The organism is Cupriavidus sp. 05T41 (assembly GCF_056396525.1).
This window is the reverse complement of record NZ_JBFTLQ010000058.1, coordinates 1-52,342: the sequence shown is the minus strand read 5'-3', so window position 1 is coordinate 52,342 and position 52,342 is coordinate 1. Positions and strand designations below refer to the sequence as shown.

Sequence of the window (52,342 nt, the reverse complement as noted above, 5' to 3'; positions counted from 1 at the left end):
AGCAGTACCTGKAATCCCTCAACGACGGCCGCGATGTCTGGGTCGGCAACGAGAAGATCKACAACATTGCCACCCATCCGAAAACGCGCGACTACGCCCGGCGGCATGCCGACTTCTACGACCTGCACCACCGCCCCGACCTGCAGGACGTCATGACGTTCATTGACGACGACGGCKAGCGGCGCGCCATGCAGTGGTTCGGCCACCGCGACAAGGAACAGCTGCGCCGCAAGCGCAAGTACCACGAGACCGTCATGCGCGAGATGGCCGGCGCGTCCTTCCCGCGCACGCCGGACGTCAACAACTACGTGCTGACCACCTATATCGACGACCCGCAGCCGTGGGAGACGCAGTCCATCGGCGCCGAAGGCCGCATCAAGGCCGCGAACATCGTCGACTTCATCCAGTTCGCCAAGGAGCGTGATTTCAACTGCGCGCCGCAGTTCGTCGACCCGCAGATGGACCGCTCCAACCCGGACGCACAGCAGAAATCGCCGGGCCTGCGCGTGGTGGAAAAGAACGACGAAGGCATCGTGGTGTCCGGCGTCAAGGCCATCGGCACCGGCGTGGCCTTCGCCGACTGGATCCATATCGGCGTGTTCTTCCGCCCCGGCATCCCGGGCGACCAGATCATCTTCGCCGCCACCCCGGTCAACACCAAGGGCGTCACCATCGTCTGCCGCGAAAGCCTGGTCAAGGATGATCCCATCGAACATCCGCTGGCTTCGCAGGGCGACGAGCTCGACGGCATGACCGTGTTCGACAACGTCTTCATCCCGTGGTCGCACGTATTCCATATCGGCAACCCCGAGCATGCCAAGCTCTATCCGCAACGGGTGTTCGACTGGCTGCACTACCACGCCCTGATCCGCCAGATGGTGCGCGCCGAGCTGGTGGCCGGCCTGGCCGTGCTGATCACCGAGCATATCGGCACCAACAAGATCCCGGCCGTGCAGACGCGGCTGGCCAAGCTGATCGGTTTTCACCAGGCCATGCTGGCACACGTGATCTCCAGCGAGGAACTCGGCTTCCATACGCCGGGCGGGCACTACAAGCCGAACATCCTGATCTACGACTTCGGCCGCGCGCTCTACCTGGAGAATTTCTCGCAGATGATCTACGAGCTGGTCGATTTGTGCGGCCGCAGCGCACTGATCTTCGCCAGCGAAGACCAGTGGAACGACGAAAAGCTCAACGGCTGGTTCGAGCGCATGAACAGTGGCCCGGTGGGCAAGCCCCACGACCGCGTCAAGATCGGCCGCGTGATCCGCGACCTTTTCCTGAGCGACTGGGGCAACCGCCTGTTCGTGTTCGAGAACTTCAACGGCACGCCGCTGCAGAGCATCCGCATGCTCACCATGCAGCGCGCCGAGTTCTCCGGCGCGGGTMCCTACGGCAAGCTGGCGCGCCAGGTCTGCGGCATCGACGCCACCGCGGCCGACGAGACCGAATACAAGAAGACCGCCGACTACGCCAAGGCGCTGGATTCGGCCCGCCACCAGGAGGAAGTGGCACTGGCCGGCGCACTGTCCATCTGAACCCGGCCGACCAGCATCCCGCCCGCCGGCGTGGCCCCTTGCCGCGCCGGGCGGCCGGCTTTCCATTGCTTCCGTCCGTATCACAAAGGAACCCCGACATGCCCAAGAACGACATCCTCGACACCCTGTTCGGCAACGCCCGCAGCCAGAACGGCTGGCGCGACCGCTCCGTCTCCGACGCGCAGCTGCGCGAAATCTACGAGCAGATGAAATGGGGCCCGACCTCCGTCAACTGCTCGCCCGCGCGCATCGTGTTCGTGCGCACGCAGGACGCCAAGCTCAAGCTGAAGGACGCGCTCGCCCCCACCAACGTCGACAAGGTGATGAACGCACCGGTGGTGGCCATCGTCGGCTACGACACCAACTTCCACCAGGCGCTGCCCGAACTGTTCCCGCACAACCCGGCGGTCAAGGCCTGGTTCGAAGGCGAGGAAAAGAGCGCCTTCCGCGAGACCACTGCGTTCCGCAACGGCACGCTGCAGGGCGCCTACCTGATCCTGGCCGCGCGCGCGGTGGGGCTGGACTGCGGCCCGATGTCGGGCTTCAACAATGCCGCCGTGGACGCGGCCTTCTTTGCCGGCACCGCCATCAAGTCCAACTTCATCTGCGGCCTGGGCTACGGCGATCCCGCCAAGGTCTTCGCACGCAGCCCGCGGCTGTCGTTCGAGCAGGCCTGCACGCTTGCATGAGCGCGCAGTCCGGCCAATCGCTTCCTTACCGGTCCCCCAACGCAGGAGAAATAACCATGCGCAATCTCGACCAAGACACCATCACGCAGGCGGTACTCGCGCGCCTGACCGATACCCCGGATCCGCGCGTCAAGGAGATCGTGACCAGCCTGGTGCAGCACCTGCACAGCTTTGCGCGCGAGGTCAGGCTCACCGAGGCCGAATGGCTCAGGGGCATCCGCTTCCTCACCGACACCGGCCACAAGTGCGACGACAAGCGCCAGGAGTTCATCCTGCTGAGCGACGTGCTGGGGCTGTCGATGCTCACCGTGTGCATGAACAACCAGAAGCCGCCCGGCTGCACGGAGGCCACGGTGTTCGGCCCTTTCCATGTCGAAGGCGCGCCGCAGTTCGAGGATGGCGCCGACCTCGCCAACGGCGCCAAGGGCGATCCTTGCGACGTGCATTGCACGATCCGCGACCTGGATGGCAAGCCGGTGGCCGGCGCCACCATCGACGTCTGGCAAGCCGATGCCCAGGGCAACTATGACGTCCAGTACGAGGGGCTGGACGCGGCGCAGGCACGCGGCGTACTGCAAGGCGGAGACGACGGCAGGTTCAGCTTCAGCACCATCGTGGCGCAGGCCTACCCGATTCCGGACGACGGCCCGGTGGGAGAGCTGCTGCGTGCCACGGGCCGCCATCCGTGGCGTCCCGCCCACCTGCATTTCATGATCAAGGCACCCGGCTACGAAACCCTGGTCACGCATGTGTTCCGCAAGGGCGACCGCTACCTGGACTCCGACGCGGTGTTCGGCGTGCGCGAATCGCTCGTGGGCGAATGGGTGCCGCAGCCCGACGGCCGTCACCGGCTCGACTTCGACTTCGTGCTGCACCGCGCCGCCGCGGCATAGCCGCGGCCGCAGGCCGCCCGCCCGCGGCGCGCCGCACCGGCCGGTTCAAGTTGTTGTTCCCCTCTTGCAGACAACCAGGAAATCTTCATGGAAAAACGACTTGCCGGCGCCGGTACGGCGCCAGCCTGCGCGCGCGTGCACCGCTCCCCGGCGCTGCCCCGCCGCGGGGTGGACATCGCGCTGGCCGCCACGCTCGCGCTCGGCAGCGCAGCCGCGCTGGCCACCGAGGGCGGCGGCAGCTCATACCCCGTCGGCGTGGAGACCAACTACAACGGCATGATGCTGCCCGAGGGCTTGCACGCCTTCTTCTACTACTCGTACTACAAGGCCGCCCGCTCCAAGGACGACAACGGCCGCGACAACAGGCAACTCGCAGACTTCAGCCTGGAGGTCAATTCAGTCGCCGCGCGGGTGAGCTACGTATGGCACCTACGATGCCAGCGCGCGCGTCAACACCGGGCGCAACTACTACCAGTTCGCCCCCTTCTTCGCCGTGACCTGGTTCCCGCTGCCCAAGGTCGATGTGAACGCCAAGTTCCGCTACGGCTTCAACACCCGCAACAACGCCACCAACTACCAGTCCGGCGACGAAGCCACGATCGAATTCAGTGCCGGCTACCGRCCCGTCGCGCCACTGCAGTTCGGCATCAACGGCTACGTCTACCGCCAGACCACCGATGACCGCCAGAACGGCCAGGTCGTCAACGGCAACGGCAACCGCGGCCGCGTCAACGCACTGGGCCCTTACCTGAGCTACAACATCACGCCGGCCATGCCGCTGATCCTAAAGCTGCAGTTCGAGTTCGATGCCMACGACCGGCCCAAGGGCACGCGGCTGTGGCTGCAACTGAAGATTCCCCTGTAAGCGGCCGCGAACACCACCAGGATCGCCGCCCTCTCCTTCTCACCCGAAGCAACTCGAACCACACTGCCATGAGCATCGAATTCCGCCACGCCCAGCCACGCGGGCACGCCGACCACGGCTGGCTGCGCGCCCGTCATTCTTTCTCCTTCGGTTCGTACCACGATCCCCGCCATCTGCGCTTCGGCCCCATCKTGGTCCTCAACGAAGACCGCATCAGCCCCGGCATGGGCTTTGGCGAACACGCCCACCGGGACATGGAGATCATCTMCTATGTCATCAGCGGCGCCCTTGCGCATCGCGACAGCATGGGCAACGGCTCGGTGCTGCGCTATGGCGACGTGCAGCGTATGAGCGCCGGCCGCGGGATCGCGCACAGCGAATTCAATGCCTCGGCCAGCGAGGAGGTGCATTTCCTGCAGATCTGGATGGAGCCGCGCGAAAAAAGCCTGCCCGCAAGCTACCAGGAGCAGCACTTCGATGCGGCGTCCAAGCGCGGCGCGCTGCGCCTCATCGCCTCGCCCGATGGCCGCGACGGCTCCGTGCTGATCCATCAGGACGCCTGGCTGCGCGCGGCCATCCTCGACGGCGCCGACAGGGTGGAGTACCAGTGCGTCGCGGAGCGCCAGGCCTACCTGCAGGTGGCGCGCGGACACCTGCGCGCCAACGGGCACCAGCTTGACCAGGGGGACGCGCTGAAGATCGCCGGCCCGTGTGCGCTGACGCTGGACGAGGGCCGGGATGCGGAAGTGCTGCTGTTCGACGTGGCGCGCGTCTAGGAAAATGGGCCGCGACCGCCGCCTCCCGCCGCCGTCGCGGCTGCAACGCAGGCGGCAAGCGCGGCCGCGTGCCCGGCTAGGCGGGCTGGCCCAGCAGGAAGGATTCCAGCGCCGCGCTGGTGGCGGCCGGCGTTTCCAGCAATGGGTAGTGGCCCGCTCCGGCCAGCACCTGCACGGTCGCGTCGCGGTACCACTGGAGTGTAGTGGCGCGCGCGGCCGCCTCGGTGTTGACGGCGTCATGCTCGCCCACCAGCACCAGGATCGGGCGCTCGCTGCCTTCGACCTGCTGGCTGATGTCGGTACGGCTKGCATCGCGCGCATAGCTGGCGAAGGCGGCGGCATCGATGCTGTCCCAGCTGGCCTGGACCACGGCCCGCGCAAAAGCCGCGGCATAGCGATTCGCGGTGCCAGCCGCCACCAGTTCCGCGCGCCGCTGCGCCGACTCGGCCGCCGCCTGCAGCGTCTGCAGGCGCTGCGGATCGTTGCTGCCGCCGCGCGCGTTGAGCCCGGCGATCGACACGATCGCATCCACGCGCTGCGGCAGCGCCACCGCAAGCATCTGCGCGGTCAGCGCGCCCAGCGAGTGCCCCGCCACGGCGAACTGCCGCCAGCCCAGGAAATCGGCCAGCCGCGTGGCATCGATCACGGCCTCGCGCAGGGTCATCAGCCCGCGTTCCTTGCGTGCCTGCCCGTAGCCGCGATACTCCACCGCGACATACTGGAAGGCGTCGAGGTCGGCCCAGCGCAGCATGTCATCGAAGGCGTCGCGCGTGCCGAGCAGGCCGGGAAACAACATCACCTTGCGCGCGCCGGTGCCGGTCAGCTTGAACGACATCATGGCGTCACCTCCGAGGCCGCGCGCGGCAGCCATGCTTGCAGTCCTGCTTTGTTGCGATCAGACATGGATCGGGTCCTCCTTCTGCATTTGCTTGCGCAGGTCCTCGTGCGAGACGTTGAACTGCGGCGAGATCTTCAGCTCCGTGCCCAGCAGCGCCTCTTCCTCGTCCATCTTGAAGCCGAGCGACTTGGTCGCCTCGAACATCACGCCACCCGGGGTGCGCACGTAGACCGATTCGAAATAGCCACGGTTCTTGCGGTCCGAGAAATCGGTGAAGCCCATGCCCTCGGTGTCGAACTTCACGCGGGCCTGGCTATCGTAGTCCGCCACGTCGAAGGCGCCGTGGTGCACGATGCCTTCGGCCAGCGTCCAGGTGCCCTGGCGCAGGTCTGGCGCGTGCAGTACGTCGATGCGGCGCCCGGCGCCGCCCTCGCCCGCCTCGTAGCGCGTGAAGCTGCCGTCGTCCGCCGTCTTGCGGAAGTACCAGGCGCGCTMCATGAAGGTGTCCATGTCCTCCAGCTCGCGCACGGTCACGGTCCAGTTATGGAAGCCGCGCACCGCGTATTGCGCCGGCACGTGCCCGGAGMGCCACGGCTTGCGCGTATCGGCGGGATCCTCCACCACTTCGAAGTCGATGCCTGCATGCACCACGCGCAGGTACTTCTCGCCGAAGCGCTCCGACTCCTGCGCAATGGCGATGCCGTTGCGGCCGAAGTGCTCGCGCCAGAAATCCAGCGAGCCCGCCGGCACCGAGTAGGCAATGGCTGTGAACTGGCCCGATCCCTTGCGCCCGACGAGTTCCGTGCGTCGCATCGGGAAGGTGGTCATCACCGTGCCGGGGGTGCCATCCTCGTCGCTGAAGTAAAGGTGGTAGATGGGTATGCGGCCATCGTAAAAGAGCGTGCGCTTGATAAAACGCTGCCCCATCACCTTGACGAAGAAGTCGACATCGCCCTGGGCCGTGCTGGTGCACAGCGTGATGTGATGCAGACCACGAATGAGATTGCCTTGCGTATTGTCCATACCGTCTCCTTGACTGCCCGCGCAACCGGTGCATGCGGGCCTGGCAGAAGTATGGAAGGGCACCCGGCACGCGGCCATAGCCGCAAAGGCATAGACCGAATGCCAAAACGGCATCCGGGGGCGTCAGGCGGAGCGGGCCCCGTCGCCGCTTTCACCCCCATCGTCCGCGTGGCCGTGGTCGGCCAGCAGGGAGTGGATCAGGTCGCGGAACCACTTGTTGGCGGGATCCTTGTGGAAGCGCTCGTGCCAGAACTGGCGCACCACGAAGCCGGGGATGCGCACCGGCAGCTCCATCACATGGGCGCCGACCAGCCTGGCCACTTCCTCCCCGGCCCGGCGCGACATCGTGAACAAGGCGTCGGAGCTGGGCAGCGTGGTGAGCACGGTCAGGAAGTTCGGCAGCGTGACCACGAAGCGCTCGGCGCAAATGCTGTCCAGCAAGAAGCGCTCGAGCGCCTCGTAGCCGATTGGCAGCGGTGCCACCAGCGCATGCGAGGCATTGAGATAAGCCTGCTCGTCCAGCACGCCCTGCGCGGCCGGATGGCCGGCGCGCGCCAGGCAGACATAGTCCGAGGCGTAGAGCCGGCGCTKGTAGAACGGGGAGCGGCTGATCGCGAAGCTGCCCAGGGCAAGGTCCGCCTCGCCCTCCTCCAGCATCTCCTCCACGCCATGGCGCGGCGCTGCAATCGCCCGCACGCGGATGCCCGGGGCATGCTCCGCCAGGTGGCGCAGCAACCGCGGCAGCAGGAAGGCCGCGCCGAAATCGGTAGCGACGAAGCTGAAGCTGCGGTGCGACAGCGCCGGATCGAACTGGTCGGGGCTTTCTATCGCCTCCTGCATCAGCTGGATCACGGTGGCGATGCGCGGCGCCAGCTCACGCGCGCGCGGCGTGGGCGACATGCCGGCCGTGGTACGCACGAACAGCGGATCGCCGAAGTACTGGCGCAGCTTGCTCAGCGACTGGCTCATCAGCGGCTGGCTCAAGCCGAGGCTGTCTCCGGCCTGGGTCAGGCTGCGCTTGCGCAACACCGCGTCGAAGACAATCAGCAGCCGAAGGTCGAGCGAGGCGGCGAAACCGGCATTCTTTGCCATGAACAGAATTCCTGTGTGGACTGTGGCGCACTGCCTGGCGGGAGCGAACGCCAGCGCCGCGGCAGGCTTCCTTGTACCCGAACCGCGCGCGCCCGTGTGGCCGGCGCGCATTCAAGTTCCGAATGGCGCCGATGCGATTGTGCGTATCGACACCCGCCGGGCCGGCCGGTACCTTGCACACGGATTCTAGGCGACGCCGATCCAAACAAGGAACCGAACATGTCATACGATGAACGAATTGCGATTATCGGGGCCGGCCCCGTTGGCCTGACCACCGCACTGACGCTGGCGCGCCGCGGCGTGCCCTGCGTCGTGTTCGAGAGCGCGGACGAGATCGCGCGCGAGCAGCGCGGCGCAGCCTTCCATCCGCCCACGCTGGAGATCTTCCGCGAGCTCGGCGTCGAGGCGGCGCTGACGCGCATGGGCATCCGCATCCCGGTCTGGCAGATGCGCGACCGCACCGAAGGCGTCTATGCCGAGTTCGATCTCGGCACGCTGTCCGCGCTGACGGATTTCCCGTTTCGCTTCCACCTGCCCCAGCACTACCTGTCCAGCCTGCTGGTCGAAGAACTGCGCACCTTGCCCGGCGTGGAGCTGCGCTTCGGTGAAAGCCTCGAATCGGCCACCAGCGACGGCGAGCGCGCCACGCTCCGGCTGCGCAGCAAGGACGGCTCGCGCGCGTTGCAGGTGCCATGGGTGGTGGGCGCCGACGGCGCCCGCAGCATGGTGCGCAAGAGCGCCGGCTTCGCCTTCGAGGGCTTTACTTGGCAAGAGAAGTTCCTGGTGACCAATGTGGCCATGCCGATGGAGCCGCTGGGCTACACCGGCACCGCCTACGTCTCCGACCCGGACCACTGGGCGGTGGTGCTGAAGCTGTACGACGATGCCCGCCCCGACCTCTGGCGCGTCGCCATGCCGGCCGACCCCGACGTGGACGACGCGGTGCTGCTCGAACCCGCCAATGTGCAGGCCCGCCTGCGCGAGACGCTCGGCGTGGACATGCATTTTCCACTGGCTTACTCCGGCACCTACCGCGTGCACCAGCGCGTGGCGGACACCTTCGTCAAGGACCGCATCCTGCTGGCCGGCGACGCGGCCCATATCAACAACCCCATCGGCGGCTTCGGCCTGAACGGCGGCGTGCATGACGCCTTCAACCTCGGCAACAAGCTGGCCGAGGTATGGCACGGCCGCGCCGGCGCCGGGCTGCTGGACCTCTACTCGCGCCAGCGCCGCACCGTGGCGGTGGAGGTGGTGCAGAAGAACAGCATCCGCAACAAGAAGGCCATGGAAGAGCGCGACCCGCAGGTGCGCCGCCAGAACCAGCAGGCCATGCACGCGATCTCGCTCGACCCGCGCAAGACCCGTGAATTCCTGCTCGACAGCTCGATGATCGCTTCGATACGCCGCGCMGATGCCATCGCCTGAGGCGATGCCATGGGCGCGGCATGACCGCGGCTCCGGCCGCCACCACTGGGAGACACCACACATGATGCAAGACCGCTTTATCTACTCGCCCCTGCCCGCGCGCGTGGTGTTCGGCGCCGGCTCGCTCGCGGCGCTGCCGCGCGAGCTCGACCTGGTCGGCGCGAAGCGCGCGCTGGTGCTGTGCACGCCCGAGCAGACCGCGCTGGCGGACCAGGTCGCCGCGCTGCTGGGCGATCGCCATGGCGGCACGTTCCCGGGTGCGGTGATGCATGTGCCCATCGAGGTCGCGCGCCAGGCGCGCGCGCTGGCCGCGCGGCTGGGCGCCGACTGCGCGGTGGCGGTGGGCGGGGGGTCCACCATCGGCCTGGGCAAGGCGATCGCGCTGGAGTCGCCCATGCCCATCGTGGCGGTACCCACCACCTATGCCGGCTCGGAGATGACACCGATCTACGGCATCACCGAGAACGGCGAGAAGAAGACCGGGCGCTCGGTGCAGGTGCTGCCGCGCAGCGTGGTCTATGACCCGCGGCTCACGCTGAGCCTGCCGYCGGCGATGTCCGCCACCAGCGGCCTGAATGCCATCGCGCATTGCGTGGAAGCGATGTACGCAGCCGACGCCAACCCCGTCACCACGCTGATGGCCGAAGACGGCATCCGCGCCCTCGCCGGCGCGCTGCCCGATGTCATGGCACGCCCGCATGACCTGGCCGCGCGCACCGCCTGCCTGTATGGCGCCTGGCTCTCCGGTTCGGTGCTCGGCAGCTGCGTGGTGGCGCTGCACCACAAGCTCTGCCACACCCTGGGCGGCATGCTCAACCTCCCACATGCCGAGACCCACGCCATCATCCTGCCGCATGCCGTGCAGTACAACGCGGCCGCCGCGCCGCGGGTCATGGCGCGCATTGCCAGCGCGCTCGGCGGCGACGACGCCGCGCGCGGCCTGCACCGGCTGGCGCGCCGCCTGCAGGTGCCGCTGGCGCTGGAGCAACTTGGCGTACGGCACGCAGACCTGGCGCGCGTGGCCGACCAGGCCTTGCGCGCGCCCTACCCCAACCCGGCGCCGCTCACGCGCGAAGGCATCTTGCACTTGCTGGAGAACGCATTCGMGGGCGTGGAGCCGAACTGACCAGGCGCGCTGGCGGTTGCCTCCCGCAGCCGAAAGAAAAACGCGAAGGGCCGGCAGGAATTTCCGCCGGCCCTTCGTGCATCCGGCCAACCCGGTGCCGCAGCGATACCGGGGCCGGCGCAGTGCCATCAGAATACGTGCTTGATGCCCACCATGGCGCCGAGCTGGGTGGCGCCCGGCGCGGGATTCGCGCCAGGCTGGCCGTTGCTGACCGACAAGGCCGACTGCCCGCCGTTGTTGATATAGCCAGCGGTGGCGTAGACCGAACTGCGCTTGCTCAAGGCATAGGTGGCGCGTGCGGCGAACAGCCAGGCTTTGTTGCTGCTGTCATGGAAACGCAGGTAGAACGCTTCGCCGTCCACGCTGAAGGCCGGCGTCACCGCGTAGGAAACCCCGCCGTACCAGAGATCGCTGCGCGGCGTGGGGCTGCCCTTGTTGTCGCGCCGCACCAGCCCCAGGCCCGCCTTGGACTCGCCGAAACGCACGAAGCCGTTGAGCGAGAGGCGGTCGTCGCGCAGGCCGCTGCTGGTCAGTCCGCCGAAKGCGCCCGGCCCGCCGCGCAGCGAATCGTAGGCGGCGTTGACCACCCACGCCCTGGCGTCATACTGCAGCAACGCGGACCACTCGCGGCAGGCACGCGGGTCGGCCGGGTTTTCCCCGCCGCAGTTGGTGCCGGCCGGGYTGGGGCCGGCATTGGCGCCGTCACGCCCGAAGCTGTAGCTGGCGCCCATGGTGAAGCCGCCGAAGGTGCCCTTGTAGGTAATGGCGTTGTCGGCGCGCGAGTTGGCCATATAGCTGTCCAGCGAGGCCGAGCCGAAGGTGTTTGGGCCGAGCATGTCGGCTTCCAGGTTGGCCCAGAACGTCATGGTGTACTGGCGGCCGAGCCCGAGCTGGCCCCAGTTGCCCGCCAGCCCGACATAGGCCTGGCGCCCGAACAGCCGGCCGCCCTGGTTGGATACGCCGTTGTCGGGCGAGAAGCCGGACTCCAGCACGAACACGGCCTTCAGGCCATGGCCGAGGTCTTCGTTGCCGCGCAGGCCCCAGCGCGACGGCACGGTGCCAGTCAGGCCCGGCATGCGGGCTACGTGGTCGCTCGCCGCGCCGACGTGGTTGATGTACTCCACGCCGGTATCGACCACGCCGTACAGCGTGACGGCCTGTGCGGCCGCCACGCACGGCATGGCCGCCAGCACGGCCAGGGTGGCTTGCGTGGCTTGTGCGGCTATCGTGAGCTGGCTTGGTTTCATGGGATGTCTCCTCCGGTACTTGCTGTTGTTGTAGTGAGGCGCCGGCGCAATGCGCGGGCACGCGCGCGCAGGCAACGCGCGAGGCAGGCACCCGCAGGGATGGCGTCGGCGCAGAGTCTCGGCCGTAACCAGCCCCGCGCAGGGGCGCAGGGCAGCGCGCGCCGGCTGCTGCGGCGCGCGCGGCGCGGCGAATGCAGCCGGGCGCTATTCCACCGAGGCGCCGGTGGCGCGCGCGATGTCGGCCCACCGGGCCGCATCGCTGGCGATAAAGCGCTTGAACTGCTCGGGACTGGACGGCGCCAGGTCGACGTTGAGCGCGGCAAAGCGCGCCTTGACGTCGCTCGAACGCAGGGCCTTGAGCACTGCGTCGTTCAGCCGCGCGATGACCTGCGGCGGCGTATTGGCCGGCGCCAGCAGGCCAAGCCACRACATGCTGGCAAAACCCGGCAGGCCCGACTGAGCGATGGCGGGCAACTGCGGACGCGCGGGCGATGGCCGGGCGCTGCTCAGGCCCAGCGCGGTGAGCTTGCCGGCCTTGATGAAGCTGTCGGCCGCGGCCAGGTCGGCGAACATGACCTGGGCGTGCCCGGCCACGACATCGTTGAGGCCCTGCATGGTGCCCTTGTATGGCACGTGCTTCATGTGGATGTGCGCGAGCTGGTTGAAATGCTCGGCACCCAGGTGATTGGACGTGCCGGCGCCGGACGAAGCGTAGTTGACCTGCTCCGGATGGCGGCGCGCGTATTCGATCAGTTCGCCGGCGGTCCGCACCGGCAGGCCCGGGGTGGCCACCAGTACCTGCGGCACTTCTGCCACCAGCGAAATCGGCGCGAAGTCGCGCACCGGGTCGTACCGCACCCGCCCCTTGGGATACACGGCCGGCGCGATGGTCAGCGAAGACGCCGCCATCAGCAGCGTGTAACCGTCAGCATCGGCGCGCGCGACGTATTCCGAGGCGAGCATGGTACCGGCACCGGGCCGGTTCTCCACCACCACCGCCTGGCCGAGCGAATCCTTGAGCTTCTCGGCCAATACGCGGCTCATCACATCGGCGATGCCCCCGCTGGTCAGTGGCACCACCAGACGGATCGGGCGCGTGGGGAATGGCACGGTGGCCGTATCGGCACTGCGGGCGGCGCCGCACGCGAGCAGCGCGCAGGTGGACAGCAGCAAAGCGGGGCGCTTCATAGGGCATTGTCTCCATCATCGTTATCGGCAGCGGTGCCGGCCGGCCCGCTGCGCCTGGTTTTCGATGCATTAGACAATGCGTTGATGGCGGGCGACAGGCCCAATGGCTAATGGATGGCATAAGCGGCTTGCATGCGCGCGCATGCCTCGCATACCCTGGATGGGCGCCTTGCTAGACCGCGGGCTGATCCGCCTTGCCCGCGGCCCAGGCCAGCAGCCAGATGCCCAGCAGCCCGGAATAGATGGTCAGCCCCACGCCCGCGACGCGCTGGTCGGCCAGCAGGTAGCTGGCGCAAAGCCGCTGCTCGCTGTCGATGAACAGCAGCCCGATGGTGAGCCCCATCCAGACATAGTTGCCGCCGAAGAACAGCACCAGCGGCCATGCGCCGGCCCCCACGCCGATATGCGCCGCCATGCCGGCCGCCAGCACCAGCACGTACTTGGCAGCCAGCGTGGCCGGTTCCAGCCGGCTCAGGTCCAGCGCGATAGGCAGCATCCATGCGCCGTAGGCCAGCAGCGCAAACGCCAGCAGGCTCAGCAGATAGGGCCGCAAGGCCGCCGCGACGCGCTCGCGACGCGCGCACGGCAGCAGCCAGGGCAGCGCCCAGCCGGCGCCGGACAGGCCCGGCAGCAGCACCAGCATCTGTAGCGTCATCGAGCCTTCGAGCAGCGCATGCACGCGCGGGATGCACAGCGCACCGCCGGCCAGCGCCAGCGCGGCGGCGAGCCAGGCGCGGCCCGGCACGCGCGCGGCGAGCTGGCGCAGCCAGGGCACCTGGGCGACCGGCGCGGTCATCGCACCCTCCCGCGTGCGAAGTCGTAGGCTTGCTGGTAATCGGCCAGCGCGTAGACGGCCAGCACGCGGCCCCGGGCATCGGTCACGTGCAAGCCGCCGTTGTGCTCGAAGCCGCCCAGGCCATCCGGGATAGCGATGACATCGGCATCGTGCAGCAGCGCCCGCATGGCAGGCGCTGCGAGCGGGGMCGCTACCTGCCAGCCGGGCAGTCGCGCACGGTGTTCCCGCGCGTAGCCGGCCAGGCTGGCGGTATCGTCGCGCGCGGGATCGAATGAGAGCGAAACCAGTCCGATGCGGCCCTCCATGCCGTCGGCGCGGATGCGCGACTGCAGTTGCGCGAACTCTGAGCCGAGCGCGCGGCACACGCTCATGCAGCGTGTGTAGATGAAGTCGACCAGGTAGAGCTGCGCGCCCTGCCCTGGCTGCACGCCCGCGCCGAACAGCCGCGTGGTCTGGCCGAGCTGGTTGCGCGTATCGATGGCGGGCAGCGCCAGCGCGTGTTGTCCGATGCGCTCCGCGCGGCGGTCATCGAGCGTCCAGGCGGTGAAGCCGAAGGTGAGGTAGTGCAATCCCGCGACGGCCAGCGCCAGCACCAGCAACAATGCCAGTGCCGGCCCCGCGGCTGCCGGCCGTGCGGGCGACATCATGTCAGCCGCCCGGCGCGCCCAGCCCGGCGTCGCCGTCGAAGGGCGCTGTCATGGCGGCGGTTTCGGCGCGCGCGGCCTTGACCGTGTCTGCCGTCACCGGCGGCGCGCTGTTGCCCCACTGGCCGCGCACATGCGTGAGCACGGCGGCAATCTCGGCGTCGTTGAGCTGGTMGGCGAAGGCCGGCATGGCGCCGTTGTACGCGCTGCCCTTGACGGTCAGCTTGCCGGTGATGCCGCGCAGGACGATCGCGGCTGCCTTGGCATCCTTGCCGTTGACCCATTCCGAGCCGGCCAGCGGCGGGAACACGCCGGGCAAGCCCATCCCGGTGGCCTGGTGGCACGCCACGCAGCGCCCCTGGAAGATGGCGGCGCCGTCGACGCTGCCGCCGGCCGGCTTGCCGCTGCCCTGCAGGTCGGCGACGGTGCGGCGGTCACCAAACTCCGGCGGCTGGTCGATCGGCGCCACGGCGATATACCAGGCGCCCCRGGCCACCAGCCCCGCCACGATGGCCAGCACCACCTTGGGAATCGGCGTGCGGCTCTCGTGGGGATCAGGGTTCTCGCGCGAGCGGGCTGCCGCGGCCTGGCGCTTTTCCGATGGGTTGTCCATCTGTGTATTCTCCGGGACGCGGTTACTGGGCTGGCTTGGCGGGCGCCGGCGCCGGCAGCACGGCGCCGGTACGGTTGAGCGACTGCAGGTAGGCGACCAGGTMGAGCGCGGTCGCCGTGGCCACCACCACCTTGCCGGGCGGGTTGAAGGCTTCCGGCAGCGCGACCACCTTGTCGCCCTGCTCGGCCTTGTCCTTGATGTCGAACATGAAGGGATAGCTCGGCATGATGCTGCCCGGCACATAGGCGCGCGGCTGGTACAGGTGGCCCAGGTGCCAGTCGGCGCTGGGCTGGCGCGCGCCGATATTCATCAGGTCGGGCCCGGTGCGCATGGTGCCCAGCAGGTGCGGCTTGTCGTAGTAGTAGTCGCCGGCCACCGCCACGCGGCCCCAGCCGCGCTTGGCGTCCGGTGCGAACGAAGCGTCGCGCGGCTGCTGCGAATGGCAGTAGACGCAGCCGTTGGCGATATATACCTCACGCCCGCGCAGCTGCGCGGCGGAGTACGGCTTGACGCCTTCGGTGGGTTTCACATCCCTGAGCTGAAGGTAGGGAATCACGACCAGGGCGCTGGTTGCCAGGGCAAGCATGACCATGCCGCCGGCCAGCAGGGCTCGTTCATTGTTCACGTTTCAAGCTCCCAGTGCCCGCTTGCGGCCTTGATGGAACAGAGCGGGCCGGTCCCGGTTCGGTCCCAGGCCAAGAATTGCGCATACGAAATTGGTGACGAAGAAGAGATGGCCGAGCAGCATCATGCTGMCGCCGAGCGAGCGCACCTTCAGGTAGGGGATGGTGACGCTCACGGAATCCATGAATGGCCTGGCGGCGTCCAGCATGGCCGTGCCCTGCAGCCAGCCGCCGATGGACAGTCCCACGAAGTACACGCCGATGCCGCCCGCGGCCAGCCAGAAGTGAGCGTAGATCATCCAGCGGTATGGCCATTCGCGGCCGGTCACGCGCGGCACCATGAAGTAGATCGCGCCGAAGAAGGCAAAGCTGACGAAGGCGTACAGCCCCAGGTGGGCGTGCGCCACGGTGTAGTGCGTGAAGTGKGTCACGCGGTTKACCKAGCGCAGGGCCTCGAACGAGCCCTGGGCCGAGCTGAGCGTGTACATCATGCCCCCGAAGGTCATGAAGCGCAGCGTGGGCGAATCGATCAGGCGGTGGAAGTTGCCGCGCAGCGTCTGGTGCTGGTTGATCGAGAACGCGATCACCGGCACCAGCATCATCATGCTCTGCACGATGGACAGCGTGATCAGCCAGCCAGGCACCGGGCCGCCGATCAGGTGATGCCCGCCGACCTGGCCGTAGAAAAAGGCCAGCGCCCAGAAGCCCAGCAACGACAGGCCGTACGACTTGACCGGCTGGCCGATGATMTTGGGCAGGAAGTAATAGATCGAAGCCAGCGCCAGCGGCGTGTAGAACAGGCCCAGCACGTTGTGGCCGAACCACCAGTTCATGGTGGCCTGCTCCACGCCGAAGTGCAGGCCGGGGAAATTGGCCACCAGGAACAGCACCGGGAACCAGAACAGCGCACAGCCCATGTACCAGACCGAAACGTAGAGGTGRTCCACCTTGCGGTTGACCAGCGTCAGCACCAGGGGCATGCCGACCAGCGCGCCGCCCGCCACCAGCAGGATGTCGACCTGCCAGGGAATCTCCAGCCATTCCAGGCCGTCGGAGATGCCGGCGGCGATGCTGCCGATGCCGGCGATCAGGCCCGCGTTCCACAGCGCGGYGCCCAGCACCGCGTATTTCGCGCCCTGCAGGCGTGTCTTGAGCAGGCGCGGCAGCAGGAACAGCGCGATCGACAAGCCTGCCATCGGTGCCCAGCCGTAAGCCACGGCATTCAGGTGGATGGTGCGGATGCGGCCGAAGGACAGCCAGGGCACCTGCGCCAGCAGGTCGGGCTCGTGCAGCTTGACCGAGGCGGTCAGCCCCGCCATGGACGCGACCACCAGCCACACCATGGCGCAACAGATAAACAGGAAGACCACGGGTGCCGACGATTCATCGGCGATATCGCGCGACGAATCGTGCTCCGCCTCGTGGKCAGCCCTGTACGCGTGCGCGCCCGACTGGTCGGAGGCAGGGTCTTCCGACTGCCCCGCCTCCCCGCGGTCGAAGATCACGTTCGCCGCGGCCGGCGAGGTATCKAACAGGCCCTTCTGCATGCTCCAGATAAAGGCCGCGAGCGCGACCACCGAGAGCAAGAAGGCGGATAGCAGGATAGCGATGGTGTTCATGGGACGATCGGTTGCTGCCGCACTTAGCGTATGGCGACGGTTGCCGGGCATGCGGATGCGCCCGCCCTGTGGGTGGCAATATTGCGGACATGCAGGCGGCGCCCGGCGGCAGCCTGCCCTCCGTTAATTCATCCCGGCATGCAGGCATGCGCAGACGATGATCAAACTTGGTTCTTTTTTTGCGAAAGGGCTGGCACAGGCGGGAAACGGCTACGCCTGGGTGCGCCACAGGCCCCRTCCCGTGCAGATTAGGTCCTCGATGGCTTGGCCGCCATAGCCAGTTTTCGGATTTTTCTGGTAACCACCTGTGGGGCCGCTTCGCTGCAGTGCTTGCTGGCATTGCCGGGAATGGCTTGCCCGGCAATGCCGCGGCGGATCGTCGCGCCCGCTGCCTGCCAGTCCTTTTGCATGGCCCGATTCGCACGCCGTTTTTTATGTTGCATTTGAAATGCTTGTTTTATAGAATCGTTGTCAGGTTGCTGCGCCGCACGATGCAAAGACACCGCGTGAGCCCGCCGCAACCGCGATAAATACGACAAGGAAGAAGCGCAATGACCTCGCTGATCGACACCATGCTGGACGAGCACCAACGCATCTTCGCCATGCTCGACGAACTCCATGCCCTGGGCATCGGCTCGGATGCCGGCAAGAAGAAGCTCGTCGAGCTGCGCCAGCTGGTGGTAGCCCACCTGGCGCGCGAAGATCGCCGCCTCTATCCGCCCATGCACCGCCATGCGCAAACCCAGCCGATCGCGCAGGAATACGAGGCGGAGATGCATGTCATCTCGCGTGAGGTGCTGGCCTTCTTCGATAGCTACCGGCAAGGCGGCGACAAGCTCGAGTTCGCACGTGCGCTGGGTCGCACCGTGTCGCGCCTGCGGGCCCGCATGACGCGCGAGGAGATCCGCCTGTACCCGGCCTTCCGCAAGCATTGCGAGGAAGCCGCCACAGCCTGAGTTCCCCGGCATCCCACGGGGATACGTAACCCGACATTCTGCGAGGCGCCCATGCAGCCCCTGCTCCAGACCCAGCCACCCGCCAGCCGCTCCCCTGCCGGTMCCGGCGGCCATCCCGTGCTCGCTCTTGCTTTCCGGCCCTTCTACCTGCTCGCGGCTGCCTTCGCGGTGGTCTCGGTGGGCCTCTGGGCGGCCATCTACCTGGGCTGGTGGCCGGGCGGCGCCGCGCAACCGCCCATGGGCGGCATGCTCTGGCATGCCMATGAAATGGTGTTCGGCTTTGCGGCGGCGGTGGTGGTAGGTTTCCTGTTCACGGCGGGCAAGAACTGGACCGGGCTGCAAACACCGCGCGGCGCGCTGCTGGCCGCGCTGGCGGCCGTCTGGCTGGCGGCGCGCGTGCTGATGTGGACCGGACCGGCGCCGGCCGCGGTGGTGCTGGACCTGGCTTTCCTGTTGCTATGCGCGGCCAGCTTCCTGCATGTATTGGTGCGCGCCGGCAGCAAGCGTAACTACGGCCTGGCCGGCGCCATGTTCCTGCTGTGGGCGCTCAACCTGGCGTTCCATGTGGCCCTGGCGCGGGGTGCCGCGCACGTGGCGCTGCAAAGCGCCGACGCCGGCATCGGGCTGGTGGTGGTGTTCATCACGGTGATCKGGGGGCGCGTCATCCCCATGTTCACCGCCAATTCCGTACCCKGGGTACGGATCCGCCGCTCTTCGCTGGCCGAGCGTAGCGTGGTGCCGCTGACGCTGGCCGCGATGGCCGCCTGCGCGCTGGCCCCGCAAGGCATCGCCACCGCCGCGATCGCGCTGCTGGCGGCCCTGGCCCAGGCGGTACGCCTGGGCGGCTGGGGCTCGCGCCATACCCTGCGCACGCCGCTGACCGCCATCCTGCACCTGGCCTACGCCTGCCTGCCGCTTGGGCTGGCGCTGCTGGCCGCCGCCGCGCTGGGCTGGGCGGACCGCTCCACCGCGCTGCACGCGCTCACCGTGGGCGCCATCGGCTGCGCCATCATGGGCATGATCACGCGCACGGCGCTGGGCCACACCGGCCGCAAGCTCGAAGCGCGCGCCATGGAAACGGCCGCCTACGCTTGCATCGCCGCGGCGGCCCTGCTGCGCGTGGCCGGGCCGCTGCTCTTGCCGCAGTACAAGGCGTTCTGGATCGGCTCGGCGGCGGCAGCCTGGATGGCGGCATTCGCCCTCTACCTGTTCAAGTACGCGCCGTTCCTGACGCGGCCGCGCGCCGACGGGCGCGAGGGCTGACGCCTGCCCCACGGCCAGGGAATCTCCGCACTGGAAGTACGTCAGTACGCAAGCAAGCCGCCCCCATGTCCCACGAACCGCTCCACCCGCCAGCGGCCGGCATCGCGCCGGCCTGTGCCGCCAACGAACCCGCCGTCCCGCACGCTGCCGCCATGGCGCCGCCGTTGCCGGCCGCGGCCTTCAGCATCGTGCTGGGGCTGGCCGTGATCGGCCGCGCGTGGCGCCACGCCAGCACGCTGTGGCAGATGCCGCATGCCATCTCCGAGACGATCCTGGCCTGCGCGGCACTGCTGTGGGCGGGGCTGCTGGTGACCTATGCCGCGCAGCTCCTGCACCGGCGCGGCGCCCTGGAAGCAGAATTCGCGCATCCGGTACGGGGCAGCACGCCGGCCCTGCTGGCCATCGCCACGCTCCAGCTGGTGCCGGCGCTGCTGCCGTATTCGCCGGCCGGCGCGTGGCTGCTGGCCGTGGCCGGCATCGGCTGGCACCTGGCCTTCGCCCTCTGGCACACCGGCAGGCTGTGGCAAGGCGGCCGCGATCCGCGCGACACCACGCCTGCGCTCTACCTGCCCACGGTGGCCGCCAACCTGGCCAGCGGCGCCACGCTGGGCGTGCTCGGCCACGCGGACTGGGGCTGGTTGTTTGTCGGGGCGGGGACCTTGTCGTGGCTGGCGCTGGAATCGCAGGTGGTTGGCCGGCTGCTGCAGCACGAGGGCATGCCGGCCTCGCAGCGGGCGCTGCTGGGCATCCAKTTCGCGCCGCCCATGGTGTGCGCGGCCGCATGCCTGGCCGTAGCCCCRCAATCGGCCCACTCGCAGTGGATCCTCATGCTGCTGGGCTACGGCCTGTTCCAGATGCTGCTCGGCCTGCGCCTGTTTCGCTGGCTTGGCGAACAGCCCTTCCACCACTTCGGCTCGTGGTCGTACACCTTCGGGCTGGCCAGCGCCGCGGTMGGCGTGCTGCAGCTGGCCCTTGCCGGCGTGCCGGCGGCGCGCGCGCTGGCCGGGCCGTTCTTCCTGGCATGCAACCTGGTCATCGGCTACCTGGCGCTGCGTACGGCGGGCCGCTTCGCCGGCAGCCTGGCGCCGCGCGCCGCCGCGCCCGCCGGCGCGGGCAGCGCTGGATGAAGCACAAACGACGATGCCCGTCCGGGGCAAGTGGAAAGCGTCCGGACTGGCTCGTAGAATCTACGAAATTCCTTGCGCCTCAGGTAACCAGTAAATGGATGTCCATTTGAATATTCACGGCCGGCAAGGGCTGGCCGGCCAGCTCTACCGCCAGTTGCGCGCGGGCATCGTCGACGGCCGGCTGGCGCCGGGCGAACGGCTTCCGTCCACCCGGGATCTCGCTACCAGGCTCGGCGTTTCGCGCAAGACCACGCTCGATGTCTTCGAGCGCCTGATCGCCGAAGGCTACCTGCGCTCGCGCGCCGGCGACGGTACCTTCGTGGCGCCCGAGATGAGCCGGCTGGCGCATCCACCTTCGCCGGCATTCCCGAGCCCGGGCTCGGGCTCGATCTGGGAAGAACTGCCGGACGCCCTGCCGCACACGGCACCGGGCGCGGCGCCTGCCTTCGACTACGTCGGCGGCGTGACCGACAAAAGCCTGTTCCCCTTCGACAAATGGCGCAGCTGCGTGGGGCACGCACTGCGGGTACAGGCACGCGGACGAGGCGCCTACCGCGACCCCGCCGGCGAGCAGGAACTGCGCCTGKCGGTGTCGCGCTACCTGGCTTTCAGCCGCGCGGTGGTCAGCAACTGGCAGGATGTCATCGTCACGCATGGCGCGCAGCAGGCCATCGACCTGCTGGCCCGCGTGGTGAGCCGCCCGGGCGACGTGGTGGCCGTGGAAGACCCCGGCTACCCGCCCGCGCGCATCGTCTTCTCCGCCGTGGGCGCACGGCTGGCTTATGTGCCGGTGGACGCGGACGGGCTGGTCGTGGACGCGCTGCCGGACAATGCGCGCATCGTCTATGTGACGCCCTCGCACCAGTTCCCGCTCGGCATGGCGATGAGCCTGGAGCGCCKGATGGCGTTGCTGGAATGGGCCCAGCGGCGCGGCGCGCTGGTGGTGGAAGACGACTACGACGGCGAATTCCGCTTCATGGGCCGGCCGATGGAGTCGCTCAAGAGCCTGGACAACGCCGGCGTGGTGGCCTACGTGGGCAGCTTCTCCAAGACCATCTTCCCCGAGCTGCGGATCGGCTACGTGATCCCCCCGGCCCCGCTCGGCAACGCCATGCGCCGCGCCAAGCAGGCGGGCGACTGGCACAGCTGCACCATGACCCAGACGGCGCTGGCCAAGTTCATGCTCGACGGCTACTTCGCCAAGCACCTGCGACGCATGCACAAGGAATACGCCGCGCGCCGCGAGGCCCTGCTCGCGCACCTAAACGGCCCGCTGGCGCCGTGGTTCACGGCCCATGCGCCAGCCGCGGGGATCCACCTGGCCGCCCACCTGAAGACGGGCGAGGACGAGCGCGCGCTGATCGTGCGCGCCGCGGCGGCCTCGATCGGCCTGTACGGCATCTCCGGCATGTACGCCGGGCGCCAGGCCGAGCCGGGGCTGCTGTTCGGCTATGGCGGCATCGGCGTCGCCGACATCCATGCCGGCATGGAAAAGCTGGCCGGCGTGATGGCGGCGTGATGGCGGCGTGAGGGCGGCCGGCACGTGGTCCGTGTACCGCCCGGYCGCGCCACTGGTTACCTCAAATTACAGAAAACTGGCTCTTTTGAATAGCCAGTACGCGTCCTAATCTTGTTCCTGTCGCGCCCCATCCCGGCGGCGCAAACGAGGAGCAAAGCATGGAACAACGTCTCGACTTCTACAAAGCCAGCCCCGCCGCCATCAAGGCCCTGATCGGCCTGGAAGAGCGCATCGCCAAGAGCGGGCTGGAAAAACCGCTGGTGGAACTGGTGCGCCTGCGCGCCTCGCAGATCAACGGCTGCGCCTACTGCGTCGACCTGCATACCACCGACGCGCGCAAGGGCGGCGAAGACGACCGCCGCCTGGCCACCCTGTCGGTCTGGCGCGAAACCCCGTTCTTCAGCGAGCGCGAGAAGGCCGCGCTGGCCTGGACCGAGGCCGTCACGCTGGTCTCCGAAAGCCATGTGCCCGACGCTGCCTGGGACGCCGTGCGCCCGCACTTCGACGATGCCGAACTGGTCGACCTGACACTGCTGATCTCCGCCATCAATAGCTGGAACCGCTTCGCCATCTCGTTCCGCAAGCTGCCGGCCTGAGCGGGAGACGCCGATCATGACCCGTTCGAACAGCGGGCGGGCGATGCCCCGCCTCATCATCGCCGCCTTCGTGCCGGCCATGCTGGCCCTGGCCGGCGCCGGCCAGGCCCGCGCCCACACGCCGGACGGCAAGCCCGGCCACGCCGAGGAAAGCGTGCAGCCGGTAATGAAGCAGGCGATTCCGGAAGCAGGCGGCAAGAACGTGCTGCTGGCCACGGTCACCTTCGCGCCCGGCCAGGAATCCACGCCGCACGTCCATCCAGGCTCGATCTTCGCCTACGTGCTCGAAGGCTCAGTGGTGTCGCAGCTCGGCGGCGAGCCGGCCAAGACCTACGCCAGGGGCCAGAGCTGGTACGAGCCGCCCGGCGCGCAGCACCTCGTCACGCGCAACGCCAGCAAGACCAGGCCGGCCAGGTTGCTGGTATTCGCCATCRCCGCCGAAGGCGAGCCGATCAAGCGCCCGCTACCTCAGTAAGCCGCGGGAACGGGCTGCGCGCGGGGGAGCCGCCGTCCGGCCCATCACGCCCGCGCATCGCTTGCCTGCCGCCCTCGCCACGCCTAGGCGGGCGCGCGGCGGAACGCGATACCGAAGCGGTTCAGGCTATTGACCGCCGTGACCAGCAAGGTCAGGTCCACCATCTCCCGCTCGGAAAACTGCGGCCGCACCGCATCCCAGACCTCGTCCGGCACATGCGTGTCGGCCACGCGCGTCACCGCCTCGGCCCACGCCAGCGCCGCCCGCTCGCGGTCGGTATAGAGCGTCGTCTCGCGCCACACTTCCAGCAAATCGATCCGTATCGCCATCTCGCCGTCCTTGCGTGCTCGCGCGGAGTGCAGATCGATGCAATAGGGGCAGCCGTTGATCTGCGATACCCGCAGGCGCACCAGGTCCGCCAGCGAATGCTCGAGCCGGTAGCGCTCGCTGCGCCGGTCGAGGCGAAGCAATAGTTCGGTGCTGGTCCGGTTGGCCCGGTAACTGTCGAGGCGCAATGCCATCCCTGTCTCCCCTGCGCGGCCCGGCCGGACGGCCGGACCCATGGCACAGCCTAGTTTCGGCTGGCCGCGTCGACAATAGCCATTTGGTGGCCATTTGGTGGCCATTTGGGGTAGCCAGTGCCAGCTGCCCGCGGCACCGCCGCCCGGCAGGCGGCGCCGGCTAGGCGGGACCGTTCTCGCCGGGCACCGCCGGCGCGGCGCGCGCCTTGCGCGTCACGCTCTTGACGGGAATGCCGACCACCGTGTCCGCGCCGTCGGGGCCAAGCGCCCGGCTCAGCGCCGCGGGCTTCTCCACCAGGTCTTGCAGGCTATAGGAGTCCAGCACTTCGAAGTAGGCCCGCAGCGCCGCGGAAAGCACCCCGCGCAGGCCGCACACGCGCGTGATCACGCAATGGTTGTCGTCGCCCTGKAAGCACTCCACCAGGCTGAAGTCCGACTCCATGGTGCGGATCACCTCCCCCACGTTGATCTCGGCCGCKGGCCGGCCCAGCTCGATGCCGCCCGCGCGCCCGCGCACGGTGTGCAGGAAGCCAGCCTGCCCAAGCTTCTGCACGATCTTGATCAAGTGGTTCTTGGGAATGTCGAACGCATCGGCGATACGCTGGATGGTGACGAGCTCGCCCGGGTAGACCGCGACGTAGATCAGGGTCCGCAGACTGTAGTCGGTGTAGTCGGTCAGTCTCATGGAAAGTGCTCCTCCGCCGTGCGGATCGTGATGCGATTTGCGTGGCAGCCAGGAAGCGCCTGCTGCGGGCGTTGCGCCCTCGGGTGACGGCAGGCGCAGTCTAACATGGACACTTCATGCATCTTTTGCAATGCCGCAAATTTATGTTGCACAGCAAATGCATGTTTAATAAAATGGGTTCCAGGGCGTCGCGAACAGATCGAGATCGCACGCCACCACCGCCCAACGTTGCGGACCCATTCGTCTTATTTGTTGCATTAACTGTATATCTTTGGAGGTTGCCGTGCTGTCCGAAAAATCGAGACCCCTGATCGATGCGAGCGTACCCGTCCTGCGGGAACATGGCCTTGCCATTACCACCACGTTCTATCGCAATATGTTCGCCGACAGGCCCGAGCTGACCAACCTGTTCAACATGGGCAACCAGGCCAATGGTTCGCAGCAGCAATCGCTMGCCTCCGCCGTGTTCGCCTATGCCGCCAACTATGGCGACAACAGCGCGCTGGCCCCCGTGGTCAGCCGCATCGTGCACAAGCACGCCTCGGTCGGCATCAAGCCCAGCCACTACGCCGTCGTCGCCCGCCACCTGATCGGCGCCATCGGCGAAGTGCTTGGCGACGCCGCCACGCCCGAACTCGTCGCCGCCTGGGACGAAGCCTACTGGCTGCTCGCCGCCGAACTGATCGCCGCCGAGACCCGCCTGTACGAGCGCGCCAACACCGGCCCCGACCATCGCCAGCCGGTACGCATCATCGCCCGCGAAGAACAAAGCGCCGACATCACATCCTTCACCTTCGAAGCCGTCGGCGGCACCACGCTGGTCGACTTCCTGCCCGGCCAGTACATCTCCGTGGTGGTGGAACTGTCGCACGGCGTCTTCCAGCAGCGCCAGTACAGCCTGTCCGACGCGCCCAACGGCCGCACCTGGCGCATCTCCGTCAAGCGCGACCGCGGCGACGGTGCCGACCTGCCCGCCGGCGCGGTCTCCAGCTGGCTGCACGACAACGCCAAGGTAGGCGACGTCCTGATGGTCAGCCAGCCCTTCGGCGACTTTGCGCCCAGCATCGAGCCCAGCACCCCGATCGTGCTGCTCTCCGCCGGCGTCGGCGTCACGCCCATGATCTCGGCGCTCAACGCCGTCGCCCAGCGCAACCCCGCCCGCAAGGTCGTCTTCGGCCACGCCGCGCGCATGGTCTCGCACGTCGCCCATATCAAGGACGTCAGGCACGCCGCACGCCAGTTGCCCCAGTTGCGCACGCACTTCTTCCTGGAATCCGGAGAGCAAGCCGAGTTCCTGGCCCAGCCCGCCCTGCCCGGCCGCATGGACATCGACGCCATCTTCGCCGGCGACGACCTCGCCGACGCGGACTTCTACCTCTGCGGCCCGCTGCCCTTCATGCAGGCGCAACKCGCCGCGCTGGAAGCGCGCGGCGTGAAGGCCGAGCGCGTGCACCGCGAGGTGTTCGGGCCGGATCTGCTGGACGGGTTGTTGTAAGGGGATGGCCCGGGCCGATGCTGGCGATGGCCGGCTACGGCGCGCAGGCAATTTTCGGAACGATCCAGGCGGCGAATCAAAATTTTCCGACCATCTGCCCGGGGCATCCAGCATCTAATCGGGAGACCAGAGGACACCAAGCCAGATCTCCCGATGCGAACACTTACCAGACTTGAGAACTACCAGGACGACGCCGGCAACACAGTACGCTACGAGAAGACCTTGGATCGCGGCGTCAAGGTCCTGTTCAGGGGACAGCACAATACGCTGGTCGTCAAACCTGACGCCCTGCTGCCGGGTCTGACGATCATGTTTGACTGCGATCATGGGTACTGCGAAATAGGCAACAACGCATTCAAAGGAACAATCCGCGTCGGACACTACAGCAAGGTCGCCATAGGCGACCACGTCACGTGTACTTCGGACTGCTATATCTCGACCGCCGAGTATGCAACCGTTGCCATTGGCAATGACTGCATGCTCGCCTCCGGCATCGAGATCCGGGCCGACGACGCGCACCCCATCTTCGATGTCGATAGCGGCGAGCGTATCAACCTCCCGCGCCCCATCCACATAGGCGACCATGTGTGGCTGGGCGCGCGCTCCGTGGTTCTGGGCGGCGCGCAGATCGGAGACGGAAGCGTCATCGGGCTGGGTAGCGTGGTCAAGGGCACGATCCCGAACAACTGCGTGGCGGCGGGTATCCCCGCCAAGGTCATTCGCCGCAACTGCGCCTGGGAGCGACCCCACCTGACCCTAAGCAAGCCGTACTACAAGCCGAATGTGCATGCCGTCGACAAATCTCCATAGTGGCATCGCACCAAGGACGATTGAGGCGGGCGCCGTTGTCCTTCTTACGGCGTGCCGGCCAGCGGGGTCTTCACCAAATGAACCAGGCCCCCGCTCGTGAACAGGCGCAGCAAATGCGTACCGGCGGGTCCTTGCACATCGACCTGCGCAGCCGACATCATCGCGCTGGTTCGCGTCACGCCCTGGCAATGGATCCGCAGCGACACCCTGTATTCGCCCGCAGGCACCTCCGCCAAGTCCACGCCCTTGTGCTGGTAGGTGCAGAACCAGCCCTTGTCGTAGTTGACGAAGCCGCCATCATAGAGTTCGCGTGTCAAGCCCGGCCGATTGKCCTTKGCAAGCGGAATCTCGATGTCGCCAGGGCCGCCGTGGAGTATCAGAAAAGAAGATATGTCCTGGTACTCGCCACAGCTAAGGCCACGCAGCACGGCGACACCTTCGGGAAATAACCTGCCGCCCTCGATGCGGACGCGCCGCAGCGCGGCGATCGGCGTCACCTCCGGATACGTCGGTGGCCCGGCATCGTCTCCGATCATCTCCGTATAACCAAAGCGCGGTACGGCGCCCGCCGCCAGGCTGTAGAAGATGCCGAGCAGCAGCGGGACATTATGCTGGGTGACCTGGTTGTGCTCGCGCACCAGGCGCGAACGCGAGACCAGCAGGTTGAAGTTCGAGCATCTGACAAAGCCGCCYAGGTTCGGCACGATTTCCGCGGCGAACTGCGGGTCGGACGGCGAGGTCAGCAGGTAGACGTTCTTGTTGTCGCAGGCGGCGCCGGCGAGCGCCTCGGGCAGCAGGCGATCCAGCACCCGGACCTTCTCCTCATCCGCCTCCCCCATCATATGGGCGGCCACGACGGGCCAGTTGCGCGCGATATACGACCCGATCCGAAACTGCGGCACGGTGGCAACAATGTTGTCGAACCCGTGCTTCATGCCGAAGTACAGAGCKGCTGAGCCTCCCTTGGAAAATCCCGCCAGCGTGCACTGGTTCTTCGTGAGCCCAAGCTCGTCGAGCACGGCGTCGATCAGCGCGAATACCGCCGCCTCGATGCTGAAATCCATGTCCTTGCACACGTAGTACGCACAATGGCCGTCAAACTGGTCCTTGATCCACAATACGTCGGCCGGACAGTCCTGCAACGCGTGCTCGAAATCATAGGTGAACTCGCCAAGCCCGAAGCCGGAAAACACCACGATGAGATGCCTGGCATCGTACTTGCGGCGCTTGCGCCTGAAGGTGACCTCGATGCCGTCCACCATGCGCTTCTGCTCTTTCATGTCCTGTCCTCGCAAAGTTTCCAGTTCCTCCCACAATTCCACTACGCCGCCATCCCGGCTCGCACGCTCTGGCGGCCGCTGCCGGATCGAGTCATCCCGCGGCAGCGCCTCCCGGCTGCMGGACGCTTCCCGCCCCGGACTTGCGCCATGTCGCCTTCACGCCCGTTTCATCGCGCTCAACAGGTTGGAGGCGTTGAGCTGGTCCCAGCTGTGCGCGGGTGCCTCGTCGGCGTGAAACCTGAGCAAGGCAGACCAGCTTGCGGCCGCTTCGCTCCAGTTCCTCGTAAGCTGAGCGACTTCCGCGCGCAGCAGCCACTCCTGCGCGCAATTCGGTCCCCGCACTCCGCGCCGGCGCAGAACCTTCATGGCGTCCTCCACGCGACCGGTCATGCGGTATGCCCGCGCCAGCCGGTACGGTGCCACCTCGGKCCCGTCGAGCAGCGACTTCCAGACCGCGACCGCACGCTCCCAGTCACGGCGGGCGAGAGCGAGTTCGCCGTCCTCCATCTGCATCGCCGCGCTATCGGGATAGTGCGCCAGCAGAATCGACAGCACCGCCCGCGCCTTGTCGAACTGATTCTGATAACGCAGCGCCCGCAGATAGGCACAGGCAACGGCTTCCGGCATTACCGCCGCGTCCGGGAACGCTTGTTMGAATCCCGCGACGGCCTTCGACCATGACTTGCGGTCGAATGCCAGCATCGCGCTTTCCAGCTGGCACACGGCGTCGCCCGGGGACTGTCTCTCGCCCGCCAGCAGCTGTGCCTGTGCCGCGTCCGGATCCCCCATGTTGCGGTAAGCCCGCGCCAGCAGCCCACGCAAGCCGAACGATTTGATCTCTGCATCGGCAAGCCCGTCGATCTCATTGCGCAAGCACGCTATGAGCGCGGGCCAGCGCTGTTGCTGCGCAAGCACACCAGCCTGGTTGCCAATCCGGAACGCCAGCGGCAAGCTCTCTGCGATCCCTGGCTCCCCCATCAGGCACGCCCAGCGCTCGCCACCGGGCGGAGCCAGCCGTGCCACCAGCCGCCATTCGTCCAGCGTCCGAGCTCGCGTGGCCTGCGGCGCGGCCAGCGCCTTCCATGCCTGCTCCGGCTTCCCGCCGGCCTCGTACGCCTGCGCCAGCCTGCAGGCAACGTCTTCCACGTCCGACTGCACCGCTTGCCAGGCCTCGACCGCCTCGTCCCAACGCTGCGCCGCCATGGCCACCTCGGCATGTTCGACACGCAGTGCGGCACTGTCGCGGCGCCGCGGCAGCAAGAGCGCCACTGCTTCACGCGCGGAATTGATCTTGCTGCTCTTGCGCAATGCCTGGACGTAGCGCACGGCAAGGCTGAGCGGCATGTCAGCAATGTCGGGGAAAGCCAGGGCGATCTGACGGGCAGCTTTCTCCCAGTTGCCCCGCACGCTGGCCAGGCGGGCGATCTCGCAGCGGCAGGCCGGATCGCTCGCGGTATGCTTTTCGTAGGCGACCAATTGCTGATGCGCGCGGTCGAAGTTCTTCTCGTGCCGGTAGGCCTGCGCAAGCACCAGATGGGGTTTGTAGCGCCGGAGTTCCGTGAGCGAGAATGCCGGCATTGCCGATCGCAGGGCCTCGGCCGCCTGCCGCCAGTCACCGCCCGCCGCGTGGGCCAACGCGCGGCACAGCAATTGCATGTGTGCAGAAAGCTGGCCATAGGCCGGGGAAGACAGAAGCCGGGCCGCCTCATGCCCCCGGCGTTGCGGCACATGGCAGATCAACAATCCGGCCAGTGCCGATGCATCGTCTGCGACCAATGCCTGCCACGCCTGCGCGGCGGACGCCCAGTCGTGTTCGGCGGTAAGCAGTTCCGCCCGCTCGCGCCGCCCGGGCGCTGAATGGATGGCATCGCCGGCGGAATCGGCCTCGATAACCGCTCGTGCCCGGCCCAGCTTGCCTTGCTCCCTGAGCGCCTGCGCCAGCGCTAGCCGTGCGGCGGCGCGCATGCTGCCGCAGTMGTGCTGTAGCAACGCCGACCAGCGTTGCTCGGCCAACCGCCATCGCCTGCCTGCGCTGGCCTGCGCGGCATAGCCCCGCAACGTGTGCGGATCGGCCTGCGCTTCGTCATAGGGCTGGTCCAGCGCCACCACCGCCTGATAAGTCCGCTCGCAGTTGCGGCCGTCCCGAAACGGAAAGGTCGCGTCGATCCGGGCGCTGACCTCCGGATCCGGCCGGCATCCGCTGGCCAGCATCCGTCCCAGTGCCTCAAGCAGCGCCGCCTCGCTGACGGCCACCGGGCCGAAGCCGTCGCGCCGATAGTCGAAGTAGCCCGGCGCATAGGTATGCAGGCCGGAAAATATCTCATCCTCGTCGAACTGGTAGTAGATGGTGGGCTTGCCCTGTACCGCCATGTCGAACGCGACCGAGGAATAGTCGGTGATCATGAGCGACGCCGCACCAAGCAATGGCTGGATGCCGGCGGCCGCATGCCCGATCACCTTGACGAAGGCGGGTATGTGGAATTGCGCCATGTACGGCTGGATATTGGCATGCGGGAAAAACACCACGGCGTAGCCATACTGCTCGCTGAGCCGGCGCAGCGCCTCGCTGCGCAGCAGGCCGCMCCATGCCCTGGCAAAGCGTGTCTCGGAAAAATCGTGATTGAGGCCACGCGCGCTGCCGGCCACGGTGGACTGGCCCACGACGCTTTTGCGCCAGGTCGGCATGATCAAGATCATCTTGTCCTCGCGCGCGCAGGACAACAGCTTGTCATGGCGCGGCAGCCCGGTCAGCACCACTTCCTTGCGTCCGTACTTATAGCGAGAGCCATCCCCGGCGATGGACTCGTACTCGAAGCGGCTCGTGGTGACGAAGCAGTCGATCCTGCGCTTGCGGTTCAGCCAGCCCGACAGGTCGTCCTTGATGACACCGTGCTGGAGAAAGACGAAATGCTTGCCGTCCAGCGTCTTCGGCCCGAGGTAGTCGGTGACGTAGACATCCGCGTGGGAACTGATCAGCTTGGCGCAAGTGCGCAGCGCCCGCTTGTGTTCCTCGCTGCCGAAGGCCAGGAGCCGGAACCCGTCCTGCTGCAGGCGCCGCCAGTCGTGCGAGTCCTTGCGCAACACGAAATAGGCTTCGCGCTCCGGGCGCGCGTGCAACAGATAACGGTAGAAATGCTCGGCATTGTCATCGGCCTGAATGTCCCGGTCCATCACCAGCCAGGCCCCGGCATAGGCGTTGCCGCTATCCGGCTTCGCCGCAGCCGCCGCGAAATGCTCAACGATGGCGCTTGCCGGCACGCCGTCGCGGTGCTGCGCACCAGCCAGGTTGATGCGCGCCTGCTGGTCGCCCACATGCAGCCTGAGCGTACCCGTATCCCGAGGCAGGTGGATCCACAACCGCCGCTCGCAAACGAAACTGCTGTTCACGAAGTCGTGCCCGACGGACTTGGCGAAGGCCGGAATCCGCTCCACGCCGTCCAGCGTGACGATCTCGACATCCTGCGCATGGCAGAAGTAACGGATCTGGACCTGCCTCTTGGGGGCATCGAACGATTCGACATAGGCGATCTGTTGCTGCGGCGGCAAGCCCTTGAAGCACGCAAGCATGCCCACCTTGTGATAGAACCAGCAGCCGGCCAGCTCGAAATCCTGGATGGTCTTTCTGTCGATATGGCGAAATACTGCGCGGACCAGTTCCTCGAAGCGCGATTTCTGCTCGGGCGAGAGGAACCCGACGACGTCGGGTCGATCGACTATCTGGCGGACATACCAGACCATGTCGTAGACGATCGTCCTCTGCACATGGACCGGAACATGGCCCAGTTCCCGCATGCAGGTTTCCAGCAACTTGAGATAGCCGTTCTGGAGCACGGCTCCGTAGCGGCCGGGATGGGTCCACGAGGAATCCAGCGTGGAGCTGCCGTCCTCGCGCTTGCGATAGTAGTAGATCGCTTTCGGCAGGAATCCCACCGTTCCTTGTCGCAAGCTKGCGAGGAACAGCCCGATAAAGAGGCCGTCCTCGAAGTTCGGCCTGACGGACTCGTCGAACGCCAACCCGGCTTTCCTGATGTCCTGTACCGAAAAGATCGACGAGCTTGCCGACAACTGGAAATTCTTCTTCAGGTCATGGTGGTCCAGTATCTGCTCGCCTGCGGCGAAGCGGTAGCGCAGCGGATGCGTGTCGCTGTATTGCTTCCCGCTCTCGTGATAGAAAACCAGGTTGCACGCGACCATCTTCACGCGGCTGTTGCGATGGCGGTGCAGAAAATCATCGGCTTCKAGAAAGAAGCGAGAATCGACGAAATCATCCGGATCGAGAAACGTCACCCAGTCCGTCCGGACATGCTGAAGCCCAAGGTTGCGGGCCGAAGCCTGGCCGCCGTTTTCCTTGTGGATGTAGCGGATGTTGCCCGGATACCGCCTGCGCCATCTTTCGATGCTCGTGGCGGAGTCGTCGGTCGAGCCGTCGTCCACCACGACCACATCGATATGGCGGATGAAGTCGAGTTCCTGATTGACCAGGCTGGCGAAATACTCGTCCAGGTACTTGCCCACGTTGTAGACCGCCGACACAACGGTGTACCGGTCGTGCCCGGGCTGGCGCCTCGGCTGCACGAGCCCGAGGTCCCGCATGTACTTGCGCATGCCGCGCGCCCGCTTCAGATACATGTCGACGAAAAACAACCTCGGGTCCCGCCGCAACTTCCTCAGTTTCCTATTGATCATTTCTCTTACTCAAGTCTTTCTGGCTTCCCCGCCGATGCCGAGCCTCGCTCGGCTCCCCGTCCCGTTTCCAAATTCCCGTGCCGGGCCGCGCGGCTATCCGATGCCGGGCAGGATCTCCCTTGCCGGCCCGCTCAGCAGATCCAGTATCAGCAGGCTGGCCAGGCACCCCAACTGCGCGCCGAGCCGTCTCGTCCGGGCGGCGGGCACCGCGTATTCATCCAGCGTCGTGTCCGCGTAGAACGAGGAATTGATCTGCGAGGCATAGGCCACGTATCCGCGCAGCCGCTGGCAGGCGGCCACGTCGACCTGCCTGGACGCCGACCAGAACTGGTCCAGCGCGCCCTGGAAGGTCACGCCCTCTTTTGCATAGAAGCAGCGCCCCAGCGCKATCACCGGCACACCGTGGAAAAGCGCCTGCAAACMAGTGGTCGAGTTGATCGTCACCAGTCCCCGGCAACGCTGCAGCAACGTCGGCAAGTGCGCATCATGGACATAGCGCACCCGCCCTTCCACGCCAAAGCKGCGCGCGCAACTGCGGATCGTGCCCGCATAGTCCGTATGGCCACGATCCATCGGGTGATGCTTGAAGACGAGCACGCTGTCCCGCGGCGCATGCCTGGCGAACGAGAACATCGTCCACTCGATAAAATCGCCTACGCGCCGCCACGGACTGGCGGCGCGGATCTGGCTGTCGTTGTAGACCTGCAGTGCCACGACGAAGAATGGCTCCGGTTCGCCCGAAAACAGGTGTCGCACCTGAGGCCGCTCAAGCCACCGGTACGCATGCTTGCGGTATCCGGCCCTTATCCAGCAAGCCAGTTCCCTGATGCCAAACGGCTTGTGATGGCGGTAATGCGKATAATTCGCGGAGGCGACCACGCCGGCGGCGAAATACCAGAACGAGTACCAGGCCATCCAGGCGAAGGCATGGCGGAAGTGGCGTCCCGCAGCGGGCATCCGCACGGCCGGCATCTGCTGCGCCCGCATCGGCGCCAGCCCCGAGCGCGCGTTGACGCCACCGGCTTCGAGCGTGATGTGGTCCGGCCGGATATAGCCTTCTTCGAACACCCAGAAKGCAATGCCTGCCTGCGCGGCAGCGCGCGCGGCGATGCGGTGCGGACGCCGGCAGTCACCGAACGCTATGACGGCATCGATGCGCTTTTCCCGCAGCGTGGCTTGCAGGAAACCTGCCAGCGACGCCATGGCCCCGCGGAAGCGAAGGACGTTGCGGCCGCGGTAAAAGAGGTCGTCGCCACCGTTGAAATTGACTTTCCAGACTTCGCAGCCCGCAGCGGCGAGTTGATCCCGCAAGCGCGCGAAGAACGGCCCGTTCGGTCCCTGCAGCAGCAGGATGCGACGATACTGCGCCAGCCGCTGGAAGGCAGCCCGGGCGGGCTGCGCCTGCGCACCGCCTGAATATTCTCTCCCTGACCGAGATGCATACATAGCTTTACTCCMCATACTTGCTGCCACCGGAATCCCGCACCGGCTACCATCCACCGCGATAGGCAAACCTGAATGTCTTCGCCAGTTCACGTGCCTTGCGGCACTGCCGCCAAAGCCAGTGGCTGCCGATCGCCCGCGGGCCCCGCGAGCGCTCCGCCAGGTGTGCGACCACGTCCTCGGCCGCGCAGAAGCCGTCGATGMCGGGMAGGCGATAACGCGGATAGCAGCACAGCGCGACATAGACCAGATGCTCCACCGACAGGCGGCGAGACCGCCGGGATATCGCCAGCCTGTCCACCGTCAAGCCCCAGCCTGCATAGAACGGCTGCCCATGGCAATGCACCTCCTTGCCATGCAGCAGGGCTTCGAATCCGGCCAGCGATGTCATGACATGCACGGCGTCCGCTGCCTGGATGCAGGCATTGATGCTTGCCTGCGCGGCGGTCTGATCGGCCAGCGCGTGCAGTTCATCGGCATCGATGCGGCCCGGGCGATTCCCGGCCACCACATCGGGATGCGGCTTGTAGACAATCCACGCCTGCGGGTTTTCCGCGCGCACCGTGGCCAGCAGATCTCGATTGCGCTGGATCGCCGGCGATCCGTCCAGCAGCGATGCGTCGCCTTCCACCTGCCCGGCCACGAGCAGCACCTTGCGTCCGGCGCTCTGCGGGGTCAGGGAGAAGCCCCCGCMCACGTTGTACTTGCTGATACMTTGGCGCACCAGGCTTTCACGCAAGCGCATCGCCCGCAGCCACTCGGCCTCGCCGAGCGCGACCGTGGCCAGCATGGTTTCGAGCAGGCACGGCTCCCGCGGGTCGTAATGGATGCCCGGCCCGTCCAGCGCCAGCGATAGCGGGCCGTGCAGGTCGGAGCCGAGCCCGGMGGAACGGACGAAACCATCCTCCACGCGCAATACGGGAATGGCCGCCGCGGCCGCATATGCCCGCAGTGCGGGATTGCGGCTGCCCCACACCACAAGCCGCGCGCCGGCCGGCAAACGCGCAATCTGATCTTCTGCAAGATCCCGGGCAAACTTCAGCCGGCTCGACGGCGTATCCAGGAAGCGCCGGACCATGGCGCGCTTCCACGCGCTCATGCCGACGCAATAGAACGTGCCCCGGCACTGCTCGTTCGCAGCCTTGTTGCGCGCCAGCCATTCGATGGCGTCGAACAGCGTGGCGGGGCGGCCGCTGACAGGATGGGCATAACGCGCGTAGCGCAGGTAGGCCGCCAGGAACAAATGCGCGAGCGGACGCTGTCCGTCGCGGCCCGCGCGCCGCGCGCGCAATGCGGCGCCCTCCGGGTGCCGGTCGTCCGTGAGTCCCCAGCCCGCGTACCACGGCTTGCCGAAGCAGACGACGGATTTTCCGAGCATCAGGGCCTCGAAGCCCATATGCGATGTAACGACATAGACGCGGTCGAACTGCTCGATCAAGGAGAGCGGACAACAATCCCGCGCCAGCCAGCGTATCCGCGAATTCTCGCTGCTGCCTTGTGCGAGATAGCCTGCCTTGTGCCCGGAGACGACCTCCGGATGGGTCTTGACCCAAACCTCTGCCCCCGGGTCGTCGTCGAGCGCCGCCCGCAGCATGGCCGCAAACGTCTCGGCATCCGCGCCGCCCAGCAACACGGACATGTCGCCATGCGTCTGGTCCACCACCAGCACGCGCCGCGACACGCTGCGCGGTGGCAGGGAGAACACCGGCGCATGGTTGTACTTGGAAAGCCGGTGGCGCACCACCAGGGCAAGGCCGCGCTGCGCCTCGGCCAGCGCCGGCTGGTCTGGCGCGGTGTCGCGGATCAACAGTTCGAGTTGCGACGGCTGGCGAGCGTCGTAGTAAATGCCGGCCTCGTCCACCACCAGCGACAAGGGCGCCTCCCGGCTGCCCGGCGCGACCGAACGCAGGAAGCCATCCTCCAGCGCCAGGTATGGCAGCTCCAGTTCCCGCGCCAGCCGCACCGCCCGCTGCGCGCTGGGCCGCCTGCCCCAGCCCGCTACCGCGGCGAGCGCGCCGGTTTCGTGGCGCCGGCGCAGCACGGCACGGCATGGCTTGCCGAGAAAAGCCGCCAGGTGGGGAATCATGAGAATCCCGGGCGAAACGATGCCCACGCTCTCTCCAGCCCTGCCTTCCCATCCGCCAGTTCCGCCCATCGTTCCTCTCCCATCGGCGCGTCCACGCTGTCGGCGGCGCAGCTCGACATCCATCAGTGAAATCCCAGCAGGTACCTGGCCCGGTCMATCCAGCCGCCGAGCCGGTCCACATGCCCAGGGCGAGTGTCGAACAACACAAAAAAATCCTGTGCCGCGAGACCTCGCTCGCCGCAGCATGCAAAGAACTCCTCGATCAGGAAATGGCCCGMCGCCGTGTCGGTGACATTGCCGCCGCCCACCCACGCCCTCAGCTTGCCMAGMAGCCGTTCGGCATTCTCGGCGCGGGCGTGGTAGTAGGCGTCGCCGCGCGGCTTGTCGTGGTAGAGGTGAAACACCACCTGCCTGTCCAGCAGGCGCGGCAGGCTCAGCCTGCCAAGGTATTTGCGAAAGCCCTCTGCCAGCAGCGGCGCACGAAAGCTCTTGTTCTTCAGCAGATCCTCCGTGCGCGGAATCAGCTCGTGGCGCATCGCCAGGCGCAGCATGAAATCGAAATCCTCGTAGCCATGCCCGTGGAAGGCCTCGTCGAAGCCACCCAGGTCCCGGTAGTCCCTGGTACGCAGCACTACCACCGACGACGGATTGGCCATGTGCTGGAAATACCRCCGACGGAACGACAGATAGCCGTCCAGGATCGTGCCGGGCGTCTCTCTGCCGGCTTGCAGCCGGCTGCTCGCCCATTTCGTCAGGTACAGGCACGGCAACACCACCAGCTTCTCGGCCCCCGATGCGACGAGGCGGGCGCTATCGAGGAACAGGTCGGGAAGCGGATACAGATCGGCGTCGAGCAGCAACATCGTGGCCGAATCGACGTGCTMGGCGGCACGGTTGCGCAGCAGGCCGCTATTGACAGCGCCATCGTGGAAGGCGCGCGATACCAACGTGACATGAGGAAACGCCGCCAGCTTCCGGACCAGCGTCCGGTCGTGGCGACTGCCACGATCGTTATGCGCGACCACCATCCTCAGCTTTGCCATGCCCGGATGCCGGGCCAGGTCCAGCACCCTGCCCTTCAAGCTCGCGGGCCGGCGTAGCAGATCCACCGGTATCACCGCGGAGAGCAAGGAATCGGCGCTCTGATGCTTTTGCATGACCTCCATCACAACCCCAACACCACCTTGGCCGAAATCGCCAACTGATAAAGAATCTGGAACACATCCTTKGCAAACTGCCGCGTCTTCATGTCCACCCTCGGCAGCACCAGGATCTCGTCGCCGGAGCGCACCTGCGTGCCCCACTTGCTTTCCGTAAAGCTGCCGTCCCGGTGGGCGACGATCACGCGGGCGCTGTCGGCGTTCTGCGAGTAGCCGCCTGCCTGCTCGATATAGTCGGCCACGCTCATGCCGGAATCGAAGGCGACGGCGTTGGGGAACAGGACTTCGCCGTTGACGATGACGAGGCCGTCCCTGACCGGCACGCGCAGGATGTCGCCGTTCTCCAGCAGCAGCTGGTCACGCGTGCCGGACTTGGCGATCAGGGTCTGGCCGGTGGGTTCGATCTTGCGGGCGCGTTCCACCMATTGCAGCACGAGCGCGGCTTCTTCCTTGCGCAACTGGGCTTCGTCGGCGGTGCCGGAGCGGGCGGTGAGCACGCTGGACTCAAGGCTGCGCAGCGCGGTGCCGAGCAGCACTTTCTGGCGGGCTTTGACGCTGAGTCGGTAGAGCTGGATGCTGTCKGCGTCGGACTGCGGCGTGAAGGCGACCTGGCTGAGCAGCTCGCCCATGCGGCTGCCGTAGGGCAGCACGAATTCCTGCGGGCCGGCGTGCTCGCCTTCCACGCGCACGGTGATGGTGCCGGGGCGCTTGTCGGCGGTGAATTCGATTTCGTCGCCGTCGTGCAGGATGATTTCCTGGTCCTGGGAGATCGGGAAGTATTCGACATTGCGGATGGTGCCGGTGTTGCGCACCACGCGCACGTTGGTGGCCTGCGGCAGCGGCTTGGCCAGGCGGGCGATCTGGTCGAGCCGGGCCTGCTCGCCCTGGAATTCGAAGCGCTTGGCGTTCTCGGCCAGGCCGCCGACCTTGACGGTGCGCTTGCGCGGCTGGACRAAGATCACGTCGCCATTGTTGAGCTGGCGGGTGGCGAGTTCGCCCTTGAGAAGGAAGTCGTAGAGATTGACGACGGCGAGGGTCTGCGTGCCGCGCTTGATGGCGACGTCCAGGAAGGAGCCCCGCTCGGGGTCGATGCCGCCGGCCTGGTCGAGGTAGCGCAGCACGCTGTCGCTGGACGTGCCGTCGTACATGCCGGGTCGATAGACGGCGCCGGTGACGTAGACGCGCACCGGCTGCGCGGCCAGCAGGCTGGCGTAGATGGAAACGCGGCCGGCGAACACGCGGCGCAGCGCCGCGGTGACGGCGGCCTGCAGGTTGGCGTTGGTGATGCCCTGCACGCGGAACGGGCCGATCTCGGGCAGCAGGATGTTGCCGCCGGCATCCACCGCGAGCACGGTGTCGAGGTTGTAGCCGTTCCACATGCGCAGCTGGATGCGGTCGCCCACGGAGATGACGTGGCTGGGGTTGAAGACCGCTGCGCTCTCGCGGCTGAAGGCGCCGGTGAAGAGCTGCGCGCCGAAGGCGTCGCTGGCGAGGTTGGCACCGTAGTCGGCGTTCTGCGGCGCGCTGTCGGGCATGGCTTGCGCGGGATGCGCCGGTACCATGGGCGTGGCGGCTTGCACCGGCATGCCGGTGGCGCCCGCCGGCGGCAGGCCGCCCTGCGCGGCCATGGCGGCGAAGCCGGGCCCGGTGTCGACGCGCGTGCCGGACTGGGCGTGCGCGCCTTGCATGGCCGTGGCGAGCAGAAGGACAAGGAGGAAACGATGCATGGCTAGTCCCGGTGATCGCGAATGATGGCGCCGAGCAACTGGAGCACGCCGGCCAGCATCAGGGCGCCCAGCACGAACACGACGATGTTGTAGAGGCGGCGCGGCTGCAACGGGTATTCGGGCAGGGTGGGGTTTTGCACCACCGCCACGTTCTTGAGCTTGCGCGTGGATTCCATGCGCGCTTTCTCCAGCACGCTCAGCGCGGTCTTGTAGAGGTCCTCGCTGAACCCGGCCGCCGCCTGCAGGCGTTCCTGCTGCTCCGCTACCCGGTTGAGCGCCTTGCCGCTCGACGAGGTCATGCGCGCGCGCTGGGCACCGATCTGGGCCTGCACGGCGACGATCTGCGCGTCGAGCTGCTGGATGGCCGGCGACTGCGGGGTATAGACATCCTTGAGCGCGGCGCGCTTGACGCGCAGGTCCGCCAACTCGGACTCCGCGRCCGCCACCACGCCGGACAGGCTCTSCACGTCGCCGCGCGGGGAGACAATGCCGTTGGCGTTCTGGTACGCCAGCAGGGCCTGGCGGTCGGCCTTCATGCGCTCGCCCTGCGTGCGCGCCTGCCGCTCGATATAGACGACCTGTTCCTCTGCCACACGATGCGTGAGGTCGTTGATAAAGCGTTCGCCCTCCTCTACCAGCGCACGCGTCACTGCCTGCGCCATCGCCGGCGTGAAGGCCTGCGCGCGCACGACCAGGGTGCGCGAGTAGTCGTCATACTMGACGCTCACCCGGCCGAGGTAGTAATCGTGGAAGCGTTCGAGCGACGCATCCGCCGGCCACAGGCGAGACAGCGCGTCGCGGCGCGGATCGCTGTAGTGGCCCTTGAGCGCGAGCGTCGCATCGAGCTTGTTCAGCATGTCGACGGACAGCAGGTACTCGCGCAGCAGCAGCAGATCGCGCGGCGGCGCATTGGCGCCCAGCAGCGAAGCATAGAAGTCGGTCGTGGTGGCGCCTACCGCATCGCTGCGCTCGACCACCACCTTGGCTTCGGACACATAGCGGTCGGCGGCAACCACGCCCCAGTAGACGATCGCCAGGATGGATGCGGCGATGGCGATGCGCCACGGCCAGCCGCACTGCCTGATTTCCCTCAACAGCTTGTTCACCTTGTCATGCTCTTCTTGTATGCCCGCATGGCTTCGTCCACGCTGTCGAAGCGGTAGGCCTGGCCCTCGTGCAGCCAGATCGCKGAGTCGCAAAAGCCGCGCAAGGTCGATTCGCTGTGCGACACCATCACCAGGCCCGCGCGGCCCGCGAGCGCTTCGAAGGCCTTGCGGGACTTGGCGTTGAAAGCGGCGTCGCCGACCGCGGTCAGCTCGTCCACCAGGTACACGTCGAACTCGAACGCGATCGACAGCGCGAAAGCCAGCCGCGAACGCATTCCCGAGGAGTAGGTCTTGACCGGCGCATCGAATGCCGCGCCCAGCTCGGCAAAGTCCCGCACGAAGGCAAGCTTGTCTGCCAGGCCTGCCCGCCCGCCATGGATGCGKCAGACGAACTTGGCGTTCTGCCGCCCGCTCAGCGATCCCTGGAAGCCACCGGAAAGCCCGAGCGACCACGACACCCGGCAGCGCCGGTCGATCTCGCCGCGGCTGGGCGTGTCGGTCCCGCCGATCAGGCGCAGCAGCGTGGACTTGCCCGCGCCATTCCTGCCGATCAGCGCGACGCGGCTGGACCTGGCAATTTCCAGCGATACATCGTGCAGKACCCAGGCGTCCGCCGCCGCGCCGCGATAGCGCTTGTGCAAGCCGGATATCCTGATCATTGCGCCACCAGCCGCGCTGCGAAGCGGCGCTGCAACGCAAGCCCACACAGGACMGAGCACAGGGACCAGGCCGCGAGATAGGACAGGCTGGCGAAGTCCTGCCCCCGATAAGCCGAGAAAAAGCCGCCGCGCATGGCTTCGAGCCCGTGCAGGATGGGGTTCAGCAACAGCCAGTCGCGCACCGGACGCGGCACGCTGGCGACCGGGTACATCACCGCCGAAACGAAATACAGCGGCGCGAAGAACAGGCCGACGATGCGGCCGAACTCCGGCACCAGCGTGCCGAGCACCGACAGGCTCAATGCCAGCCCGGCGCCCAGCAGCCACAGCAGCGCGGCGGCCAGCAGCACTTGCARCGGATCGCGCGGCAGCGCGTCCACCCCGGCCAGGCTGCACGCCGCCAGCAGCACGGCGAACACCAGTCCGTAGAGCAGGCCTTCGAGCGCGGTACGCACCAGCACCGTATCGACCGGCCTTACCTGCCGATACGCGAACAACGCGGCATTGGCCTTGACGGCCTCGGCGCCCCGACTGGCCACGTTGCGCACGAGGAAGAACCCCAGGATGCCGATCATGATGAACAGGCTGGCCGCGATACCCGGAATCAGCACGTGACGCACCACGCCGAACAGCAGCATCAGGAAGCCGATATGGATGACGGGCTCGAGCAGCAGCCACAGCCATGCGGCKCGGCCGGTGGCCAGGCGCGCATTGGCCTCGCGCAGGAACAGCGCGTGCCATACCGAGATGGCGACGGAAAACCGGGAACGAAGACGAATTGAAGGCATGCCGACTCAAGAATGACCCCGGACCGAATGGCGGCCAGGAAGGTTTCCCGGAAGAATGCCGCGGGAGCGCGCTAGCCTTCGGCGCAGGGGGACGGTGCGTCGGGAAATGCCTGCGGCGCGCGGCAAGCTGCCGGACGCCCGGYGGACTTCAGTAGCTAAGACGAAACGTTGCTTCAGCCYGGCGCAAGAGGCGCCCGGCTTCGTCACCGCGATCTTCCGGAAATTCGCCACGGCAATCACGCGATGGCGACCGAAGAAATGGTACAAGCGCGGAGGCCGTCTGAGGGGCGGAAACGTCCGAACGAGATATGGCAAGTTTCCCGCAGACCATACGGCATGGTCTGATAGGCAGGATCGCGCGAGAGCTGGTGGCGGCCCGGCGATGGCGCGGCAGGGAATGCGTCAGGGGCGCGCGGGAGGACGCATCAGGKACGCATCAGGGACGCATCAGGACGTCTCAGGACGTATCAAGGCCGCCCCKGGCCGGTCKGCAGCGGACTGGCGAACKACCGGTGCGGGAAAGGAACGCGAGATGCGCGCAGGGCCCGGCTGGCCCGCGGGAACGCGGAAAGCGCCTATGCGGTGGGCGAAGCGGGCGGGAAATGCAGCGCAAAGCGCAGGCGTCCCGGCGCGGGACAAGTCGCTTCGGCCTGGCCGCCGTGGAGGGTCATGATGGCCTTGACGATGGCGAGTCCGAGTCCGTTGGATTCGGCCACCTGGCTGCGTGCCACGTCGCCGCGGTAGAAGCGGTCGAACAGGCGGTGCAACTGCTCTTGCGGAATGTCGTCGCCCTGGTTCTCCACGGCAACGACGGTGCCACCGGCCTGGTGCACGCCGCTCAGACGGATGACGGTGCCCGGGGTGCCGTACCGCACGGCGTTGACCACCAGGTTGTTGATGGCCCGGCGGCACAGCAGCGGATTGGCCCAGAGCGTGCCCTCCGCCGCGATCTCGAAGCGCATGCCTTTTTCGTCGGCCGGGCCTTCGAAGTACTCCGCGATCTTGTTGAGTTCGGCCTGCAGCGGCACTGCTGCATGCTCGATGGTCAGGCGCGCGTGGTCCGCCTGCGCGAGGAACAGGATGTTCTCGGCGATATTGCCGAGGCGGCTCAGTTCTTCCAGGTTGGATTCGAGCAGTTCCTGGTATTCCTCGGGCCGGCGCGCCTTGCTCAGCGTGACCTGCGTCTGCCCGATCAGCGCGCCCACCGGCGTGCGGATCTCGTGCGCGAGGTCGGCGGAAAACTGGGAGAGGCGTTCGTAGCCTTCACCCAGCCGGTCCAGCATCGCGTTGAATGCCCGCACCAGGCCGTGCAGTTCCGCCGGCGCGCCGTGCTCGTCGAGACGAACGGTGAAGCTGGCKGGGCCGATCTCGGCGGCCCGCGCGGCAATGCTGCCCACCGGCCGCAGCCCGCGCCGGATGGCAACGACGGCCAGCGCCGTGGCCGCCAGCATGCCCACCAGCGTGCCCAGCAGCACGCGGTCGCGGTAGGCGGCGAGCATCTGCACTTCATTGCCCAGCGGATGCGCGGCGATCACCTCGACCACGCTGCCGTCTTCGTTCKAACGCGCGCGCGCCGCCGCCCAGTGGATCGGCACGCCGTTGGCCAGCCGCGTGCGCAGGATGCTGTCCGGCGTGAGGCCGACGCCGTCGCCCGGCATCAGCGGGCCCAGTTCCGCCGGCACTTCGAGCCCATCCGGGTTGACGTGGATGAACGGCGGCTCGCCCGGCTTGCGGAAGATCAGCACGTCGCGCTCGGCGCCGAGCATGGTCTCGAACAGCAGCGGACGGTCCTTGAGTTCCGAGACCGTATAGACGTTGCTGGCCAGCCGGCGGAAATGCGTGACACGCCCGATCAGCTGGAGATCGGCGCGCGCTTCCATCGAGGTCTTGACGGACTGGTAGAAATAGGCGCCCAGCGCGCCGATCACTACGCAGGCGATCAGCGCGAACGACAGCGTGGTGCGCGCCGTGAGCGACGGCGCCCGCCTGGGCCGGGCGTTCATGCGCTGTCGCCGAAGGTGTAGCCGATGCTGCGCACGGTATGGATCAGCTTCTTCTCGAAGGGCTGGTCCACCTTGGCGCGCAGCCGCTTGATCGCCACATCGACGACGTTGGTGTCGCTGTCGAAGTTCATGTCCCAGACTTCCGAGGCGATCAGCGTGCGCGACAGCGCCTCGCCCTGGCGCTTGACCAGCAGGTGCAGCAGCAGGAACTCCTTGTTGGTCAGCGCGATCTCGACGCCCTGGCGGGTGACCTTGCGGCGCATGACATCGAGCTTGAGGTCGGCGAACTCGAACAGCTCGGCTTCGCGCACCACGCCGCGCCGAAGCAGCGTGCGGATGCGCAGCACCAGCTCGATGAACGAAAACGGCTTGACGAGATAGTCGTCCGCGMCGAGCTCGAGGCCGTGGATGCGGTMATTGACATGATCGCGCGMGGTCAGAAAGATCACCGGCAGGTCGCGCCGCGCGCGCAAGGTGCGCATGATCTCCCAGCCATCGATGCCGGGCAGCATCACGTCGAGCACGATCAGGTCGTAGGCGTGCTCCAGCGCCATGTGCAGCCCGTCGGTGCCAGTGCGCGCGAGGTCCACGGCATAGCCACTTTCGCGCAGCCCTTTCCTGAGGTAGTCGCCGGTCTTGGGATCGTCTTCGATGACGAGGATGCTCATGATGCGCAAATCGGTTCGGCTGGTGTGCTGCCATTCTAGCCACCGCGAGCCCGCCGCTGATGACATTTTTGTCATCAAACGGTCACTCGGACGACCGCTTTCGAGCCCTAATCTGGCCCGCACCTTTCACTGCACGGAGTGCCAGAATGAAGATCGTTTCGAGCAAGTTGACGCGTACCGTACTGGCCGCCGCCATGCTGGCCGGCGCCGCGATTGCAGGCGCCMCCGCGGCGCTGGCCCAAGCGGCCCCGGCCGCCGCCCCGGCCAGCGCGCCMACCGGCGTGCGCGGCACCGTGACGGCCTTTGCCGGCGACACGCTGAAGGTGCGCACCCGCTCGGGCCAGGAGCTCGACATCGGCCTGGGCAAGGACACCGCGGTGCGCGGCGTGACCCTCGCCAAGATCGACGAGATCAAGGCCGGCAGCTATATCGGCTCGGCCGCGGTGCCACAGGCCGACGGTTCGCTCAAAGCGCTCGAAGTACACGTGTTCCCGCCCAGCATGCGCGGCAGCGGCGAAGGCCATCGCGCATGGGACCTGGGCAAGAACAGCAGCATGACCAACGGCACGGTCGGCAGCGTGGTGGTCAGCAACGGCCGCACCATTACCGTGAAGTATCCCGAAGGCGAAAAGCGCATCGTGATCCCGGTCGACGTGCCTATCGTCAATCTCGAACCCGGCGACCGCTCGCTGCTGGTGCCGGGCACGCATGTCGTGCTGTTCGCCGCCAAGGCACCGGACGGCGCGCTGACCGCGCGCTTCATCTCGGCCGGCAAGAACGGCGTCGTGCCGCCGATGTAAGGTCACCGGCCATGCACAAGCCAACCCCCGCCCGCGCCGCGCGGCGTGCCATCGTCCACCCGCTGGCCGTGCGCGCCGCGCACTGGATCAACGCCTTCGCCATGACGTGCATGGTKATGAGCGGCTGGGCCATCTACAACGCGTCGCCCTTGTTCGCCTTCCGCTTTCCTGCGTGGGCGACGGTGGGGGGGTGGCTGGGCGGCTCCATCGCCTGGCATTTCGCCGCGATGTGGCTGCTGTGCGCCAATGCCCTGCTCTACCTCGGCCATGGCTTCGCCACGCGGCACTTCCGCCGGCATTTCCTGCCCCTGAGCGCGCGCGCCGCGCTGCGCGACGCGGGCCTTGCGCTGCGCCTGCGCCTGCCGCACCGGCCCGGCGTGTACAACGCGGTGCAAAGGCTGATGTACGTGGCGGTGCTCCTGCTCGGCGCGCTGGTGGTGGCCTCCGGCCTGGCGATCTGGAAGCCCGTGCAGCTGTACTGGCTGGCGAACCTGTTCGGCGGCTTCGATACGGCCCGCTATGTGCACTTCGGCGCCATGGCCGGGATCGTCGCCTTTGTCGTGGTGCACCTGGTGCTCGTCATCGCGGTACCGTCGACCCTGTTGCCGATGTTCACGGGCCGCGCGGGGCGCGGTCATCATGGAGAAGCCGAAGCATGAGCGAGCCGTCCGGAAAGACGCGGATCGCGCGTCCCGTTACCCAGGATATCCCCGCCACCGCGCGCTCCGCAGGCGAACCGCGCGCGGCAGGCGCCGCCATCGCCACGCCCTCGCGGGAGCGCATCAGCGCGGCGGATTTCAAGCCGCGGCTGCAGCGGCGCATGTTCCTGCGCTCATCGCTTTCGCTCGGTGCCGTATCCATGCTGGCCGGCTGCACGCTGCAGGACGGCGACACCGTGGACAAGGTGCTATGGTCCATGTCGCGCTGGAACGACCGCGTGCAGGCCTGGCTGTTCAGCCGCGACCGGCTGGCGCCCACCTATGCGCGCAGCCAGATCACGCAGCCCTTCCCCTTCAACGCCTTCTACCAGGAGTTCGACGTACCCGAGGTAGACGGCAACGACTACCAGCTGGAAGTCTCCGGCCTGGTCGCCGACAAGCGCAGCTGGAGCCTGGCGCAATTGCGCGCGCTGCCGCAGGCTGGCCAGATCACCCGCCATATCTGCATCGAAGGCTGGAGCGCCGTCGGTGAATGGCGCGGCGTGCCGTTGCGGACCTTCTTGCAGCGTATCGGCGCGGACACCACCGCGCGCTATGTCGGCTTCAAGTGCGCGGACCGCTATTACTCCAGCCTCGACATGGAAACCGCACTGCACCCGCAGACCATGCTGGCGCTGGATTTCGGCAGCGAACCGTTGCCTGCCAGGTACGGCTATCCGCTCAAGCTGCGCGTGCCGACCAAGCTCGGTTTCAAGAACCCCAAGCATATCGCCGCGCTGTTCGTGACCAACGAGAATCCCGGCGGCTACTGGGAAGACCAGGGCTACAACTGGTTCAGCGGGATCTGAGAGAGCCTGGCCCAGGACCTGGCCCGGACCTGAAAAAGTGACTAGCGGCAGGTGACGCACAGGCGGTTCCCCGCGCCAGACAGCCACGCGCCCGCCGCCAAATATGGCGCTACGCACACATTTATCACCAAAGACACGCCGTCCGGGGCCAGCAAGGATTCCCAGCGCGGTCACTCGTGCGTAAGATCGAGAGCATCCGCCCGGCCGCCGCCGCTCGATGCGCGCACGGCCGCGCATGGCTCACACCCGCACATCACCTCCCGCMGCGGGCCCCGCAACAGACGAGGGAGACCATGGCATCAGGCAGCGCATCCCGGCAACTCTGGCATATGACTTCCGAAGGTTGGGGCTACTGTGCGCTCGGCACCTTCAGCCACGACGGCCTGCCGCCCGAGTGGCGGGCCGTGCTGCCCATGCTTCCGCTACGCGACCGCTACTCCCCCGTGAAGGCCGCGCGCATGGTGCTGGTCACCATGCAGCTACGCGGCGCCGCACCCGACGCGGCGCAACGCTCCGATCCGCAACGACCGCTCTACTACGTCTACCAGGCGTGGAGCACGCTGGCCGGATGATTGGCCGCCGGGAATGAAAAACGGGCCCCGAAGGGCCCGTTTTGCATGTCGTCGACGCGCGAGCGGATCACCCCACCCACTTGCGGGCATTCCTGAACATGCGCATCCAGGGGCTGCCGCCATCGGGGATCTGCTTCCACGCATCCGGCGCCCAGCTCATCGTGGCCGTGCGGAACACGCGTTCCGGGTGCGGCATCAGCACGGTGAAGCGGCCGTCCACGGTGGTCACCGAGGTAATGCCKTCGGGCGASCCGTTCGGGTTSAGCGGGTAGGTCTGGGTGGGCGCGCCGTGGTTGTCCACGAAGCGCAGCGCCACCTGGGCCTGCTTCTGGTCGCCCTGCTGGGAGAAGTCGGCAAAGCCCTCGCCATGCGCCACCACGATGGGGATGCGGCTGCCTTCCATGCCGGCGAAGAAGATCGACGGCGAGGACTGCACCTSCACGGTSACRAAGCGYGCTTCGTACTGYTCSGACTGGTTGCGCGTGAACTTCGGCCASGCRYYSGCGCCCGGGATGATCGGGGCGAGGTTGCTCAKCATCTGGCAGCCATTGCACACGCCCAGCGCGAAGGTGTCCTGGCGGTTGAAGAAGGCGGCGAACTGCTCGGCCATCTGCGCGTTGAACAGGATGGTCTTGGCCCAGCCTTCGCCGGCGCCCAGCACGTCGCCGTAGCTGAAGCCGCCGCAGGCAACGAAGCCGCTGAAATCGGCCAGGCTGGCGCGCCCGGCGATCAGGTCGCTCATGTGGACGTCGTGCGCGTCGAAGCCCGCGCGGTCCATGCTGTAGGCCATCTCGATCTGCGAGTTGACGCCCTGCTCGCGCAGGATGGCCACACGCGGACGGGCGCCGGTGGCCACGAACGGCGCGGCGATGTCCTCGGCCGGGTCGAACGTCAGCACCGGCGAGATGCCGGGGTCGGCGGCGTCGAGCAGGCGGTCGTATTCGCTGTCGGCGCAGGCGGGGTTGTCGCGCAGGCGCGCGATGCGCCAGCTGACTTCGCTCCAGTTGCGCTGCAGCTCGCCGCGGGCGGCGCCAAACACCTTCTTGGCGTCGCGGTAGATCTCGATCTGGTCGGTCGTGTTGGGCTTGCCCACCACGTGGCTGCAGGCGGACAGGCCGGCTTCGCGCAGCACGCCGAACACGGCGTCGCGCTCTTCCAGGCGCACCTGGATCACCGCGCCGAGTTCTTCCGAGAACAGCGCGCGCAGGGTCTGGTCGTTGCGGCGCTMGCCGATCTGCTGGGCCCAGTTCTTGGCGTCGCCGTAGTCCTGCTCCTGCTGCGGGTCCAGCGCCAGCATGTCGACGTTGAGCGACAGGCCGCAGTGGCCGGCAAAGGCCATTTCCGCCAGCGCCGCCAGGAAGCCGCCGTCGGAGCGGTCATGGTAGGCCAGCAGCCTGCCTTCGCGGTTCAGGCGCTGGATGACGTTGAAGAAGTTCTTCAGGTCTTCGGCACTGTCCACGTCCGGCGCGGCGTCGCCCACCTGCTGCGTGACCTGCGCCAGGATGCTGCCGCCCAGGCGGTTCTTGCCGCGGCCCAGGTCGATGGCGATCAGCACGCTGTCGCCGGCATCGGTGCGCAGTTGCGGCGTCAGGGTGCGGTCGGTGTCGTCCACCGCGGCGAAGGCCGAGATGATCAGCGAGACCGGCGCCACCACTTCCCTGGCGATGCCGTTCTCTTCCCACTTGGTGCGCATGGACAGCGAATCCTTGCCCACCGGGATGCTGATGCCGAGCGCCGGGCACAGTTCCATGCCCACCGCGTGCACGGTGTCGTAGAGCTTGGCGTCCTCGCCGTCCACGCCGCACGCGGCCATCCAGTTGGCGGACAGCTTGACCTTGCCCAGGTCCATGACAGGCGCGGCGGCCAGGTTGGTCAGCGCCTCGCCGATGGCCATGCGGCCCGAGGCCGGGGCGTTGATCACGGCCAGCGGGGTGCGCTCGCCCATGGTCATGGCTTCGCCGGCGCGGCCCTTGTAGTCGAGCGTGGTCACGGCCACGTCGGCCACCGGCACCTGCCAGGGACCGACCATCTGGTCGCGCGCGTTCATGCCGCCCACGGTGCGGTCGCCGATGGAGATCAGGAAGGACTTGCTGGCCACGGTGGGGTGGCGCAGCACGTCGCGCACGGCTTGCTCCAGCGCGATGCCGGTCACGTCCACCGGCGGCAGCGCCTGCTCCACGTGACGGACGTCGCGGTGCATGCGCGGCGGCTTGCCGAGCAGCACTTCCATCGGCATGTCGACCGCGTAGTGTTCCTTKAGCGAGGCGTCGACGTGCGCGTCCACCAGCTGCAGCTGTTTCTCTTCGGTGGCCACGCCGACCACCGCGAACGGCGAGCGCTCGCGCTGGCACATGGCCTGGAACAGCGGGAAGGAATCCGGCGCGATGGCCAGCACGTAGCGCTCCTGCGATTCATTGCACCAGATCTCGGCCGGGCTCAGGCCGGACTCTTCCAGGTGCACCTGGCGCAGGTCGAAGCGCGCGCCGCGGCMGGCGCCGTCCACCAGTTCGGGGAAGGCATTGGAGATACCGCCCGCGCCGACGTCGTGGATCGACAGGATGGGGTTGTCGTCGCCGAGCTGCCAGCAGGCGTTGATGACTTCCTGCGCGCGCCGCTCCATTTCCGGGTTGCCGCGCTGGACCGAATCGAAGTCCAGGTCGGCGGTGTTGGTGCCGGTGGCCATCGAGCTGGCGGCGCTGCCGCCCATGCCGATGCGCATGCCCGGGCCGCMMAGCTGGATCAGCAGGGTGCCGGCGGGCAGCGGGTTCTTGTGGGTATGGCTGGCATCGATCGCGCCGATGCCGCCGGCGATCATGATCGGCTTGTGATAGCCGCGCACGGTACCGCCCACGTTCTGCTCGTAGACGCGGAAGTAGCCACCCAGGTTGGCACGGCCGAATTCGTTGTTGAAGGCGGCGCCGCCGAGCGGGCCTTCGGTCATGATCTGCAGCGGCGAGGCGATGCGGTCCGGCTTGCCGGTGACCGCGGGCTTGTCGTCGGGATTGCGGTGTGCCACCGGCTGGGCGGCATCGCGCGCGTTTTCCCAGCTTTCGACGGCATCCGGCAGCATCAGGTTGGAGACCGTGAAGCCGGTCAGGCCAGCCTTGGGCTTGCCGCCACGGCCCGTGGCGCCCTCGTCGCGGATCTCGCCGCCGGCACCGGTGGAGGCGCCGGGGAACGGCGAGATGGCGGTCGGGTGGTTGTGGGTCTCCACCTTCATCAGCGTGTGCGTGAGCGCCTCGTGGCGGCCGTACTTCTGCTCGCTGCCGCGCGGGAACCAGCGCTCCGCCACGCCGCCTTCCATCACCGCCGAATTGTCGGAGTACGCCACGATCGACCCTTGCGGGTTGAGCTGGTGCGTATTGCGGATCATGGCGAACAGGGACTTGTCCTGCTGCACGCCGTCGATGGTCCAGGTGGCGTTGAAGATCTTGTGGCGGCAGTGCTCGCTGTTGGCCTGCGCGAACATCATCAGCTCGACGTCGGTCGGGTTGCGGCCCAGCCGGGCGTAGGCGTCCACCAGGTAGTCGATCTCGTCTTCCGACAGCGCCAGGCCCATCTCGGTATTGGCCTGCGCCAGCGCGGCGCGGCCACCCGAGATGTCGATGAAGCGYAGCGGCTTGGCCGGCAGTTCCTGGAACAGGCCGGCCGCGTCTTCGCGCGCGGCCACCACGGCCTCGGTCATGCGGTMGAACAGATGGGCGGCCACGGCGGCGCGCGTGCCGGCGTCCAGCGTCTTGCGCCCGCGCAGCAGGCCCTTCTTGCAGATCACGGTGATCTCGATGCCGCGCTCGATGCGGTGCACGCTGGCGAAGCCGCAGTTATGCGCGATATCGGTCGCCTTGCTGGCCCACGGCGAGATCGTGCCGAAGCGCGGGATCACCACGAAGCGGTCGCCTTCGGCCTGTGGCTCGAACGGCGCGCCGTAGGTCAGCAGCGCGCCGATGCGGGCACTGTCGTCCTGCGACAGCGGCACATCGGAATCGACGAAGTGCAGGAACTGGCCGTGAACCGACTCGATGTCGGCGTCGATCTGCTTGAGGGCGGTGAGCAGGCGTTGCTGGCGGAAGGCAGAAAGGGCCAATGCGCCGGGGAAGCACGAGAAATKCGCCATGGTCTGAGCGGTCGGGAGGGCAGGAGGTAGGGGCTGCTACCGGCCGGCGCCGCTGGTTGGGGCGCCGTGCTGGCGGGAAACCGGCATTATACCTTGTCGGCGGACCTTTCCCGCGTTGCAGCAGAGCCGGCGACGCCCCGGCTACCCGGCTACCCGGCTACCCGGTTGATCTGGGCGCGAAGCGGCGCCGGGACCACTCACGGCCCGCGACACCACGCGCGGGCCGCTTCGGCGGCCCGCAACGCGGCACGCTCAGGCCTCGCCGAAGCCCCCGCCCCCGGGCGTTTCCACCACGAACAGGTCGCCCGCCTCCATCTCGCAGCGCCCGACGTGGCCGAGCGCCTCTTCCCGCCCGTCGCGCCGCACCACGTAGTTGCGCCCGGTGGCGCCGGGCGCGCCCCCGGCCATGCCGAACGGCGCGTGCAGGCGGTTGTTGGAGAGGATCGACGCGRTCATGGGCTCCAGGAAGCGCACCCGGCGGATGCCGCCGCTGCCACCGTGCCAGCGCCCCGCCCCGCCCGAGCCCGGGCGGATCTCGTAGCTTTCCAGCCGTACCGGGAAGCGCCATTCCAGCACTTCCGGGTCGGTCAGCCGCGAATTGGTCATATTGGTCTGCACCACGTCGCAGCCGTCGAAGCCGTCGCCGGCCCCGCTGCCGCCCGAGATGGTCTCGTAGTACTGGTAGCGCGCATTGCCGAAGGTGAAGTTGTTCATGGTGCCCTGGCTGGCCGCCACCACGCCCAGCGCGCCATACAGGGCGTTGGTGATGCAGGACGAGGTCTCCACATTGCCCGAGACCACCGAGGCCGGATAGCGCGGGTTGAGCATMGAYCCMTCCGGGATGATGACCTTKATCGGCTTGAGGCAGCCGGCGTTGAGCGGGATGTCCTCGTCGACCAGCGTGCGGAACACGTAGAGCACTGCCGCCATGCACACCGCGCGCGGCGCGTTGAAGTTGTTGGGCAGTTGCGCCGAGGCGCCGGTGAAGTCCACCACGGCTTCGCGCCGGGCCTGGTCCACCGTCACCTTGACCTGGATGCGCGCGCCGTTGTCKAGCGGGTAGTMGTAGCTGCCGTCCTTGAGCGCGGTGATGACGCGGCGCACGGCTTCCTCGGCGTTGTCCTGCACGTGGCCCATATAGGCGCGCACCACCGGCAGGCCGAACTGCGCCACCATCTTGCGCAGCTCTTCCACGCCCTTGGCATTGGCCGCCACCTGGGCGCGCAGGTCMGCCATGTTCTGGTCGATATTGCGGGCCGGGTAGCGCCCGTCGGCCAGCAGCGCGCGCATGCCGGCGT

Annotated in this window: 44 protein-coding genes and 1 pseudogene; 19 read left to right on the top strand and 26 right to left on the bottom strand. The window is 67.4% G+C overall.

The window, feature by feature from the left end; all coding sequences use genetic code 11:
* The 5 genes and pseudogenes from AC1DKV_RS28135 to AC1DKV_RS28115 form a co-directional block, all read left to right on the top strand.
* Positions 1-1,538, top strand: a 1,538-nt coding sequence (locus tag AC1DKV_RS28135; RefSeq protein ID WP_477138465.1) for a 4-hydroxyphenylacetate 3-hydroxylase family protein, incomplete at its 5' end; no start/stop codon positions are given.
* Between the two features lie 98 nt (positions 1,539-1,636).
* Positions 1,637-2,227 carry a malonic semialdehyde reductase gene (locus tag AC1DKV_RS28130; RefSeq protein ID WP_441623599.1) on the top strand — a complete coding sequence of 197 codons (591 nt, stop codon included), beginning with the start codon at positions 1,637-1,639 and terminating at the stop codon, positions 2,225-2,227.
* A 56-nt stretch (positions 2,228-2,283) separates the two neighbouring features.
* Complete coding sequence (locus tag AC1DKV_RS28125) at positions 2,284-3,120, top strand: intradiol ring-cleavage dioxygenase (protein ID WP_441623601.1); 837 nt, start codon at positions 2,284-2,286, stop codon at positions 3,118-3,120.
* Positions 3,121-3,604: 484 nt separating this feature from the next.
* Positions 3,605-3,985: pseudogene (locus tag AC1DKV_RS28120) on the top strand (SphA family protein); the annotation flags it as partial.
* Positions 3,986-4,053: 68 nt separating this feature from the next.
* Complete coding sequence (locus tag AC1DKV_RS28115) at positions 4,054-4,761, top strand: pirin family protein (RefSeq protein WP_477138464.1); 708 nt, start codon at positions 4,054-4,056, stop codon at positions 4,759-4,761.
* A gap of 76 nt (positions 4,762-4,837) precedes the next feature.
* Here the strand turns inward: AC1DKV_RS28115 and AC1DKV_RS28110 are convergent, their stop codons facing one another.
* The 3 genes from AC1DKV_RS28110 to AC1DKV_RS28100 form a co-directional block, all read right to left on the bottom strand.
* A complete protein-coding gene (locus tag AC1DKV_RS28110; protein ID WP_477138463.1) occupies positions 4,838-5,599 on the bottom strand; it encodes an alpha/beta fold hydrolase in 762 nt (253 codons plus the stop codon).
* A gap of 57 nt (positions 5,600-5,656) precedes the next feature.
* Positions 5,657-6,622, bottom strand: a complete 966-nt coding sequence (locus AC1DKV_RS28105) for a VOC family protein (protein WP_477138462.1) — start codon at positions 6,620-6,622, stop codon at positions 5,657-5,659.
* 123 nt (positions 6,623-6,745) lie between these two features.
* A complete protein-coding gene (locus AC1DKV_RS28100) occupies positions 6,746-7,714 on the bottom strand; it encodes a LysR family transcriptional regulator (protein WP_477138461.1) in 969 nt (322 codons plus the stop codon).
* Positions 7,715-7,933: 219 nt separating this feature from the next.
* Between AC1DKV_RS28100 and AC1DKV_RS28095 the strand changes: the two genes are divergently transcribed.
* A complete protein-coding gene (locus AC1DKV_RS28095; protein WP_441623609.1) occupies positions 7,934-9,142 on the top strand; it encodes an FAD-dependent oxidoreductase in 1,209 nt (402 codons plus the stop codon).
* A gap of 61 nt (positions 9,143-9,203) precedes the next feature.
* Positions 9,204-10,268 (top strand): maleylacetate reductase, encoded by a 1,065-nt coding sequence (locus AC1DKV_RS28090; protein WP_477138460.1) that lies wholly within the window; start codon positions 9,204-9,206, stop codon positions 10,266-10,268.
* Positions 10,269-10,396: 128 nt separating this feature from the next.
* Here AC1DKV_RS28090 and AC1DKV_RS28085 read toward each other — a convergent pair whose 3' ends face one another.
* The 8 genes from AC1DKV_RS28085 to AC1DKV_RS28050 all read right to left on the bottom strand — a co-directional run bounded on the left by AC1DKV_RS28085 (position 10,397) and on the right by AC1DKV_RS28050 (position 17,408).
* Positions 10,397-11,515 carry a porin gene (locus tag AC1DKV_RS28085; protein WP_477138459.1) on the bottom strand — a complete coding sequence of 373 codons (1,119 nt, stop codon included), beginning with the start codon at positions 11,513-11,515 and terminating at the stop codon, positions 10,397-10,399.
* A gap of 204 nt (positions 11,516-11,719) precedes the next feature.
* On the bottom strand, positions 11,720-12,703 hold the full coding sequence (locus tag AC1DKV_RS28080; RefSeq protein ID WP_477138458.1) for a tripartite tricarboxylate transporter substrate binding protein: 984 nt from the start codon (positions 12,701-12,703) through the stop codon (positions 11,720-11,722).
* A 172-nt stretch (positions 12,704-12,875) separates the two neighbouring features.
* The gene (locus AC1DKV_RS28075) at positions 12,876-13,499 is read right to left on the bottom strand and encodes a hypothetical protein (RefSeq protein WP_441623616.1); all 624 of its coding nucleotides are present in this window, start codon (positions 13,497-13,499) and stop codon (positions 12,876-12,878) included.
* Entirely contained in the window at positions 13,496-14,146 is a 651-nt protein-coding gene (locus AC1DKV_RS28070) for an SCO family protein (RefSeq protein WP_477138457.1), read from the bottom strand. Before AC1DKV_RS28070 ends, AC1DKV_RS28075 begins: the two co-directional genes overlap by 4 nt.
* A 1-nt stretch (position 14,147) precedes the next feature.
* Complete coding sequence (locus tag AC1DKV_RS28065; RefSeq protein WP_477138456.1) at positions 14,148-14,756, bottom strand: c-type cytochrome; 609 nt, start codon at positions 14,754-14,756, stop codon at positions 14,148-14,150.
* A gap of 22 nt (positions 14,757-14,778) precedes the next feature.
* The gene (locus AC1DKV_RS28060; RefSeq protein ID WP_477138455.1) at positions 14,779-15,381 is read right to left on the bottom strand and encodes a cbb3-type cytochrome c oxidase subunit II; all 603 of its coding nucleotides are present in this window, start codon (positions 15,379-15,381) and stop codon (positions 14,779-14,781) included.
* Positions 15,382-15,384: 3 nt separating this feature from the next.
* Positions 15,385-16,998, bottom strand: a complete 1,614-nt coding sequence (locus AC1DKV_RS28055; RefSeq protein ID WP_477138454.1) for a cbb3-type cytochrome c oxidase subunit I — start codon at positions 16,996-16,998, stop codon at positions 15,385-15,387.
* A 248-nt stretch (positions 16,999-17,246) separates the two neighbouring features.
* Entirely contained in the window at positions 17,247-17,408 is a 162-nt protein-coding gene (locus AC1DKV_RS28050) for a hypothetical protein (protein ID WP_441623626.1), read from the bottom strand.
* Positions 17,409-17,549: 141 nt separating this feature from the next.
* Between AC1DKV_RS28050 and AC1DKV_RS28045 the strand changes: the two genes are divergently transcribed.
* From AC1DKV_RS28045 to AC1DKV_RS28020, 6 genes are all read left to right on the top strand, one after another.
* Positions 17,550-17,954: a hemerythrin domain-containing protein gene (locus tag AC1DKV_RS28045; RefSeq protein WP_441623628.1), complete on the top strand. Its 405-nt coding sequence runs from the start codon at positions 17,550-17,552 to the stop codon at positions 17,952-17,954.
* Positions 17,955-18,005: 51 nt separating this feature from the next.
* A complete protein-coding gene (locus tag AC1DKV_RS28040; protein WP_477138453.1) occupies positions 18,006-19,217 on the top strand; it encodes an NnrS family protein in 1,212 nt (403 codons plus the stop codon).
* 65 nt (positions 19,218-19,282) lie between these two features.
* Positions 19,283-20,344, top strand: a complete 1,062-nt coding sequence (locus tag AC1DKV_RS28035) for an SLAC1 family transporter (RefSeq protein WP_477138452.1) — start codon at positions 19,283-19,285, stop codon at positions 20,342-20,344.
* Between the two features lie 94 nt (positions 20,345-20,438).
* Complete coding sequence (gene pdxR, locus AC1DKV_RS28030) at positions 20,439-21,863, top strand: MocR-like pyridoxine biosynthesis transcription factor PdxR (protein WP_477138451.1); 1,425 nt, start codon at positions 20,439-20,441, stop codon at positions 21,861-21,863.
* Positions 21,864-22,021: 158 nt separating this feature from the next.
* Complete coding sequence (locus AC1DKV_RS28025; protein ID WP_441615752.1) at positions 22,022-22,459, top strand: carboxymuconolactone decarboxylase family protein; 438 nt, start codon at positions 22,022-22,024, stop codon at positions 22,457-22,459.
* A gap of 16 nt (positions 22,460-22,475) precedes the next feature.
* On the top strand, positions 22,476-22,934 hold the full coding sequence (locus tag AC1DKV_RS28020; RefSeq protein WP_477138450.1) for a cupin domain-containing protein: 459 nt from the start codon (positions 22,476-22,478) through the stop codon (positions 22,932-22,934).
* A gap of 83 nt (positions 22,935-23,017) precedes the next feature.
* On the opposite strand, the gene AC1DKV_RS28015 is transcribed toward AC1DKV_RS28020, so the two are convergent.
* Both AC1DKV_RS28015 and AC1DKV_RS28010 read right to left on the bottom strand, forming a co-directional pair.
* Complete coding sequence (locus AC1DKV_RS28015; protein ID WP_441615755.1) at positions 23,018-23,455, bottom strand: carboxymuconolactone decarboxylase family protein; 438 nt, start codon at positions 23,453-23,455, stop codon at positions 23,018-23,020.
* Between the two features lie 160 nt (positions 23,456-23,615).
* Complete coding sequence (locus AC1DKV_RS28010) at positions 23,616-24,140, bottom strand: RrF2 family transcriptional regulator (RefSeq protein WP_477138449.1); 525 nt, start codon at positions 24,138-24,140, stop codon at positions 23,616-23,618.
* 283 nt (positions 24,141-24,423) lie between these two features.
* Here AC1DKV_RS28010 and AC1DKV_RS28005 point away from each other — a divergent pair, with 283 nt between their 5' ends.
* Together AC1DKV_RS28005 and AC1DKV_RS28000 are read left to right on the top strand one after the other, a co-directional pair.
* Positions 24,424-25,635 (top strand): globin domain-containing protein, encoded by a 1,212-nt coding sequence (locus AC1DKV_RS28005; protein WP_477138448.1) that lies wholly within the window; start codon positions 24,424-24,426, stop codon positions 25,633-25,635.
* Positions 25,636-25,788: 153 nt separating this feature from the next.
* The gene (locus AC1DKV_RS28000; protein WP_441615761.1) at positions 25,789-26,445 is read left to right on the top strand and encodes an acyltransferase; all 657 of its coding nucleotides are present in this window, start codon (positions 25,789-25,791) and stop codon (positions 26,443-26,445) included.
* A gap of 44 nt (positions 26,446-26,489) precedes the next feature.
* Here AC1DKV_RS28000 and AC1DKV_RS27995 read toward each other — a convergent pair whose 3' ends face one another.
* From AC1DKV_RS27995 to AC1DKV_RS27945, 11 genes are all read right to left on the bottom strand, one after another.
* Positions 26,490-27,725 (bottom strand): hypothetical protein, encoded by a 1,236-nt coding sequence (locus AC1DKV_RS27995; RefSeq protein WP_477138447.1) that lies wholly within the window; start codon positions 27,723-27,725, stop codon positions 26,490-26,492.
* A 156-nt stretch (positions 27,726-27,881) separates the two neighbouring features.
* Positions 27,882-32,369, bottom strand: coding sequence for a CDP-glycerol glycerophosphotransferase family protein (locus AC1DKV_RS27990; protein WP_477138446.1), 4,488 nt, complete (start codon positions 32,367-32,369; stop codon positions 27,882-27,884).
* A 135-nt stretch (positions 32,370-32,504) separates the two neighbouring features.
* On the bottom strand, positions 32,505-33,923 hold the full coding sequence (locus AC1DKV_RS27985; protein ID WP_477138445.1) for a capsule biosynthesis protein: 1,419 nt from the start codon (positions 33,921-33,923) through the stop codon (positions 32,505-32,507).
* Positions 33,901-35,967: a capsular polysaccharide biosynthesis protein gene (locus AC1DKV_RS27980; RefSeq protein WP_477138444.1), complete on the bottom strand. Its 2,067-nt coding sequence runs from the start codon at positions 35,965-35,967 to the stop codon at positions 33,901-33,903. The genes AC1DKV_RS27985 and AC1DKV_RS27980 overlap by 23 nt, the downstream gene beginning before the upstream one ends.
* A gap of 95 nt (positions 35,968-36,062) precedes the next feature.
* Positions 36,063-37,097 carry a galactosyltransferase-related protein gene (locus AC1DKV_RS27975; RefSeq protein ID WP_477138443.1) on the bottom strand — a complete coding sequence of 345 codons (1,035 nt, stop codon included), beginning with the start codon at positions 37,095-37,097 and terminating at the stop codon, positions 36,063-36,065.
* Positions 37,098-37,105: 8 nt separating this feature from the next.
* Positions 37,106-38,827: an SLBB domain-containing protein gene (locus tag AC1DKV_RS27970; protein ID WP_477138442.1), complete on the bottom strand. Its 1,722-nt coding sequence runs from the start codon at positions 38,825-38,827 to the stop codon at positions 37,106-37,108.
* Positions 38,828-38,829: 2 nt separating this feature from the next.
* Positions 38,830-39,933 (bottom strand): KpsE/RkpR family capsule polysaccharide export protein, encoded by a 1,104-nt coding sequence (locus AC1DKV_RS27965; protein WP_477138441.1) that lies wholly within the window; start codon positions 39,931-39,933, stop codon positions 38,830-38,832.
* Positions 39,930-40,592, bottom strand: a complete 663-nt coding sequence (locus AC1DKV_RS27960) for an ABC transporter ATP-binding protein (RefSeq protein WP_477138440.1) — start codon at positions 40,590-40,592, stop codon at positions 39,930-39,932. The genes AC1DKV_RS27965 and AC1DKV_RS27960 overlap by 4 nt, the downstream gene beginning before the upstream one ends.
* On the bottom strand, positions 40,589-41,380 hold the full coding sequence (locus AC1DKV_RS27955) for an ABC transporter permease (RefSeq protein WP_441615778.1): 792 nt from the start codon (positions 41,378-41,380) through the stop codon (positions 40,589-40,591). Before AC1DKV_RS27955 ends, AC1DKV_RS27960 begins: the two co-directional genes overlap by 4 nt.
* A gap of 575 nt (positions 41,381-41,955) precedes the next feature.
* Positions 41,956-43,383: a heavy metal sensor histidine kinase gene (locus AC1DKV_RS27950; RefSeq protein WP_477138439.1), complete on the bottom strand. Its 1,428-nt coding sequence runs from the start codon at positions 43,381-43,383 to the stop codon at positions 41,956-41,958.
* Positions 43,380-44,051, bottom strand: coding sequence for a heavy metal response regulator transcription factor (locus AC1DKV_RS27945; protein ID WP_477138438.1), 672 nt, complete (start codon positions 44,049-44,051; stop codon positions 43,380-43,382). Before AC1DKV_RS27945 ends, AC1DKV_RS27950 begins: the two co-directional genes overlap by 4 nt.
* Before the next feature lie 146 nt (positions 44,052-44,197).
* On the opposite strand from AC1DKV_RS27945, the gene AC1DKV_RS27940 reads away from it, so the two are divergent.
* The 4 genes from AC1DKV_RS27940 (at position 44,198) to AC1DKV_RS27925 (ending at position 46,930) form a co-directional block, all read left to right on the top strand.
* Entirely contained in the window at positions 44,198-44,851 is a 654-nt protein-coding gene (locus AC1DKV_RS27940; RefSeq protein WP_477138437.1) for a hypothetical protein, read from the top strand.
* An 11-nt stretch (positions 44,852-44,862) separates the two neighbouring features.
* Positions 44,863-45,510, top strand: a complete 648-nt coding sequence (locus AC1DKV_RS27935) for a cytochrome b/b6 domain-containing protein (RefSeq protein ID WP_441615786.1) — start codon at positions 44,863-44,865, stop codon at positions 45,508-45,510.
* Positions 45,507-46,358: a molybdopterin-dependent oxidoreductase gene (locus AC1DKV_RS27930; protein WP_441615788.1), complete on the top strand. Its 852-nt coding sequence runs from the start codon at positions 45,507-45,509 to the stop codon at positions 46,356-46,358. Before AC1DKV_RS27935 ends, AC1DKV_RS27930 begins: the two co-directional genes overlap by 4 nt.
* A gap of 329 nt (positions 46,359-46,687) precedes the next feature.
* On the top strand, positions 46,688-46,930 hold the full coding sequence (locus AC1DKV_RS27925; protein WP_441615789.1) for a hypothetical protein: 243 nt from the start codon (positions 46,688-46,690) through the stop codon (positions 46,928-46,930).
* A gap of 67 nt (positions 46,931-46,997) precedes the next feature.
* Here the strand turns inward: AC1DKV_RS27925 and purL are convergent, their stop codons facing one another.
* Entirely contained in the window at positions 46,998-51,044 is a 4,047-nt protein-coding gene (gene purL, locus AC1DKV_RS27920; protein ID WP_477138436.1) for a phosphoribosylformylglycinamidine synthase, read from the bottom strand.
* 252 nt (positions 51,045-51,296) lie between these two features.
* A partial coding sequence (locus AC1DKV_RS27915; RefSeq protein ID WP_477138435.1) for a hydantoinase B/oxoprolinase family protein occupies positions 51,297-52,342 on the bottom strand: 1,046 nt, incomplete at its 5' end.

Coding starts and splice junctions, on each gene's coding strand:
- AC1DKV_RS27930 (WP_441615788.1), top strand. CDS start 45,507: ATGAGCGAGCCGTCCGGAAAGACGCGGATCGCGCGTCCCGTTACCCAG.
- AC1DKV_RS28015 (WP_441615755.1), bottom strand. CDS start 23,455: ATGGCATTGCGCCTCGACAGTTACCGGGCCAACCGGACCAGCACCGAA.
- AC1DKV_RS27925 (WP_441615789.1), top strand. CDS start 46,688: ATGACTTCCGAAGGTTGGGGCTACTGTGCGCTCGGCACCTTCAGCCAC.
- AC1DKV_RS28130 (WP_441623599.1), top strand. CDS start 1,637: ATGCCCAAGAACGACATCCTCGACACCCTGTTCGGCAACGCCCGCAGC.
- AC1DKV_RS28050 (WP_441623626.1), bottom strand. CDS start 17,408: ATGCAAAAGGACTGGCAGGCAGCGGGCGCGACGATCCGCCGCGGCATT.
- AC1DKV_RS28025 (WP_441615752.1), top strand. CDS start 22,022: ATGGAACAACGTCTCGACTTCTACAAAGCCAGCCCCGCCGCCATCAAG.
- AC1DKV_RS28125 (WP_441623601.1), top strand. CDS start 2,284: ATGCGCAATCTCGACCAAGACACCATCACGCAGGCGGTACTCGCGCGC.
- AC1DKV_RS28000 (WP_441615761.1), top strand. CDS start 25,789: ATGCGAACACTTACCAGACTTGAGAACTACCAGGACGACGCCGGCAAC.
- AC1DKV_RS28045 (WP_441623628.1), top strand. CDS start 17,550: ATGACCTCGCTGATCGACACCATGCTGGACGAGCACCAACGCATCTTC.
- AC1DKV_RS28075 (WP_441623616.1), bottom strand. CDS start 13,499: ATGACCGCGCCGGTCGCCCAGGTGCCCTGGCTGCGCCAGCTCGCCGCG.